General features: G+C 65.7%; 56 protein-coding genes (2 of these 56 only partly in view). 35 read left to right on the forward strand and 21 right to left on the reverse strand.

The window, feature by feature from the left end:
* Positions 1 to 64 carry the end of an aldo/keto reductase gene (locus tag ACQR1Y_RS10965; protein ID WP_434877206.1) on the forward strand. 959 nt of this gene lie to the left of the window's left edge, so the window shows 64 of its 1,023 coding nt (coding positions 960-1,023); the start codon falls outside the window, past its left edge; it ends in the stop codon at positions 62 to 64.
* A gap of 464 nt (positions 65 to 528) precedes the next feature.
* On the opposite strand, the gene ACQR1Y_RS10970 is transcribed toward ACQR1Y_RS10965, so the two are convergent.
* Both ACQR1Y_RS10970 and styA read right to left on the reverse strand, forming a co-directional pair.
* A complete protein-coding gene (locus ACQR1Y_RS10970) occupies positions 529 to 1,056 on the reverse strand; it encodes a flavin reductase family protein (protein ID WP_434877207.1) in 528 nt (175 codons plus the stop codon).
* A gap of 22 nt (positions 1,057 to 1,078) precedes the next feature.
* A complete protein-coding gene (gene styA, locus ACQR1Y_RS10975) occupies positions 1,079 to 2,326 on the reverse strand; it encodes a styrene monooxygenase subunit StyA (protein WP_434877208.1) in 1,248 nt (415 codons plus the stop codon).
* Between the two features lie 98 nt (positions 2,327 to 2,424).
* Between styA and ACQR1Y_RS10980 the strand changes: the two genes are divergently transcribed.
* The 3 genes from ACQR1Y_RS10980 (at position 2,425) to ACQR1Y_RS10990 (ending at position 7,554) form a co-directional block, all read left to right on the forward strand.
* Positions 2,425 to 3,330, forward strand: a complete 906-nt coding sequence (locus ACQR1Y_RS10980; protein ID WP_434859054.1) for a LysR substrate-binding domain-containing protein — start codon at positions 2,425 to 2,427, stop codon at positions 3,328 to 3,330.
* A gap of 356 nt (positions 3,331 to 3,686) precedes the next feature.
* A complete protein-coding gene (locus ACQR1Y_RS10985) occupies positions 3,687 to 4,427 on the forward strand; it encodes a metallophosphoesterase family protein (RefSeq protein ID WP_434877209.1) in 741 nt (246 codons plus the stop codon).
* 811 nt (positions 4,428 to 5,238) lie between these two features.
* Positions 5,239 to 7,554: an ATP-binding protein gene (locus ACQR1Y_RS10990; protein ID WP_434877210.1), complete on the forward strand. Its 2,316-nt coding sequence runs from the start codon at positions 5,239 to 5,241 to the stop codon at positions 7,552 to 7,554.
* 18 nt (positions 7,555 to 7,572) lie between these two features.
* On the opposite strand, the gene erpA is transcribed toward ACQR1Y_RS10990, so the two are convergent.
* Complete coding sequence (erpA, locus tag ACQR1Y_RS10995; RefSeq protein WP_434859051.1) at positions 7,573 to 7,920, reverse strand: iron-sulfur cluster insertion protein ErpA; 348 nt, start codon at positions 7,918 to 7,920, stop codon at positions 7,573 to 7,575.
* A 110-nt stretch (positions 7,921 to 8,030) separates the two neighbouring features.
* Here erpA and ACQR1Y_RS11000 point away from each other — a divergent pair, with 110 nt between their 5' ends.
* The 12 genes from ACQR1Y_RS11000 (at position 8,031) to surE (ending at position 20,486) form a co-directional block, all read left to right on the forward strand.
* Positions 8,031 to 9,197 carry a deoxyguanosinetriphosphate triphosphohydrolase gene (locus tag ACQR1Y_RS11000; RefSeq protein WP_434877211.1) on the forward strand — a complete coding sequence of 389 codons (1,167 nt, stop codon included), beginning with the start codon at positions 8,031 to 8,033 and terminating at the stop codon, positions 9,195 to 9,197.
* An 8-nt stretch (positions 9,198 to 9,205) separates the two neighbouring features.
* The gene (gene argS / locus ACQR1Y_RS11005; RefSeq protein ID WP_434877212.1) at positions 9,206 to 11,002 is read left to right on the forward strand and encodes an arginine--tRNA ligase; all 1,797 of its coding nucleotides are present in this window, start codon (positions 9,206 to 9,208) and stop codon (positions 11,000 to 11,002) included.
* A gap of 95 nt (positions 11,003 to 11,097) precedes the next feature.
* A complete protein-coding gene (locus tag ACQR1Y_RS11010; protein ID WP_434877213.1) occupies positions 11,098 to 12,648 on the forward strand; it encodes an SPOR domain-containing protein in 1,551 nt (516 codons plus the stop codon).
* A 42-nt stretch (positions 12,649 to 12,690) separates the two neighbouring features.
* A complete protein-coding gene (gene nagZ, locus ACQR1Y_RS11015; RefSeq protein WP_434877214.1) occupies positions 12,691 to 13,719 on the forward strand; it encodes a beta-N-acetylhexosaminidase in 1,029 nt (342 codons plus the stop codon).
* On the forward strand, positions 13,716 to 14,555 hold the full coding sequence (locus ACQR1Y_RS11020) for a segregation and condensation protein A (RefSeq protein WP_434859046.1): 840 nt from the start codon (positions 13,716 to 13,718) through the stop codon (positions 14,553 to 14,555). Before nagZ ends, ACQR1Y_RS11020 begins: the two co-directional genes overlap by 4 nt.
* A 19-nt stretch (positions 14,556 to 14,574) precedes the next feature.
* A complete protein-coding gene (scpB, locus tag ACQR1Y_RS11025) occupies positions 14,575 to 15,729 on the forward strand; it encodes an SMC-Scp complex subunit ScpB (protein WP_434877215.1) in 1,155 nt (384 codons plus the stop codon).
* A 281-nt stretch (positions 15,730 to 16,010) separates the two neighbouring features.
* On the forward strand, positions 16,011 to 16,244 hold the full coding sequence (locus ACQR1Y_RS11030; RefSeq protein ID WP_006614346.1) for a twin-arginine translocase TatA/TatE family subunit: 234 nt from the start codon (positions 16,011 to 16,013) through the stop codon (positions 16,242 to 16,244).
* Between the two features lie 109 nt (positions 16,245 to 16,353).
* Positions 16,354 to 16,872, forward strand: a complete 519-nt coding sequence (tatB, locus tag ACQR1Y_RS11035) for a Sec-independent protein translocase protein TatB (protein WP_434877216.1) — start codon at positions 16,354 to 16,356, stop codon at positions 16,870 to 16,872.
* On the forward strand, positions 16,869 to 17,702 hold the full coding sequence (gene tatC, locus ACQR1Y_RS11040; RefSeq protein ID WP_434859043.1) for a twin-arginine translocase subunit TatC: 834 nt from the start codon (positions 16,869 to 16,871) through the stop codon (positions 17,700 to 17,702). The genes tatB and tatC overlap by 4 nt, the downstream gene beginning before the upstream one ends.
* Before the next feature lie 128 nt (positions 17,703 to 17,830).
* Entirely contained in the window at positions 17,831 to 19,162 is a 1,332-nt protein-coding gene (gene serS, locus ACQR1Y_RS11045) for a serine--tRNA ligase (RefSeq protein WP_434877217.1), read from the forward strand.
* Positions 19,163 to 19,266: 104 nt separating this feature from the next.
* Positions 19,267 to 19,623, forward strand: coding sequence for a hypothetical protein (locus ACQR1Y_RS11050; protein ID WP_434877218.1), 357 nt, complete (start codon positions 19,267 to 19,269; stop codon positions 19,621 to 19,623).
* 95 nt (positions 19,624 to 19,718) lie between these two features.
* Positions 19,719 to 20,486 (forward strand): 5'/3'-nucleotidase SurE, encoded by a 768-nt coding sequence (gene surE, locus ACQR1Y_RS11055; protein WP_434859250.1) that lies wholly within the window; start codon positions 19,719 to 19,721, stop codon positions 20,484 to 20,486.
* A gap of 9 nt (positions 20,487 to 20,495) precedes the next feature.
* Here surE and ACQR1Y_RS11060 read toward each other — a convergent pair whose 3' ends face one another.
* Entirely contained in the window at positions 20,496 to 20,879 is a 384-nt protein-coding gene (locus ACQR1Y_RS11060; RefSeq protein WP_434859249.1) for a response regulator, read from the reverse strand.
* A 274-nt stretch (positions 20,880 to 21,153) separates the two neighbouring features.
* On the opposite strand from ACQR1Y_RS11060, the gene ACQR1Y_RS11065 reads away from it, so the two are divergent.
* A complete protein-coding gene (locus ACQR1Y_RS11065; RefSeq protein WP_434877219.1) occupies positions 21,154 to 21,801 on the forward strand; it encodes a protein-L-isoaspartate(D-aspartate) O-methyltransferase in 648 nt (215 codons plus the stop codon).
* A gap of 107 nt (positions 21,802 to 21,908) precedes the next feature.
* The gene (locus ACQR1Y_RS11070) at positions 21,909 to 23,363 is read left to right on the forward strand and encodes a peptidoglycan DD-metalloendopeptidase family protein (protein WP_434877220.1); all 1,455 of its coding nucleotides are present in this window, start codon (positions 21,909 to 21,911) and stop codon (positions 23,361 to 23,363) included.
* 113 nt (positions 23,364 to 23,476) lie between these two features.
* On the opposite strand, the gene ACQR1Y_RS11075 is transcribed toward ACQR1Y_RS11070, so the two are convergent.
* Positions 23,477 to 24,496 (reverse strand): ATP-binding protein, encoded by a 1,020-nt coding sequence (locus tag ACQR1Y_RS11075; protein ID WP_434877221.1) that lies wholly within the window; start codon positions 24,494 to 24,496, stop codon positions 23,477 to 23,479.
* A 203-nt stretch (positions 24,497 to 24,699) separates the two neighbouring features.
* On the opposite strand from ACQR1Y_RS11075, the gene yajC reads away from it, so the two are divergent.
* From yajC to ACQR1Y_RS11100, 5 genes are all read left to right on the forward strand, one after another.
* Positions 24,700 to 25,056: a preprotein translocase subunit YajC gene (gene yajC / locus ACQR1Y_RS11080; RefSeq protein WP_434859038.1), complete on the forward strand. Its 357-nt coding sequence runs from the start codon at positions 24,700 to 24,702 to the stop codon at positions 25,054 to 25,056.
* 88 nt (positions 25,057 to 25,144) lie between these two features.
* Positions 25,145 to 26,746 (forward strand): protein translocase subunit SecD, encoded by a 1,602-nt coding sequence (gene secD, locus ACQR1Y_RS11085; protein ID WP_434859037.1) that lies wholly within the window; start codon positions 25,145 to 25,147, stop codon positions 26,744 to 26,746.
* Between the two features lie 8 nt (positions 26,747 to 26,754).
* Positions 26,755 to 27,762 (forward strand): protein translocase subunit SecF, encoded by a 1,008-nt coding sequence (secF, locus tag ACQR1Y_RS11090; RefSeq protein WP_434877222.1) that lies wholly within the window; start codon positions 26,755 to 26,757, stop codon positions 27,760 to 27,762.
* A gap of 48 nt (positions 27,763 to 27,810) precedes the next feature.
* Complete coding sequence (locus ACQR1Y_RS11095) at positions 27,811 to 28,188, forward strand: Mth938-like domain-containing protein (protein WP_434859035.1); 378 nt, start codon at positions 27,811 to 27,813, stop codon at positions 28,186 to 28,188.
* Positions 28,185 to 29,048: a phytoene/squalene synthase family protein gene (locus ACQR1Y_RS11100; RefSeq protein WP_434877223.1), complete on the forward strand. Its 864-nt coding sequence runs from the start codon at positions 28,185 to 28,187 to the stop codon at positions 29,046 to 29,048. The genes ACQR1Y_RS11095 and ACQR1Y_RS11100 overlap by 4 nt, the downstream gene beginning before the upstream one ends.
* Positions 29,049 to 29,060: 12 nt before the next feature.
* Here ACQR1Y_RS11100 and ACQR1Y_RS11105 read toward each other — a convergent pair whose 3' ends face one another.
* Together ACQR1Y_RS11105 and ACQR1Y_RS11110 are read right to left on the reverse strand one after the other, a co-directional pair.
* A complete protein-coding gene (locus tag ACQR1Y_RS11105; protein ID WP_434877224.1) occupies positions 29,061 to 29,753 on the reverse strand; it encodes a TauD/TfdA dioxygenase family protein in 693 nt (230 codons plus the stop codon).
* 242 nt (positions 29,754 to 29,995) lie between these two features.
* The gene (locus ACQR1Y_RS11110) at positions 29,996 to 30,883 is read right to left on the reverse strand and encodes a TauD/TfdA dioxygenase family protein (RefSeq protein WP_434877225.1); all 888 of its coding nucleotides are present in this window, start codon (positions 30,881 to 30,883) and stop codon (positions 29,996 to 29,998) included.
* A gap of 95 nt (positions 30,884 to 30,978) precedes the next feature.
* Here ACQR1Y_RS11110 and ACQR1Y_RS11115 point away from each other — a divergent pair, with 95 nt between their 5' ends.
* Positions 30,979 to 31,182 carry a hypothetical protein gene (locus ACQR1Y_RS11115; protein WP_434894301.1) on the forward strand — a complete coding sequence of 68 codons (204 nt, stop codon included), beginning with the start codon at positions 30,979 to 30,981 and terminating at the stop codon, positions 31,180 to 31,182.
* Positions 31,183 to 31,188: 6 nt separating this feature from the next.
* Here the strand turns inward: ACQR1Y_RS11115 and ACQR1Y_RS11120 are convergent, their stop codons facing one another.
* The 3 genes from ACQR1Y_RS11120 to ACQR1Y_RS11130 all read right to left on the reverse strand — a co-directional run bounded on the left by ACQR1Y_RS11120 (position 31,189) and on the right by ACQR1Y_RS11130 (position 34,040).
* Complete coding sequence (locus ACQR1Y_RS11120; RefSeq protein WP_434877226.1) at positions 31,189 to 32,289, reverse strand: serine/threonine protein kinase; 1,101 nt, start codon at positions 32,287 to 32,289, stop codon at positions 31,189 to 31,191.
* 7 nt (positions 32,290 to 32,296) lie between these two features.
* Positions 32,297 to 33,730 (reverse strand): methylenetetrahydrofolate--tRNA-(uracil(54)-C(5))-methyltransferase (FADH(2)-oxidizing) TrmFO, encoded by a 1,434-nt coding sequence (trmFO, locus tag ACQR1Y_RS11125; protein WP_434859029.1) that lies wholly within the window; start codon positions 33,728 to 33,730, stop codon positions 32,297 to 32,299.
* Positions 33,731 to 33,887: 157 nt separating this feature from the next.
* On the reverse strand, positions 33,888 to 34,040 hold the full coding sequence (locus tag ACQR1Y_RS11130; RefSeq protein ID WP_006614327.1) for a DUF1127 domain-containing protein: 153 nt from the start codon (positions 34,038 to 34,040) through the stop codon (positions 33,888 to 33,890).
* 464 nt (positions 34,041 to 34,504) lie between these two features.
* Here ACQR1Y_RS11130 and ACQR1Y_RS11135 point away from each other — a divergent pair, with 464 nt between their 5' ends.
* A complete protein-coding gene (locus tag ACQR1Y_RS11135) occupies positions 34,505 to 34,771 on the forward strand; it encodes a hypothetical protein (RefSeq protein WP_434859248.1) in 267 nt (88 codons plus the stop codon).
* 69 nt (positions 34,772 to 34,840) lie between these two features.
* On the opposite strand, the gene ACQR1Y_RS11140 is transcribed toward ACQR1Y_RS11135, so the two are convergent.
* Complete coding sequence (locus ACQR1Y_RS11140; RefSeq protein WP_434859028.1) at positions 34,841 to 35,662, reverse strand: lytic murein transglycosylase; 822 nt, start codon at positions 35,660 to 35,662, stop codon at positions 34,841 to 34,843.
* Between the two features lie 228 nt (positions 35,663 to 35,890).
* The gene (locus ACQR1Y_RS11145) at positions 35,891 to 36,802 is read right to left on the reverse strand and encodes a DUF2189 domain-containing protein (protein WP_434877227.1); all 912 of its coding nucleotides are present in this window, start codon (positions 36,800 to 36,802) and stop codon (positions 35,891 to 35,893) included.
* 401 nt (positions 36,803 to 37,203) lie between these two features.
* On the opposite strand from ACQR1Y_RS11145, the gene ACQR1Y_RS11150 reads away from it, so the two are divergent.
* Positions 37,204 to 37,614, forward strand: coding sequence for a DUF3597 domain-containing protein (locus ACQR1Y_RS11150; RefSeq protein WP_434877228.1), 411 nt, complete (start codon positions 37,204 to 37,206; stop codon positions 37,612 to 37,614).
* Between the two features lie 94 nt (positions 37,615 to 37,708).
* Here ACQR1Y_RS11150 and ACQR1Y_RS11155 read toward each other — a convergent pair whose 3' ends face one another.
* From ACQR1Y_RS11155 to ACQR1Y_RS11165, 3 genes are all read right to left on the reverse strand, one after another.
* Complete coding sequence (locus tag ACQR1Y_RS11155; RefSeq protein WP_434859025.1) at positions 37,709 to 37,873, reverse strand: DUF1127 domain-containing protein; 165 nt, start codon at positions 37,871 to 37,873, stop codon at positions 37,709 to 37,711.
* Positions 37,874 to 37,988: 115 nt separating this feature from the next.
* Complete coding sequence (locus ACQR1Y_RS11160) at positions 37,989 to 38,261, reverse strand: GNAT family N-acetyltransferase (protein WP_434877229.1); 273 nt, start codon at positions 38,259 to 38,261, stop codon at positions 37,989 to 37,991.
* Positions 38,262 to 38,270: 9 nt separating this feature from the next.
* Entirely contained in the window at positions 38,271 to 38,813 is a 543-nt protein-coding gene (locus ACQR1Y_RS11165; RefSeq protein WP_434877230.1) for a DUF3828 domain-containing protein, read from the reverse strand.
* 268 nt (positions 38,814 to 39,081) lie between these two features.
* On the opposite strand from ACQR1Y_RS11165, the gene ACQR1Y_RS11170 reads away from it, so the two are divergent.
* From ACQR1Y_RS11170 to ACQR1Y_RS11180, 3 genes are all read left to right on the forward strand, one after another.
* A complete protein-coding gene (locus ACQR1Y_RS11170; RefSeq protein ID WP_434877231.1) occupies positions 39,082 to 40,677 on the forward strand; it encodes an acyl-CoA synthetase in 1,596 nt (531 codons plus the stop codon).
* A gap of 6 nt (positions 40,678 to 40,683) precedes the next feature.
* Positions 40,684 to 41,541 carry a PCC domain-containing protein gene (locus ACQR1Y_RS11175; RefSeq protein WP_434877232.1) on the forward strand — a complete coding sequence of 286 codons (858 nt, stop codon included), beginning with the start codon at positions 40,684 to 40,686 and terminating at the stop codon, positions 41,539 to 41,541.
* A gap of 75 nt (positions 41,542 to 41,616) precedes the next feature.
* Entirely contained in the window at positions 41,617 to 42,387 is a 771-nt protein-coding gene (locus ACQR1Y_RS11180; RefSeq protein WP_434877233.1) for an AAA family ATPase, read from the forward strand.
* A 258-nt stretch (positions 42,388 to 42,645) separates the two neighbouring features.
* Here ACQR1Y_RS11180 and ACQR1Y_RS11185 read toward each other — a convergent pair whose 3' ends face one another.
* A complete protein-coding gene (locus ACQR1Y_RS11185; protein WP_434877234.1) occupies positions 42,646 to 43,170 on the reverse strand; it encodes a hypothetical protein in 525 nt (174 codons plus the stop codon).
* A gap of 36 nt (positions 43,171 to 43,206) precedes the next feature.
* Here ACQR1Y_RS11185 and ACQR1Y_RS11190 point away from each other — a divergent pair, with 36 nt between their 5' ends.
* The 3 genes from ACQR1Y_RS11190 to ACQR1Y_RS11200 all read left to right on the forward strand — a co-directional run bounded on the left by ACQR1Y_RS11190 (position 43,207) and on the right by ACQR1Y_RS11200 (position 45,798).
* Entirely contained in the window at positions 43,207 to 43,893 is a 687-nt protein-coding gene (locus ACQR1Y_RS11190) for a UPF0149 family protein (RefSeq protein WP_434859018.1), read from the forward strand.
* Between the two features lie 114 nt (positions 43,894 to 44,007).
* Positions 44,008 to 44,577: an SRPBCC family protein gene (locus ACQR1Y_RS11195; protein WP_434877235.1), complete on the forward strand. Its 570-nt coding sequence runs from the start codon at positions 44,008 to 44,010 to the stop codon at positions 44,575 to 44,577.
* A 279-nt stretch (positions 44,578 to 44,856) separates the two neighbouring features.
* Complete coding sequence (locus ACQR1Y_RS11200; RefSeq protein ID WP_434877236.1) at positions 44,857 to 45,798, forward strand: cytochrome D1 domain-containing protein; 942 nt, start codon at positions 44,857 to 44,859, stop codon at positions 45,796 to 45,798.
* Between the two features lie 56 nt (positions 45,799 to 45,854).
* Here ACQR1Y_RS11200 and ACQR1Y_RS11205 read toward each other — a convergent pair whose 3' ends face one another.
* Positions 45,855 to 46,502, reverse strand: a complete 648-nt coding sequence (locus ACQR1Y_RS11205) for an HAD hydrolase-like protein (RefSeq protein WP_434877237.1) — start codon at positions 46,500 to 46,502, stop codon at positions 45,855 to 45,857.
* A 265-nt stretch (positions 46,503 to 46,767) separates the two neighbouring features.
* On the opposite strand from ACQR1Y_RS11205, the gene ACQR1Y_RS11210 reads away from it, so the two are divergent.
* From ACQR1Y_RS11210 to ACQR1Y_RS11220, 3 genes are all read left to right on the forward strand, one after another.
* A complete protein-coding gene (locus ACQR1Y_RS11210; RefSeq protein ID WP_434877238.1) occupies positions 46,768 to 47,766 on the forward strand; it encodes a lipase family protein in 999 nt (332 codons plus the stop codon).
* Between the two features lie 186 nt (positions 47,767 to 47,952).
* Positions 47,953 to 48,255, forward strand: a complete 303-nt coding sequence (locus tag ACQR1Y_RS11215; RefSeq protein WP_434859013.1) for a hypothetical protein — start codon at positions 47,953 to 47,955, stop codon at positions 48,253 to 48,255.
* Positions 48,256 to 48,499: 244 nt separating this feature from the next.
* The gene (locus tag ACQR1Y_RS11220) at positions 48,500 to 48,826 is read left to right on the forward strand and encodes a hypothetical protein (protein ID WP_434877239.1); all 327 of its coding nucleotides are present in this window, start codon (positions 48,500 to 48,502) and stop codon (positions 48,824 to 48,826) included.
* Positions 48,827 to 49,012: 186 nt separating this feature from the next.
* Here ACQR1Y_RS11220 and uvrA read toward each other — a convergent pair whose 3' ends face one another.
* The 4 genes from uvrA to ACQR1Y_RS11240 form a co-directional block, all read right to left on the reverse strand.
* Positions 49,013 to 52,006 (reverse strand): excinuclease ABC subunit UvrA, encoded by a 2,994-nt coding sequence (uvrA, locus tag ACQR1Y_RS11225; RefSeq protein WP_434877240.1) that lies wholly within the window; start codon positions 52,004 to 52,006, stop codon positions 49,013 to 49,015.
* A 269-nt stretch (positions 52,007 to 52,275) separates the two neighbouring features.
* On the reverse strand, positions 52,276 to 52,926 hold the full coding sequence (locus ACQR1Y_RS11230; RefSeq protein WP_434877241.1) for an outer membrane protein: 651 nt from the start codon (positions 52,924 to 52,926) through the stop codon (positions 52,276 to 52,278).
* Between the two features lie 292 nt (positions 52,927 to 53,218).
* On the reverse strand, positions 53,219 to 53,947 hold the full coding sequence (locus ACQR1Y_RS11235) for an outer membrane protein (RefSeq protein WP_434859009.1): 729 nt from the start codon (positions 53,945 to 53,947) through the stop codon (positions 53,219 to 53,221).
* A gap of 214 nt (positions 53,948 to 54,161) precedes the next feature.
* Positions 54,162 to 54,700: the 3' portion of an outer membrane protein gene (locus ACQR1Y_RS11240; RefSeq protein ID WP_434877242.1), read on the reverse strand. The gene runs 247 nt beyond the window's last position; 539 of the gene's 786 nt are visible here — the last part of the coding sequence; its start codon lies beyond the right edge, outside the window; the stop codon is at positions 54,162 to 54,164.

Genomic DNA, 54,700 nt, shown 5'->3' on the forward strand with positions numbered 1-54,700 from the left:
CATTCCGGCGGCCTATCCGGTCTGGCACCAGCGCGGCTTCCCGATGCTGAACGAGCGGCGCTGATCTCGCTCCGGCGGAACGGCTGTGGATCTTCAGCCGCGGGCCGCGCGCCTGCGGCGCCGATGCATTTGACGGCGGAGGCGGCTGGGCAGTAACATCCGGCTTCGATCGTCACGTGGCCGCGCTCCGGTCATTCTGGAGCCGCCACAACGGGGGGCGTCGACCCCGGACCGATCGGCGGTTGAGCCTCACGACTGTGCCGGACCCGCAGTCTTCAATGTGACGATGTTTGGCTCACTAAGTCGTCCCGGCGAACCGCATCGGGTTTTTGTTCCGGCTAACCGCATCGGGTTTTTGTTCAAGAGAGAACTCTCGCCCCTCACCCTAAGGAGCCCGCCGGAGGCGGGCGTCTCGAAGGGCGAGGCCCGCGACTCGGGCCTCATGGTTCGAGACGGCGCTACGCGCCTCCTCACCATGAGGGTGAGCAGCCGCAGCAGCGACTGGCGAATTGGCGCCGCGCCGCGCGATCAAATACTCCACCCCTCCGCCGGATAAGCCAGCGCATCGCCCGGCAGGATCTCCGCGCCCACGCCATTGCGAAACCGGCTCGCATAGAACGCCAGCGGCAGGCCGTCGCGGTGGCGGCACCAGCGGACCTCGCCGATGAACAGCGTGTGGTCGGCAAGCTCGACCGAACTCACCACATCGCAGCCGAATTGCGCGATCGCCTGCGGCAGCATGAAGAAGCCGTCACGCGCATCCAGCATCGGCGCGCCTTGCGCCAGCGGCGTCCCCGCAAAGTGCCGGCCGATCGCGACGTCATCGGCCGCGAGCACGTTCACGGCGTAGCGCCGCGTCTCGCTCACCGCCTGCCACGTGCGGCCGCGCTTCAGCGAGACCAGCACCGTCGGCGGCTGCATCGACACCGTGGTGAAGCTGTTGGCGGTCATGCCGACGGCCGCGCCGTCGGCATCGCTGCTGGTGACGACCGTCACGCCGGTTGAGAACCGCGAGGCGGCTGCGCGAAAACTCGCGGGATCGGCATGATGGCTCATGAGCTGCTCCGCTTCCTCCGTCTCAGGCCGCCAGCGGCGTGCGCTCGTCGATCCAGGCATGGATGCGCCGGTCGCTGGCGAGCCGGTCCCACTGCCGTTCCGGATAGTTGAAATTGTCGGTGAACTCGTCGCATAGCGCGCGGTTCTGCGCCATCGTGAAGATCAGCCGGCCCATCGCCTCCGACGGCGGCTGCAGCATCAGGTTGGTCCAGCGCGCCGCCGCGATCACGCGGTTCTCTCGCGCGCGATCCACCGTCTCGACAAAGCGGTCGTCGAACGCCACGGCCTCGACGATCGCCTTGCCGAGCTCGAACGCGGCGTAGGAGGCCATGTTGGCGCCCTGGCCCATCATCGGATCGACCACCGAATGCACGTCGCCGAGTGCGATGGCGATCTTGCCGTCGTCGAAGCTGACCGAGGAGCGCCGCACCGTCGGCACCACCGCGCCCTGCAGCAGGTCCAGCGGCTGCAGGTCGAAGCGGTGCGTATCGATCTTGTTGTAGGTGTGCGGATGATGTTTCTCGAGCTTGTCGAGCATGGTCTGGCGGAAGCCGGCCGGGTCCGCGTCGTAGTTGAGCGAGACGAGCTCGGCCATGTCGCCGCCCGGGATGTTCTCCATCAGCAGCGCCGTCTTCATGCCGCCGAAGGTGAGCGTCGGGATCACGATCATCTCGCCATGTCCCGGCGACACCGACAGCGTCACGCCGCGCGGATCGTCGCCGTCAGGGCTGCCGTGATCGACGCCGTCATACAGCCCGACACAGAGCAGGCGCTGCGGCTGGTTGTAGGGCGACAGCTCCGGCCGGTGGCTGAACATCCGCCCCAGCGCGCCCTTGCCGGTCGACACCACCAGCAGATCGAAACGGGACACCAGCGCCGGGATGTCGTCGTCCTGGATGCTGGCGTATTCGATGGTCCCGCCGCGATCCTCGAAGTCCTTCATCAGCGCCGGCAGATAGATCCGGTAGTCGACCGCGCGGCTCGGCTGCTTGAACGCGCCGCGGAAGAGCAGGGGGCTGCCCGGGAAATTGAAGAAGTGATCATGGTGGTGATAGACGAATTCGGGATCGTCCCAATGGTTGACGCCGAGTTCGTTCTCGCGCGCCACCGTGATGCCGTGGTGCGCCACGGTATTCATCAGTCGCGTTGCAGCATATTGCTCGGGCTCGCGGTCGGTCAGGACAGTGGCCTGCATGCCGTGCTTCTGCAGATACAGCGCCAGATGCAGCCCGCCGATGCCGGCGCCGACGATGCCAATCGACTTCTCCATGGGTCTCCCTCCCTCGTGATTTTTTTGAGAGGCTAGACCAGTCCTCCCGATCACGTATACGGAATGGCAAGAATAAAACTCATTCCGGGGAGGAATGGATGGACCGGATCGACGCGCTGCAGACCTTCATCCGGGTCATGGAGGCCGGCAGCTTCACCCAGGCGGCGGCCGATCTTGGCCTGGGCCAGCCGGCGATCACGAAGCGGATCGCGCTCCTGGAGGAGCAGTTCGGCTGCCGGCTGTTCGTCCGCACCACGCGCAAGCTGCGTCCCACGCCCGATGCCGACCGGGTGCTCAAGCTCGCCAAGGACATCGTGACCTTGTTCGAGAGCGCCGGCGTGCCGTCGCCGCGCCGCGTCGGCGCGCCCTCGGGCACCCTGCGGATGACGGTGCCGACCTCGTTCGGCCGCTTCTTCTTCGCCGACATTTTTGCCGAGTACGGGCGCCGCTATCCCGAGGTGCGGCTCGACATCCGCTTCACCGAGCAGTTCGTCGACCTCGTCGAGACCGGCACCGAGCTCGCCATCCGCATCGGCGTGCTCTCATCGAGCTCGCTGGTCGCGCGCCGCGTCGGTACCGTGAAGCGGCTGCTGGTCGCATCGCCGGCGCTGCTGACCAGGCACCGTGCGCCGCGCCTGCCCAACGATCTGCGCCAGCTGCCCTGCGTGACCTATTCGCGGCTGTCGCCGAAGAACGAATGGAGCTTCGAATCCGAGACCGGCCGCCACGTCGTCGGCATCACGCCGTCGCTGACCTGTGACGACGCCGACATCATGACGCTGGCCGCGCTGGAGGGGCTGGGCGCCGCCGTGCTGCCGGACTGGTGCGCGGTGGCTCATATCGCATCCCGCAAGCTCGTCCACCTGCTGCCCGACTACGACGTCCCCTCGCTGCCGCTCCACGTCGTCTATCCCGACCCGCAATGGATGTCCCACCGCGCCCGCCTGTTCCGCGACCTCATCATCGAGCGCGCTGATGTGTTTGCGATCGGTGCGCCGCAGTGATGATCCGTAGCAACAAGGAGAAGACGCGCAGCACTATCGGTGTGCATGACTGCGCCCTCGCCCCTTGTGGGAGAGGGCATGTACGGCCTATCGGCGCACTCGGTTGGGTGAGGGGGACCTTTCGACAGACGTTGCTCGAGGAGAGAACCCCTCACCCAACCGAGTTCGAGGCGCTGTCCTACATGCCCTCTCCCACAAGGGGCGAGGGCGCTGTATTGGGCAGCGCGCGACCCTGGATTGCTTCCGCCGTCGCTCTGCGGGCTAAGGCGGACACGTCGCTTCGCTCGCAATGACGAGGATGGTACAGTCTGCCACAAGTGAATGTTCGCTGAGACAGGACTGCGAGGGAACGACCGATGCGGCTGGCTGTGATTTCCGATGTGCATGGCAATCTGCCGGCACTGGAGGCGGTGCTCGACGACATCAAGGCGCGCGGCGTCGATACGACTGTGAATCTCGGCGACTGCGTGACCAGCCCGTTGTGGCCGTTGGAAACCCTCGAGCTGCTGCAATCCCTGGCGCTGCCCACGGTGCGCGGCAATCATGACCGGTGGATCGAGGAGTTTCCGGAGGAGAAGCTTTCGCCGGCCGGCCGGTTTGCGCGCGCTGCGCTGAGCGCCGAGCAGCGCCGCGCGTTGCATGCGCTGCCGCCGCGGATTGCGCTGGAGCAGGGCATCCTCGCCGTTCACGGCACGCCGACCGACGACTGCGCGATGTTGCTGGAAGAGATGACGGACGACGGCCGCTATGTCCCGGCGCGCCGCGACGTGCTGGCTTCGCGTCTCGTCGATCTCGGCGGCGCGACGCTCGTGCTGTGCGGTCACAGCCATCGGCAGGCGGTGGTGCAGGTGCCGCGCGGTCCCATGGTGGTCAATCCCGGCAGCGTCGGCTGCCCGGTGTTCGCCGACATTCCGATCGCGGCTCAGCTCGAACATCGTTCGCCGCACGCCCGTTACGCTGTGCTGACCGAGCGGCGTGGACACTGGCAGGCCGAGCTGCTGGCGCTGACCTATGACTGGGACCACGCCGCCGCGCGCGCCGTCGAGACCGGCTTTCCGCACTGGGCGGGCGCCTACGCCTCCGGCGCCGTGATCTGACACGCGCACGCGAGCCAAGGAGAGCCAAGGAGATCGAAGGCGCTCGACCGCATGTCCCGATGGCCGTCGGGCAAATCGGTCTGCACCATCGCGCTTGTTTGTTCGCGCGGGGGCGCGCCGGCGGCATCGCAACCGCCTGCGCGCAAAAACGGATTTCGCGAGCCGCATCAAGCTGATTTGGCCTGTCCAGTCCTGAAACGAAAAATTTCGTTGTTTCGAAATTTCGGAAATCATGTTTCTATGAGCCGTCCCGTCCCGGCACGAGGGGCGTATCGCGATCGTCACGACACGCGGGGTGGGATGCGATGGGCGTCGTGAGCCGCAGCATGGCCTCGTGCCGTGCGGACGAACGGCTCCGGCGCACGCCGAAATCGTAAGGTCCTGACCTCCCGATGCTGAGGTCAAGCCGGTGGTGACGATGATCCGCTGGTGACGGGGGCAAGACAGCCGGTCCCCGGGGAGAGGACGTATAAGGCGTAACGCCATCGCGCAGGGAATGCCGGTTGACCGGCTGGACCTGTGGTGACTGCCGCCTGCTACTTTTTCTGCAGGCGGGCCATGGGTTGCGGCCAGCACCCGGCATTCCCTGCGCCCTCGACCTCAACGAGGGTGAAACTGATCATCATGACTCGGGCTGAGGATGCCGCGAGAACGCCTGATCGTACCCATCCGACCCTGCCGGCCAACGGCCCGACGCGCGATGTGTGCGGCCTGGGAAGAGCGATCCGTAATTCTACGGGCGGGGCAATTAACGCGGCTGAAGCAGCCGATCAGGCATGGCTGGGGATCATCAGGAAGGTTCGACGCCCACATGATCTGGTCTGGGGATCCCTCGCGCGCGAAGCAAGCGGACGGCCATAGCCCGCTCAGTGCCTTCTTCCTTTGGATCAGCGGTTTCGGGGCGATCGAGACGCTCGACGACGAAGCGCTGATGGAGCGTGATCGCCGGCGCATTCGGGCCCGGCAGGTCGATGCCGTGGCGCGCCTTGTGCCTGTGACGATCGGCATCAATTTCGCGAACGCGGCGATCGTCCTCGGCGTCTTCTGGAACATCGTCTCGAATGCTTTCCTCGTCGCCTGGGGCGCGGCCATCGCCCTCGCCGGCGGCCTGGCGCTGCGGGGCTGGTGGCGCGCGCGCAAGGCGCGGCCGCAGGAGGCTTCGGAGCGCGCCATCAACCGCATGACGCTGCAGGCGTTCTTCCTCTCGGTCGTGTGGGGTTCGTTGCCGCTCATCGTGATGCCGCAGGTCGAGCCGCATCTGCAGATCATCGTCGGCTCGCTGATGACGGGCATGATCTCCGGCGGCGCGTTTGCGATGTCGAGCGTGCCGCGGGCGGGTCTGGCCTACACCTGGAGCCTGATGCTGTGCTCGGTCGCGTCGCTGTTCCTGTGCGGCGGGGCGACCTATCTCGTGCTCGTCGTCTTCCTGCTGCTCTACACGTCGTTCATGGTGCGGCACCTGGTGTCGCACGGCAACGTGTTCCTGGAGAACCTGAAGGCGCAGATCCGGCATGAGCGGCAGAACGAGACGATCTCGCTGCTCCTGAAGGAATTCCAGGAGAACGCCTCGAGCTGGCTGTGGCAGACCGATGCCGAGGGCCGGCTGATCGACGCGCCGCAGCGCTTTGCCGACGTCGCGCAATTGCCGCTCGATCAGCTCAAGGGTGAACGGCTGATCGACACGCTGAAATATCTTTGTCCGACCGACACGGCGACCCTGAAGACGCTCGCCGACCGGATGGCACAGCGGCTGTCGATCCCGGAGAGCCTGATCCATGTCGTGGTCGCGGGCGGCGAGCGCCGCCGCTGGGCGATCACCGCCCGGCCGGCGCGCGACTATGACGGCAAGTTCGCCGGCTATCGCGGCTTCGGCCGCGACGTCACCGAGCGCTGGCGTGCCGAGCAGGCGGAGGCCGAGAGCCGCGCCAAGTCCGACTTCCTGGCGATGATGAGCCACGAGATCCGCACGCCGATGAACGGCGTGCTCGGCCTCGCCTCGACCTTGCTGGAGACCAAGCTCGACGAGGATCAGCGTCACGCCGTGATGACGATCCGCGAATCCGGCGACAATCTGCAACGCATCCTCAACGACATTCTCGATCTGTCGAAGCTCAACGCCGGCAAGCTCGAATTCGAGACGGTCGACTTCTCGCCGGCGGCGCTGGTCGAGGCGGTCACCTCGATCATCGGCGTCAACGCCAAATCGAAGAGCCTGCTGGTCAATGCCGACATCGATCCGCAATTGCCGCCGTCACTCAAGGGCGATGTCGCGCGCATCCGCCAGGTGCTGATCAACCTCGCGTCCAACGCGGTGAAGTTCACCGAGCAGGGCGGCGTCACCATCGCGGTGGCCTGCCGCACGCGCGACGATCACAAGGCCACGATCGAGTGGCGCGTCTCCGACACCGGCATCGGCATTCCCGCCGATCGCGTCGGCAGGCTGTTCAGCGAATTCGCGCAGGCCGACGCCTCGATCAACCGCCGGTTCGGCGGCACCGGGCTCGGGCTTGCGATCTCCCGGCGCATCATCGAGCAGATGGGCGGATCGATCGCGGTGTCCTCGGTGCAGGGCGAGGGCTCGACCTTCCGCTTCAGCCTGACCTTGCCGTGGAGCGACAAGCAGATCTCCGATCAGCGCGGCGACCGCGTCGGTGCCGGCGATCTGAAGACGCGCATCGAGGCGCTCGGCCGTCCGCTGCGCGTGCTGATCGCGGAGGACGATGCCACCAACCGCATGGTCGTGTCGAAGATGCTGCAGGAGTTCGCGGTCGACAAATGCATCGTGCCGGATGGCCTGCAGGCGGTGAACGCCGCCTCCGAGCAGGCGTTCGACCTGGTGCTGATGGACGTGCGCATGCCCGAGATGGACGGCATCACGGCGACGCGCACCATTCGCGCCAAGGGCGGCCGGCTGGCCGAGCTGCCGATCATCGCGCTGACGGCCAATGCCTTCCCGGATGACATCAAGCAATGCCGCGAGGCGGGCATGAGTGACTTCCTGGCGAAGCCGCTGCGAAAGCCCGCGATGGTGGCGGCCATGCTGAAGGCGTTGGGAACGGCTACCCCAAACGTGGACGCGCCCGCGCTCGCGCCGTCGGAAGATCCGGCCGTGACCGCGGAGGCCTAGAGGCGGGCCGGGGAGGGATCAGACCGAGAAGCTGGTGCCGCAGCCGCAGGAGGCGGTGGCGTTGGGATTGTTGATCCGGAACGAGGCGCCCATCAGGTCGTCGACGAAGTCGACCTCCGAGCCGGCCAGGAACGGCACCGACGCCGGATCGACCAGCACCACGGCGCGGTCGCGTTCGATGACGAGGTCGTCATCGGCCTTGGCGCGGTCGATGTCGAACTTGTACTGGAAGCCCGAGCAGCCGCCGCCCTCGACCGAGATGCGCAGCATCGCGCCAGCCGTCTCCTTGCCGAGAATCTCGCCGATGCGGCGGGCGGCACGTTCGCTGATGGTGACGGGGGTGGCATCAGTCATGGCATCAGTCATGGCGAAGGGTCTCCGGAAGGCGCGTCATGCCCACTTCATTTGGCATCGGGCACTCCCCATAGTTAAGTGGGCTCCGGCCTGGAATCAAACCTCAAAAGGAACAATCGCCCGTGTCGGTCGGAATGGCTGCTTCCCGCGCTCCCTATTCCTGCGACCCCGATTGCAGCCGGGGCCGGTTGTTCGCCGAGCCGCCCTCGCGCACCCGGAGCGCCTTTCGCAGGGATTGCGACCGGGTGATCCATTCCACCGCCTTTCGCAGGCTGAAGCACAAGACCCAGGTGTTCGTCTTCCACGAAGGCGACCATTACCGCACCCGGTTGACCCATTCCCTCGAGGTTGCCCAGATCGCCCGCGCGCTGGCGCGCCAGCTCGGCCTCGACGAGGACCTGACGGAGACGCTGGCCCTGGCGCATGATCTCGGCCATCCGCCGTTCGGCCATGCCGGCGAACGGGCGCTGAACCGCTGCATGGCCGACCATGGTGGCTTCGACCACAATGCCCAGACCTTGCGCATCGTGACGTCGTTCGAGCAGCGCTACCCGGATTTCGACGGCCTCAATCTGACCTGGGAGTCGCTTGAAGGCATCGTCAAGCACAACGGGCCGTTGCAGGGGCAGATCCCGGCGGGAATCGTCGAGTTCAATGCCCGGTTCGACCTGGAGCTGTGGAGCTACGCCTCGCTCGAGGCCCAGGTCGCGGCGCTGTCCGACGACATCGCCTATGACGCGCATGACATCGACGATGGTTTGCGCGCGGGCCTGTTCACGCTCGACGACCTCGATGAGGTCCCGCTGCTCGCGGCGATGATCGCCGAGATCGACCGGCACTATCCCGGTCTGGACGATATCCGGCGGGGGGCCGAGCTGGTCCGCGAGCTGATCTCCTATCTGATCGGCGCCGTGGCCGCCGAGGCGCAGCGGCGAATCGAGCGGGCGCAGCCGGTCTCGCCCCATGACGTCCGCCGCCATGCCGGCGCGCTGGTGGCCTTTCCGCCCGACGTGGCCGAGCACGAGGCGACGGTCAAGGCGTTCCTCTGGAAGCGGATGTATCGGCATGAGCGGGTGATGCGCGTGATGCGCGATGCCGAGCGTATCGTGGCCGACCTGTTCGGCCGCTACCAGGACGATGCCGGATCGCTGCCAGCCGGCTGGCTGGATGGCTGCGAGGGCGACGGCGATCGCGCGCGCCGGATCGGCCACTTTATCGCCGGAATGACGGACCGTTTTGCCTTAACCGAACACCACCGGCTTTTTGACTCGACTCCGGATTTGCGTTAGGCGGCGGCATGGTCGAACAAGCGTCTACACCCTATCTTTTTGCCGACATGCTGGCCCGCGTGCACGCCATCTGCGCCGCGCTCGCCACGGATGGCGGCTGGCCGGAAGGCATCGATTTTTCGCGCGTGGTCGTCGAGCCGCCGCGCGACCCGAGCCATGGCGACATGGCCACCAACGCCGCGATGGTGCTCGCCAAGGAGGCAAAGGCCAAGCCGCGTGATCTCGCTGAAAAGATCGCCGAACGGCTACGCGCCGATGAGTTCGTCGCCAAGGTCGACGTCGCCGGTCCGGGCTTCATCAACCTCACTTTGCAGCCGGGGGTGTGGGCGAGGGCGCTCGCGACCATCCTGCGCGAAGGCGCCACCTACGGCCGTGTCGCGCCGGTGCCAGGTGCGCCGAAGGTGAACGTCGAATATGTCTCCGCCAATCCAACTGGCCCGATGCATGTCGGCCACTGCCGCGGCGCCGTGTTCGGCGATGCGCTGTGCAGCCTGCTGCAGTTCGCCGGCCGTGACGTCACCCGCGAGTACTACATCAACGATGCCGGCGCGCAGGTCGACGTGCTCGCGCGCTCCGCGTTCCTCCGTTATCGCGAGGCGCTCGGCGAGGACATTGGCGCGATTCCGGACGGGCTCTATCCTGGCGACTACCTGAAGCCCGTCGGGCAGGCGCTCGTCGCGGAGCATGGCGACAAGCTGAAGGCAATGTCGGAAGCCGAATGGCTGCCGGTCGTGCGCGACAAGGCGATCGCGATGATGATGGACGAGATCAAGGATGATCTCGCCGCGCTCAACATCCGTCACGACGTGTTCTTCTCGGAGCGCTCGCTAATCACCCGCGGCAACAACAAGGTTGCCGAGACCATCGATTTTCTGCGCGAGCGCGGCGATGTCTATGAAGGCCGTCTGCCGCCGCCGAAGGGCGCTCCGGTCGAGGATTGGGAGGATCGCGAGCAGCTCCTGTTCCGCGCCACCGCGTTCGGTGATGACGTGGACCGGCCGCTGATCAAGTCGGACGGCAGCTACACCTATTTCGCCTCCGACATCGCCAATCATCGTCACAAGTTCGAGCGCGGCTTCGCCGATCTCATCGACGTGTTCGGCGCCGATCATGGCGGCTACATCAAGCGCATGCAGGCCGCGGTGAAGGCGGTGACCGCGGCGCAGGCCACGCTCGACGTCAAGGTCGTGCAGCTGGTCAAGCTGTTGCGCAATGGCGAGCCGGTGAAGATGTCGAAGCGCTCCGGCGACTTCGTCACCTTGCGGGAAGTTGTTGATGAAGTGGGGCGCGATGCGGTCCGTTTCATGATGCTTTATCGCAAGAACGACGCCGTGCTCGACTTCGACCTTGCCAAGGTGATCGAGCAGTCGCGCGACAACCCGGTGTTCTACGTCCAGTACGGCCACGCTCGGGGCTACTCGGTGTTCCGCAATGCCCGGGAGATGTTCCCGGACCTGCCGGAAGAGGAGGGAGCTCGAATCGGGTTCCTGAGCAGCGCGAACCTCGAAAAACTGTCGGATCCGACCGAACACGGCCTCTTGAAACAGCTCGCGCTGTACCCACGTACGGTCGAGAGCGCGGCGCTGGCGCATGAGCCGCACCGGGTCGCCTTCTACCTCTATGAACTTGCAAGCGAATTTCACGCCCACTGGACGCGGGGGCGGGATTTGCCCTATTTACGCTTCATTATCGATGATGATGCAGAATTGACCAAGGCACGTTTGGCCATGGTTCAGGGCGTCGTCTCGGTTCTGGCGTCGGGACTTGCGATCTTGGGCGTTAATGCTCCTGATGCAATGCGCTGATTGGGGGAAACACACGACTTCAGTTGGGGGCCTCAATCTGGCAGGGTCCGCCTTAGGACGCATGTGCGGCTCACCCGCAGGGACGCTTCAAAACGATGGCTGATCGTTACCAGGACAGACCCTTTCCCGCCGATGGTTTCGGTCGCGGTGGAAACCAGCAGGCCGATGCCGATCCGCTCGCCGAACTCGCGCGCCTGATCGGGCAGAACGATCCTTTCGCGGCCCCGGGCCGTGCGACCCCGCAAGCTCAACAGCGTCCGATGGCGCGCCCCGCCGCACCGGCTCCGGAGCAGCCCGCCGCCGGCATGCCACCGGCCGGCGCCCCTGCCTGGATGCAGCGTGCCCAGCCGCAGGCCGCGGCCAATCCGTTTGCCGACATGGGACGTGAGCCGCAGCAGCCTGCGCCGTCCTTCCCGGCCGGCTATCAGGATCCGCGCGCTCAGCCGAGTTTCCCGGAGCAGGACTTTGCTCCGGCGCAGCCCCGTCCTCAGCCGGGTTTCCCGAACGCCGAATTTGCCGATCAGCTCTCCAAGCTCGACTACAGCGTCGGCGAGTCGCGCCATGGCTTTGCCGAGAACGACCGCGACTTCGATCGCGGCAATGGTTTCGACGACAACGAGCCCGACTCGTCGCGCTACGACGATGCGCTGTTCGGCCAGATGGGCGGTCAGCAGGGATTCCAGGGCGACAACGACTTCCAGGACAGCCAGTACGGCTATCAGGACGGCTACGACGAGGGCGAGGAAGAGGAGCGGCCGCGGCGACGTGGCGGCATGAGCACGGTGCTTGCCGTGCTGGCGCTCGCCGTTGTCGGGACCGGCGGCGCCTACGGCTACAAGACCTACATTTCGTCCGGGCGGACCGGCGAACCGCCGATCATTCGCGCCGACAACAGCCCGACCAAGATCATGGCGCAGCAGGATACGACACCGAAGGTGCCGGACCGCCTGCTCGGCAATGATGGTGGCGAGAAGCTGGTGTCCCGCGAGGAGGCGCCGATGGATCTGAACACCCGTGGCGGCGGCAATCCGCGCGTGGTGTTTCCGCAGATGAGCCAGAACGGGGCTCCGCCGCCGGTGAGCGCCGGCGCCGCGCCGCTGTCGCAGATGGCCAATGCCAACGGCACCTTGCCGAACAGCGATCCGCGTCCGATCAAGACGCTGTCGGTGACTGGCGGCAATCAGCCTCCGGCCGATGCGGGCGGTGCGCCAATGCCTGCCGCGCCGGCGGCCAAGCAGGCGGCCAAGGCGAAGAAGTCTCCGGCCAACGCCAATGCGTCCGCGACGGAGAGCCCGATGCCGCTGACGCCGCAGCCGGCGGCGCCAGCTACGGCGCCCGCCCGGATCGCGGCGGCCGTGCCGGTGACCGAGCAGACCCAGACCGAGCGCACCGGCGGCTACCTGGTGTCGATCTCGTCGCAGGCCAGCGAGGCCGAGGCGACCACGTCGTACAAGGCCGTGCAGGACAAGTACCCGGCGGTGCTCGGCAAGTACGAGCCGATCATCAAGCGGATGGATCTGGGTGACAAGGGTGGTGTCAAGTACCGCGCGGCTGTCGGCCCCTTCGCAACGAAGGAAGAGGCCAACAAAATGTGCGGATCGTTGAAAACTGCCGGTGGACAGTGTTTCCCGTTTAGCAACAATTAAGGCTTGCTTGACCGCCCCCGAAGCGGGGTCTATGCGGCCCGCATGACCATGCGGGCTTTCATTACCGGCGTCGCCGGGCTGGACCTCACCGACGCCGAGCGCGCGTTCATCCGCGATGCGAAGCCCTGGGGCTTCATCCTGTTCAAACGCAATGTCCAGTCACCATCCCAAGTGACTGCGCTGGTTCAGGAATTACGGAATTGCGCCGACCGCGCCGACGCTCCCGTCCTGATCGACCAGGAGGGCGGGCGGGTGCAGCGGCTCGGTCCGCCGCACTGGCCGGCCTATCCCGCCGGCATCGTGTTCGACCGCCTCTACGACCTTGATTCGGCCCTCGGCCTCCGCGCCGCCTGGCTCAGCGCCCGCCTGATCGCCGACGATCTGCACAGCCTGGGGATCACTGTGGACTGCCTGCCGCTCGCCGACGTGCCCATCGCCGGCGCCGACGCCGTGATCGGGGATCGGGCCTACGGCACCTCGCCGGCCAAGGTGGCGGCAATTGCCCGGGCCGTGACGGAGGGGCTGGAGCAGGGCGGGGTGCTGCCCGTGCTCAAGCACATCCCAGGGCACGGCCGCGCCACCGCCGACAGCCACCACCTGCTGCCGACGGTCGACACGCCGGAGGCGGAGCTCGACGCGACCGATTTCGCCGCCTTCCGGCCGCTTGCCGACCTGCCGATGGCGATGACTGCACATGTTGTGTTTAGCGCGATCGACGCCGCCCATCCGGCCACGACTTCTGCGACAATGATCCAGCGGGTGATTCGCGAACGGATCGGGTTCCAGGGTTTGTTGATGAGTGATGACGTTTCCATGAACGCCTTGGCCGGATCGATCGCCGAGCGCACTCGCGCGATCGTCGCCGCCGGCTGCGACATGGTTCTGCATTGCAACGGCAAGCTCGACGAGATGCAGGCCGTCGCGGCCGAGACGCCGGAGCTTGCAGGCGAGGCTCTGACCCGTGCCGATCGCGCGCTGGCGGCGCGCAAAGCACCCACGGGCTTCGATCGGATCGCCGCGCGCGCCGAGCTCGATGCCCTGATCAACCGGCTGGGACCCGCGAGCGCATGACCGCTGAAATTCTGTCGTTTGAAACCGGCCGTCCCACGACGGAGCTGGCCGAGGCCGAACCGGCGTTGGTCGTCGACGTCGAGGGCTACGAGGGCCCGCTCGACCTGCTGCTGGCGCTGGCGCGGCAGCAGAAGGTCGACCTCGCCAAGATCTCGATCCTGGCGCTCGCCGACCAGTATCTCCAGTTCATCGAGGCCGCCCGAAAGATCCGGCTGGAGCTCGCTGCGGACTATCTCGTGATGGCAGCGTGGCTCGCGTTCCTGAAGTCGCGCCTGCTGCTGCCGGAGCCGCCTGCGCAGGAAGGTCCGAGCGCCGAGGAGATGGCGACCGCGCTGGCCAACCGGTTGCGCCGGCTGGAGGCGATCCGCGAGGCCGCCAACCGCCTGATGAACCGGCCGCAGTTCCAGCGCGACGTGTTCCCACGCGGCAATCCGGAGGCGATCGCCGAGGTGCGCAAGCCGAAGTTCACGGCGACGCTGTTCGACCTGCTGTCGGCCTACGCCATCCAGCGCCAGGCGCGGGTGGTGACATCGGTGCACATGGCCAAGCGCAATGTCTGGTCGCTCGCCGAGGCGCGCGCCACGCTGGAGCGGCTGGTCGGCATGACCGAGGTCTCGGACGATTGGGGATGTCTCGACGACTACCTGCTGACCTACGTCCCCGAGCCGACGCAAAAGGCCACCGTCTTCGCCTCGAGTTTTGCCGCCGTGCTGGAACTGGTCCGCGAAGGCAAGCTCGAACTGAACCAGAAGCAGGCGTTCGCGCCGCTGTATTTTCGTAAGCGTCCACCGAACCAGCCTGGCGCCATGGCTGCGCCGGACTTGACGGTTGAGTAACGAAGAAGGAGACCCTGCCATGGCTAGCTTGGCGGAACTGCGCATGGAAGAGCCCGACGAGATCGCGACGAGCGAACCCGAGGTGCGCCCCGAAGCGTTGCGCATCCTCGAGGCGCTGCTGTTTGCCTCGGCCGAGCCGTTGGAGCAGGCCACGCTTGCCAAGCGTATGCCTGAAGGTGTCGACATCAAGGCCGCGCTGGCGCAACTGCAGGCGGATTACGCCAATCGCGGCGTGAATCTCGTTCGCGTCGCCAGCAAATGGACCTTCCGCACCGCCGGCGACCTCGCCTGGCTGATGACGCGCGAGAGCACCGAGACGCGCAAGCTGTCGCGCGCCGCCATCGAGGTGCTCGCGATCGTGGCCTATCATCAGCCGGTGACGCGCGCCGAGATCGAAGAGATTCGCGGCGTGGTGACGTCCAAGGGCACGCTCGACGTTCTCCTCGAGACCGGCTGGATCAAGCCGCGCGGACGTCGCAAGACGCCGGGCCGGCCCCTGACCTTCGGCACCACCGACGCATTTCTCGCCCAGTTCACCCTCGAGACGTTGGGCGATCTGCCTGGCCTCGAAGAGCTGAAGGGCACCGGCCTTTTGGATTCGCGGCTGCCCACCGGCTTTACCGTGCCGACTCCGTCGGACGATCCGACGCTGCGCGAGGATGAGGAGCCGTTGGATCCGGGCGATCTCGATCTGGCGCTGGCGCCGGCAGTCGAGGCCGAGCCTGGCGAAGCGGAAGCCTCCGAGGCGGAGGCATCCGAGGCCGAGACGGCCACGGCCGAAACCGGCCTTGTCAAAACCGGTGCGGTCGAAACGCTCGTCGAGACCGCAGAGCTGGGAGCCGCGGAAGCTGAGGCTGACGTTGTCGATGACGAGACGTCGTCGCAGCTCGCCGTCGGCGATCTGACGATCTCGACGACCGAGGCGGACGCCGCAACCGACGAAGCGGCCCTCGAGGTCGAGGAGCTCGAGGAAGAGGAACTCGACGTCGAGGAGATCGAGGAGCAGGAGCTCGCGGCCGAGTCGGAAGAGGAGACCGTCGCGGAGCTGGCCGATGTTGCGGCTGAGGATGAGGCGGTGGCTGACGCCGATGATGCTGCCGAATCCGACGCGGCCGAGTCTGACGAGTCCGACCGCGATACCGACGAGGACGGCTCCGAGCACCGGGAAGGGTGACGGCCTGCGCGGCTGTTAACACTCGCGTTATTACGTAGCTCCGCCCGCGATTTGGCGGAGCCGAAGTGCTTGTTTTTGCGAGCGCCGACGCCTACCTTCCGCCCAGATCGGGCGGCCCGCGCCCCGTTTTTGGCTCCGCCGAGATGTGTTCGTATTGCCGTTTCGCAATCGAATGCTAGAAGCGAAGTGTCGCGGGCAAGTCCATGGATTTGGCGCGGTTTCGGCGGTAGCGTCGACGGGCAGTCGGGTGAAGGCTGCGCCGGTTTTTGGAGGGTTGCAGGATGGGTTCGCTTAGCATTTGGCACTGGATCGTGGTGATCGCGGTCGTCCTGCTCCTGTTCGGGCGCGGCAAGATCTCCGATCTCATGGGCGACGTCGCGCAGGGCATCAAGGCCTTCAAGAAGGGCATGCAGGACGACGACAAGGCGCCGGAGAAGACCGAGCCGGTCAAGTCGATCGACCATGGCGCGACGCCTTCGGCCACCCGCACGGATGTCGGCAGCAAGGCCGTTTGATCTGCTGTTGATGAGGCGCGGGCGGCGCGCGCTCCGCACGAACGGGGCCTGCTCCGGCAGGACCGGGCAGGGCGGGATCAGGGGCGTCGTCGCGTAGGCGGATTGTTTCATGTTCGATATCGGCTGGAGTGAATTGCTCGTCATTGGGGTCGTCGCGCTGATTGCGATCGGTCCCAAGGAGCTTCCCGGCGTTTTGCGCATGGTCGGGCAGTGGATGGGCAAGGCCCGCCGGATGGCGTCGGAGTTCCAGGGCCAGTTCCAGGAAGCCATGCGCGAGGCCGAGATGGCCGACCTCAAGAAGAGCTTCGACGAGGTCAAGGAAGCAGCGAGCGGGTTTTCCCCCAGCGGCATGATGTCGTCACTGCAGCGCGACGTCGACAAGGCGTTGGACATCGAGGGCGTGGACAAGCCCGCGGAGCCGGCTGCAACCCCGTCAGATCCGGTTGCCGCGGCCGAGACGCCGGTCACCCCGACCACACCCGAGCCTCCGCGCCCCGAGACCTTCGTCGAGGCCGAAGCGCATCAGGCGGCGAATGAGCCGCTGGCGATCGTGCGCGAGATCAAGGCCGAGCCGCTGCCCGAATTGTCGGCCGAGGCCGAACGTCTGAAGGACGCCAAAGCGTCATGACCGTCGAAGACATCGAGGCCAGCAAGGCCCCCTTGATGGACCACCTGATCGAGCTGCGCTCGCGGCTGATCAAGGCGCTGCTCGGCTTCGGCGTCGCCTTCATCTTCTGCTTCTTCTTCGCCAAGCAGATCTACAACATCCTGGTGCTGCCGTTCGTGTGGGTCGCGGGCGCGGAGAACAGCAAGTTCATCTACACGCAGCTGCTCGAATACTTCATCACGCAGCTCAAGCTCGCGATGTTCGGCGCCGGCTTCATCTCGTTTCCGATCGTGGCGACCCAGATCTACAAGTTCGTCGCGCCGGGCCTGTATAGGCACGAGCGCAATGCATTCCTGCCCTATCTGATCGCGACCCCCGTCTTCTTCGTCCTCGGCGCCATGCTGGTCTATTTTGCGGTGTGGCCGATGATCGTGCGCTTCTCGCTCGGGATGCAGCAGCTCGGCGGCCCCGAGACGGCGCAGATCGCGCTGATGCCCAAGGTCGGCGAGTATCTGTCCCTGATGATGTCGCTGATCTTCGCCTTCGGCATCGCGTTCCAGCTGCCGGTCATCCTGACCCTGCTCGGGCGTATCGGCATCGTGACGTCGAAGATGCTGAAGGAAAAGCGGCGCTACTTCATCGTCATCGCCTTCATCATCGCTGCGGTGCTGACGCCGCCGGACGTGCTGAGCCAGGCCTCGCTGGCGCTGCCGCTGATGGCGCTCTACGAGGGCGCGATCATCGCAGTCGGCATCGTCGAGAAGCAGGCGGCTGCGGCCAAGACTGGTTCCTCGTCCGGTTCGGGCTCGTCGTCGGACTCGGGCAATCTGCCGGCCAATCCGTCCGAATAGGCCCATGAGGCTGCCCGGGTTCGTCCGGGCGCCTGTTCCCATTGGCAGCCATTCGGGGTAGTGCAAGCGCGCCCGCGACAGCCGCGGCGACTCGCCCCCTGTCTCTTCGTTCCCAGGACCGAACGACCATGCACGACATCAAATCGATCCGCGACAATCCGCAAGGTTTCGATGCAGCGCTGACGCGCCGGGGACTGTCGCCGCTGTCGTCGCATCTGCTCGCCATCGACGAGCGGCGGCGCGCGGCGATCCTGGCGTCCGAGCAGGCGCAGGCGCGGCGCAACGCGGCGTCCAAGGAGATCGGCGAAGCCAAGAAGGCCAAGGACGATGCCCGCGCATCGGCGCTGATGGAGGAAGTCGCCAAGCTCAAGACCACGATGCCGGAGCTCGAGTCCGCCGCGAAGCAGGCCGACGAGGAGCTGGCGCGCGAGCTCGCCGCCATCCCCAATCTGCCGCTCGACGAGGTCCCGGACGGCAAGGACGAGCACGACAATGTCGAGCGTCATGTGTTCGGGGCCAAGCGCAACTACCCCTTCGCGCCGAAGCCGCATGACGAGATCGGCGCCGGCCTCGGCACCATGGATTTCGAATCGGCGGCCAAGCTGTCGGGGGCGCGGTTCGTGGTGCTGAAGAAGGGTCTGGCGCGGCTCGAGCGCGCGCTCGGGCAGTTCATGCTCGACCTGCACACGACCGAGCACGGCTATACCGAAGTCAATCCGCCGCTCCTGGTGCGCAACGACGTCATGTTCGGTACCGGGCAACTGCCGAAATTCGAAGACGATCAGTTTTGGGCGGTGAGGGGCGAGCTGCTGATCGCGCCCGATGAGCGTCTCAAGACCGATCGTCTCGGTCTCATTCCCACCGCCGAGGTCGCACTGACCAATCTGGTTCGCGAATCGATCGTCGACGAGAAGGAGCTGCCGATGCGGCTCACCGCGCTGACGCCGTGCTTCCGCGCTGAGGCCGGCGCTGCGGGGCGCGACACCCGCGGCATGATCCGCCAGCACCAGTTCACCAAGGTCGAGCTGGTGTCGATCACGACACCCGAAACCAGCAAGGACGAGCATGAGCGCATGCTGGCCTGCGCCGAGGAGGTGCTGCGCCGGCTCGATCTGCATTATCGCGTCATCACGCTGTGCACCGGCGACATGGGATTCTCGTCGCAGAAGACCTACGACATCGAGGTCTGGATGCCCGGGCAGGGCGACGGCGGCGCCTTCCGCGAGATCTCGAGCTGTTCGGTCTGCGGCGACTTCCAGGCGCGGCGCATGGATGCGCGCTCCCGAGGCAGCGATGGCAAGCCGCGCTTCGTGCACACACTGAACGGCTCCGGCACCGCCGTCGGCCGTGCGCTGATCGCGGTCATGGAGACCTATCAGCAGGCGGACGGCTCGATCGCCGTGCCCGACGTGCTGCAGCCCTATATGGGCGGCCTCAAGGTCGTGGCCGCCGAGCCATAAGGCCGCGGCAAATTGCATCCGGGGCGGTCGCCACCTTGCGTGGCGGCTGTCGGGTCGTATCCTCGGGGTCCGTTCAGCAATCGCTCGTCGGACACCGGCACCATATGGCCCTGCATCGGGACATCTTCTGGATTGGACGGCAATGGGCGGTCACCGCCGCCGGCATTCAGGCGATCGATCAGCGCCTGAAGGGCGCATTCGACATCGATCGAGGCACGGTCTGGAACGAGGGGCTGCCCGATGCGCTCCGCGCGCAATCCTGGTTCAACCCGGCCGACTTCGAGAAGGCGCTGAGCATCGCGCGGACCCGCTTCGCGCGACCGCCGCGGGGGGAGCCCGCATCGTCCGCGCCGGCCTGTCCGCCACCGCCTGCCGCATCCGGCGCGCCGAGCGAGCCGCTTCAGGTCAGCTCAAACGGACGCTTGGCCCGCTTCGTGCCGCAGTGGCGGATCCGGTCCTGACACCGGCCGGGACCGGATCTCCCGAGGTTTGCCTCGATGGGGCGTAGCGGATAAGACACCCCCGGCAATGGCTCGAACGGGATGGATAAGTGACGATGCGGATTCTCTGCACCAATGACGACGGAATCCACGCACCGGGTCTGAAGGTGATCGAGGAAATCGCGCGCGCGTTGTCCGACGACGTCTGGATCGTGGCGCCCGAACTGGACCAGAGCGGCGTCTCACATTCGCTCTCGCTCAACGACCCGCTGCGGCTGCGCGAGGTTGGCCCGCGCCACTTCGCCGTGCGCGGCACGCCGACCGACTGCGTCATCATGGGCGCCCGCCACATTCTCGGGAGCAAGCTGCCGGACGTCGTGCTGTCCGGCGTGAACAAGGGCCGCAACGTTGCCGAGGACGTGGTCTATTCCGGCACGATCGCGGGCGCGCTCGAAGGCACGATTCTCGGCATTCCTTCGTTTGCGCTGTCTCAGGAGTTCAGTATCGCCACCCGCGACAAGCCGTCATGGGACACCGCGCTGAAATTCGGACCGCAGATCGTGCGCAAGGTGCTCGATGCCGGCGTGCCGAAGAACACCGTCATCAACGTCAACTTCCCGTCTTGCGCGCCCGACGCGGTCAGGGGCATCGTGGTGACCCGACAAGGCAAGCGCAACCTCGGCTTCCTCAAGGTCGACGAGCGTCGCGACGGACGCGGCAATCCCTACTTCTGGATCGGATTCGACCGCGCGGCGTCGCTCGACGTGCCCGATGAGGGCACGGACCTCGCCGCACTGGCTGCGCATTACGTCTCGGTCACGCCGCTGCGCCTCGATCGCACCGACGAGGCGTTTTCGGGCAAGCTTGGCGAGATTCTCGGCTGAAGCCGGGCGCTAGCTCTGAGGCTCCGCGCTGCGCAACGCGTGCTCGATCGCCTTGCTGAGCGTTTCGAGCTGAAAGGGCTTCTGCAGCGCCGGGCGGTCGCGATACTCCTCGGGCAAGCCCGACGACCCATAGCCGGTTGCAAAGATGAAGGGGCGGTTGCGCGCCTTGATGAGATCGGCCACCGGCGAGATGACCTTGCCGTTGACGTTGACGTCGAGGATCGCGACATCGAAATAGGTGCTGTCCGCGAGCCGCATCGCCTCGCTGATTTCGCCGGCTTCGGCGGCGACGGTGTAGCCGAGCTCTTCGAGCATGTCGGCGACCATCATCCTGATCATGACTTCGTCTTCAACGAGAAACACAGATCCGCGCGGCGGCCGCGGTGCAGTCATGTTGTCGGTCCTTGCCCATACTCTGATATGACGCTCGCAAATAACGGCGCGCGGCGCAACGTCAACGTCGTCCGGCTGCGGTGCCGCCGCGGCGCGGGCAGAACTGCCCCGAAGCTGAACGAACCTGACGCCGGTTGGTTCCGCACGTGGAACGAAGTTGAGCCCTTCTGGCGGCGCGACCACCCCGTATCCCTCCGAGCCCTTCCGAAATCCGCTGCGCAAGCTGCGGATGATGCTCTAGATTGATCGCAGCCGAACAAACCCGAATGGCGTGATGCCCCCGATCCCTCCGCCCGAGAAGATGATGTTTCAGCTGACCCTGCGTCGCCGCGGGATCAGCGACCAGGCGGTGCTGCGCGCGATGGAGGAGGTGCCGCGCGAGGAGTTCGTGTTGCCGGCCGATCGGCCCGATGCCTACCGCGACAGCGCCATGGCCATTGCCTGCGGGCAGACCATCAGCCAGCCTTTCGTGGTGGCCTATATGACGGAGCAGCTGAAGCTGCAGAAGACCCACCGCGTGCTCGAAATCGGGACCGGATCGGGGTACCAGGCCGCTGTCCTCTCCAAGCTGTGCGCCAGCGTCCTGACGGTGGAGCGATTCCGGACCCTCGCCGACAAGGCGCGCGACCGCCTCGAGAAGCTCAATTGCTTTAATGTCGAGGTGATGCTGGGGGATGGCTACGCCTTGCCCGCGGGCGGCGGCCAGTTCGACCGCATCATCGTGACGGCGGCGATGGACGAAATTCCCCAGAGCCTGCTCGGTCGCCTGGAGGACGACGGTATCCTGATCGCGCCGGTCGGGCCGCCGCATGGCGTGCAGACACTGGTCAAGGTCGTCAGGGCGGGCGATCATTTCGAGCGAAAAGAGCTCGTCGACGTCCGATTTGTGCCTGCAATTCCGGGCATTGCGCGCGAACTCTAAAGCAGCGGATCAGCAAGTCCGACAACGCTTTATTCGCGGCTTAAGCGCTTATTTACCGCGGCTGTGTTTACTCGAATTCGTTGTTTGTTGCGTACGAGTGAGTAACCATGCCCGCCACCGTCGAGTTGCTTCGCTCGCGCCGCCTGCCGCAGGTTGCGGCGCTGGCGCTGATGTCATTCGGCGTCGCCGGCTGCAGCGCCGACATGTCGACGCGGCTGTCCCAGACGCAAAGTCCTTTCTCGAACCCCTTTGCTTCCGATTCCACCGGTTCGGTGCAGGCGCCTCCGGCGCGGCAGCATCAGCAGTACAGCCAGTCTTATACGCCGCCGGCCGCGCCGGCTCCGGCCTATTCGTCGTCGGCGCTGCCTCCGCCCTCGGTCGGCGCTCCGCAAACCTACCCGTCGGGTGGCGGCGCTGGAGGCATCTCAGGGGGCGGACGCGGCGTTGCGTCCTACGCTCCGCCGGCCGCCGTGCCGGCGCCGCAGGCCCAGACCTACACGCCAGCGCCTCACGCCTATGCGCCTCCGGCGCAGCCGCAGCTCGAGACCACCGGCGCCGTGCCGCCGCGCTCGGTCGCTGCCGCGCGTCCTGCCGGAGGCACCAAGATCATCGTCGGCACCAGCGACACGCTGGAAATTCTCGCCAAGCGCTATCGGGTGACGCCCGCCGAGATCCTCGCCGCCAACGGCTACAAGGGACCGCGCGCGCTGTCTCCCGGCCAGCAACTGATCATCCCGCATCCGGGAGCCGTCGCTGCCGCGCCTGCGGTGCAGCCGGCGGCGGCTCCGGTCGCCGCGGCCCCGATGGTCGCGCCGAAGCCGGTGGCCGTTGCGGCGGCGCCGTCCACGGTGCATTTCGTCAACCGCGGCGACACGCTCGCCAGCATCGCGCGGCAGAACCACGTCTCGCCGGCCGAGCTCGCCCGCGCCAACAATCTCGACCAGGCTTCGCCGTTGAAGCTCGGTGCCAGGCTGACCGTCCCTGGCAAAGCCGTGGCGGCCGCTGCGCCGGTGGCTCCGGTTGCAACCGTTCCCCAGGCGGTTGCGACCGTGCCGGCGCCAGCGCCGACCACGCGCGTGGCCACGGCCGCAGGGCCCGTGCAGACCGCGCGTCTCGCGCAGGCCAATCCCGCGCCCGAGAAGGAAGAGGAGCCGGCGCGTCCGGCCGAGACCACCAGCTCGCTGCCGACCTTCCGCTGGCCGGCGCGCGGCAAGGTGATCACGAGCTACGGCGCCAAGACCAACGGCAAGTCCAACGACGGCATCAACATCGCGGTGCCCGAGGGCACGCCGGTGAAGGCCGCCGAGGATGGCGTCGTCGCCTATGCGGGCAACGAATTGAAGGGTTATGGCAATCTGGTTCTGGTGCGGCATTCCAACGGCTACGTCACCGCATATGCCCATGCGAGTGAGCTGATGGTGAAGCGCGGAGATCCGATCAAGCGCGGCCAGGTCATTGCCAAGTCGGGTCAATCGGGAGAAGTCGGATCGCCGCAGCTCCACTTCGAGATCCGCAAGGGATCATCGCCGGTTGACCCGCTGCAATTCCTCAACGGGGCGTGAGCCGCCGACACTTTTGACCTTACAAGCAAGGGCCCGCCTTTCGGTGGGCCCTTTTTCGTTTTGGGCAGCGATGTTTGCCGCAATGACGGAAACTGGGGCTGGCGAAGCGCGCCTTACTTCGCGCTGAGCCGCACGCCGAGGCGGCCGGCGAGATCCTGCGTGAACTGCCAGGCGACACGGCCCGAGCGCGAGCCGCGCGTGGTGGACCATTCGAGCGCCTCGCGCTCCAGTTCGTCATCTGCCACCGCGATGTCGAAATGGCTGCAATAGCCCCGGACCATCGCGAGGTACTCGTCCTGGCTGCAGCGATGGAAGCCGAGCCACAGGCCGAAACGGTCGGACAGCGAGACCTTCTCCTCGACCGCCTCGCCAGGATTGATCGCAGTCGATCGTTCGTTCTCGATCATGTCGCGGGCGAGCAGGTGTCGACGATTCGAGGTGGCGTAGAGGATGACGTTCTCGGGGCGGCCCTCGATGCCGCCTTCGAGCACGGCCTTGAGCGACTTATAGGACGCGTCATTGCCGTCGAAGGAGAGGTCGTCGCAGAACACGATGAAGTGGAAGGGCGCCGCGCGCAGGATGTCCATCAGCGCCGGCAGGCTCTCGATGTCCTCGCGGTGAATCTCGATCAGCTTCAGCCGGTCGGCCGGCTTGCGCGCGACGTTGATGCTGGCGTGGGCGGCCTTCACCAGCGACGACTTGCCCATGCCGCGCGCGCCCCACAGCAGCGCGTTGTTGGCCGGCAGCCCGTTGGCGAAGCGCTCGGTATTCTCGATCAGGATGTCGCGCATCCGATCGATGCCCTTGAGCAGGTCGATCTCGACGCGGCTGACGCGCGGCACCGTCGCGAGCCGCCCGTTCGGATGCCACACGAACGCATCTGCCGCGTCGAAGTCCGGCGCGGGGACGGCACCCGCACCGGTTGCTGCCAGATGCGCCGCAATGGCTTCGAGCGCGCGGGCGATCCGGCCCGCCGTGTCATCGTCCCCAGACGGGCCAGCGGGACGTTTTGCCGCGACCTTGGACGGCTCTCGCGCTGCGGGCTTTACCGTAGTCTTGGAGCTTTTGGCGACGGGTCTGAACACGCTCTTGGCGGCGGCGCGGGCCGGGGCTTTGGCTGGCTTTTTCGACATGCTGCAAGTTCCTGATGGGGCAGCCATATCGGGGCTTGCCGGCGGCCGCAAGCGGGCGAAATGAGGGGGCGGTGCGCCTTGCTATTGGGACCGCGGCCGCTATATTCCGCGCCAAATTCGCAAGAGGCCGGCCCGCGCCGAGAGCAGCGTGGATCGCCGGCTATTCCCGTCTCACCGGGCATTGGCCCACGAGGATCGACCGCATGCTGATTACCCCTGCCTATGCCCAGGCCGCCGGCGCTGGCGATACCAACAGCATGCTGATGTCGCTGCTGCCGTTCGCGCTGATCTTCGTGATCATGTACTTCCTGATCCTCCGGCCGCAGCAGAAGAAGGTCAAGGAGCACGCCGACCTGGTCAAGAATGTCCGTCGCGGCGACACGATCGTGACCCAGGGCGGTCTGGTCGGCAAGGTTACCAAGGTCGTCGACGACGACCAAGTCGAGTTCGAAATCTCCGATGGCGTGCGCGTGCGCCAGATGCGCCAGATGATCGCGGGCGTCCGCGCCAAGGGCGAGCCGGCGAAGGCGGACGCCAAGGACGAGAAGGCGGCCAGCTGATCGCTGTCCGGCCGGGACCAATCCCGGCTTTCGTCTGATCTGATGTTGTGATTTTCCGGGCTGCGCGCGGCCCCTACGGACAACCTCCATGTTGTATTTCACGCGGTGGAAGGCGCTGGGCATCATTCTCACGGCGCTCGTGGTGTGCCTGTGCGCGGTGCCCAACTTCTTCTCCGAAGCGACGGTCAAGACCTGGCCCGCCTGGGCGCAGCGCCATATCGTTCTCGGCCTCGACCTGCAGGGCGGATCCTATCTGCTGCTCGAAGTCGACTCCAATTACGTCAAGAAGGAGCGGCTCGATTCGGTTCGCGATGACGTCCGCCGGACGCTGCGCGACGCCAAGATCGGCTATACCGGGCTGAGCAGCCGTGGCGACAGCGTCGAGGTTCGCATCACCAAGGACACCGATGCCGGGACCGCGCTGTCCAAGCTGCGCGATCTGTCCCAGCCGCTCGGCGGCCTGCTCGGCTCCAGTGGACAGCGCAGCCTCGAGGTCAGCGATGCCGGCGGCGGCCTGATCCGGCTGACGATTCCGCAGGCCGCGATCACCGAGCGTGTCCGCCAGACGATCGAGCAGTCGATCCAGATCGTCGAGCGCCGCGTCAACGAGCTCGGCACCGTCGAGCCGGTGATCCAGCGCCAGGGGACCGACCGCATTTTGGTGCAGGTCCCGGGTCTGCAGGATCCGACGCAGCTGAAGAACCTGCTCGGCCGGACGGCGAAGATGGAGTTCCGGATGGTCGACACCACGGTGTCGCCCGAGCAGGCGCTGCAGGGGCGGGTGCCGCCGGATTCTGAAGTGCTGCAAAGCGCCACGCCGCCCAATCAGCCTTATGTCGTGAAGAAGCAGGTGCTGGTCTCCGGCGGTGATCTCTCGGACGCGCAGACCGGCTTCGACCAGCGCACCAACGAGCCGATCGTCAGCTTCCGCTTCAACTCGTCCGGCTCGCGCAAATTCGCGCAGGCCACGACCGAGAATGTCGGCCAGCCGTTTGCGATCATCCTCGACAACAAGGTGATCTCGGCACCCGTCATCCGCGAGCCGATCACCGGCGGTTCGGGCCAGATTTCCGGCAATTTCACCGTGCAGTCCGCCAACGAGCTCGCGATCCTGCTTCGTGCCGGCGCGCTGCCGGCGCCTTTGACTGTCATCGAGGAGCGCACCGTCGGTCCCGGCCTCGGCGCCGACTCGATCGCCAAGGGCGAGCTCGCCTCCTATGTCGGCTCGATCCTGGTCATCGTGTTCATGCTGGTGACCTACCGCCTGTTCGGCGTGTTCGCCAACATCGCCGTGATCGTCAACGTCGCCATGATCTTCGGCGTGCTGTCGCTGCTGAATGCCACGCTCACGCTGCCGGGCATCGCCGGCATCGTGCTGACGGTCGGCATCGCCGTCGACTCCAACGTGCTGATCTATGAGCGCATCCGCGAGGAGCTGCGCGGCGGCCGCAACGCGATCTCGGCGATCGATGCCGGCTTCAAGCGCGCGCTCGCGACCATTCTCGACTCCAACATCACCACCTTCATCGCCGCCGCCGTGCTGTTCTACATCGGCACCGGCCCGGTCCGCGGCTTCGCCGTGACCCTGGGCGTCGGCATCCTCACCACGGTCTTCACCGCCTTCACGCTGACCCGCCTGATCGTCGCGGCGTGGGTGCGCTGGAAGCGGCCGCAAAGCGTGCCAATCTAGGAGCTACTGTGACACACTGGGTTCTCATCGGGCTTGGCATCCTGATCGCGGTGCTGACGGTGGTCAGCGCGCTCGGCCTGCTGCCGTCGCTGCGCATCGTCCCCGACGACACGCATTTCGACTTCACGCAGTTCCGCCGCATCAGCTTCCCGATCTCGGCGACGCTGTCGATCATCGCCATCGTGCTGTTCTTCACGCACGGCCTGAACTTCGGCATCGACTTCAAGGGCGGCACGCTGCTCGAAGTCCGCGCGAAATCCGGTACCGCCGACATCGCCAGCATGCGCAACGAGCTGTCGAAGCTCAATCTCGGCGAAGTCCAGCTGCAGCAGTTCGGCGGCCCTGCCGACGTCCTGATCCGCTTCGCCGCGCAGCCGGGCGGTGACAGCGCGCAGCAGGAGGCCGTCAACAAGGTGCGCGGCGCGCTGGGTGATACGGTGGACTATCGCCGCGTCGAGGTGCTCGGTGCGCGCGTGTCGGGCGAACTGCTGGCGATGGGCATGCTTGGCCTGATGCTCGCGATCGTCTCGATCCTGATCTATCTCTGGTTCCGCTTCGAGTGGCAGTTCGCGCTCGGCGCCATGATTGCCAACGTCCACGACATCGTGCTGACGATCGGCTTCATGTCGATCAGCCAGGTCGATTTCGACCTCACCAGCATCGCGGCGTTGCTCACCATTCTCGGCTATTCGCTGAACGACACCGTCGTCATCTACGACCGCATCCGCGAGATGCTGCGGCGCTACAAGAAGATGCCGATGCCGCAACTGCTGAACGAGTCGATCAACTCGACGCTGTCGCGCTCGATCATCACCCACGTCACGGTGACGCTGGCGCTGCTCGCGCTGTTGCTGTTCGGCGGCACGGCGATCCACAGCTTCACCGCGGTGATGATGTTCGGCGTCGTGCTGGTCGGCACCTATACCTCGATCTTCATCGCCGCGCCGATCCTGATCTATCTCGGCGTCGGAACCGTTCGGGGTGATCAGGTCGACGAGCCGAAGAAGAAGCCTTGATCGGGATCAGCCATTGGACCCGGATCGGGGCTGAGAGGTTGATTTCGCATGTCAGCTGATACCCCGCATTTCCCGCGGTCGGCACCGATCGACGGCTATGGCAAGGGCGGCTTTGCCTTCGCCGACATGTCGCATCGCGGCTCGCTGCTGTGCCTGCCGGATTCGATCTGGGCCTGGGATGTCACGCAGCCAGGGCAGATCGACCGCTATTCTCTGCAGCGCGTGTTCGATGCCGCGAACAGGATCGATACGCTGATCATCGGCACCGGCACAGAAGTCTGGATCGCGCCGGCGCCGCTGCGCGCGGCGCTCCGCAGTGTCAACGTCGTGCTCGACTCGATGCAGACGGGGCCCGCCATTCGCACCTACAACGTCATGATCGGCGAGCGGAGGCGCGTGGCGGCTGCGCTCATCGCGGTGCCATGAGCGAGCGGGACGAGGCCGGCGACGCCGCGTTCTGCGCGGGGCTCGTCCGCGAACATGATTTCGACCGCTACGCATCGACACTGTTCGTCGCGCCGGAGATCCGCCGCGCCTTGCTGTCGCTGTACGCCTTCTACGTCGAGGTCACGCGCATCCGTGATCTCGTCACCCAGCCCTTGCCGGGCGAGGTTCGCCTGCAATGGTGGCGCGATACGCTGACCGGGCACGAACATGGTGGCGTCGAAGGCAATCCCGTCGCCGCCGAACTGCTGTTGACCGTGCAGCGCTTCGGCCTGCCGGCCGAGCGGCTCACGCGCCTGATCGACGAGCATCAATTCGATCTCTACAACGATCCGATGCCGACCATGGCCGCGCTGGACGGGTATCTCAGCGACACAAATGGGGCGCTGTTTGCTCTGGCCGCGCGGCTCGTCGGCGGCGGCTTCGAGGGTATCGATCATCTGGCGCACCATGCCGGCGTCGCGCTCGGCCTGCTGCAGGTGATCTCGTCGCTGCCAAGGGATGCCGCGCACCGGCAGCTGTATATCCCGCTCGAGCTCCTCGAGCGCCACGGCGTGGGGCAGGAGGAGATGTTCGCCGCCAAACCGACGCCGGCGATCGACGCTGTTGTCGCCGAATTGCGCGAGCAGGCCGGCCAGCATCTCGATCATACGCTGCAGCTTGCGCGCGAGGCGCCGCCGGCCGTGCGGCCCGCGCTGCTGACACTTGCTTTGGTGCGCCGTGACCTCGCCGTGGCCAAGCGGCGCCCCGGCGATCCGTTCCAGCCGCAGCCCCGCTCACGCTTGGCCACGCTGTGGACGTTGTGGCGCGCGGCCAGGACTTCCAGCTTTCGCGGCCGCTGAGTCCACCCACCTCTACGCCGTCGGTATCGCATTCCAGAGCGGCGGGCTGTGCGCCAGCCTGGGAATGCCGAGCGCTTCCTGTCGGTGAATAGTGCAGCGAGTGTCCCAGACGACCAGATCACCGCCGCGGCAGGTGTGGGCCCAGGTGAATTCGGGCCGCTCGGCGAGCTGCCAGAGATCATCGAGCAGGGCATCGGATTCGTCATGCTCGAGCCCGACGACATAGGAATGACGGCGCTGCCCGAGCGCCAGCATCGGGCGGCCGGTATCGGCGTGGTTGCCGACCAGCGGATGAACCGGCCCCGCGATCGTGGTGCGGCGTCCGACATCCGATGTCTCGGTCGTCGTGTGCCGAACTTTCAAATGCGCAACGCGGCTGCGCAACGCCGGCGAGAGGGCGTCATACGCGGCATAGAGGCTGCAGAAGGCGAGCCTGTCGCCGAGCATGGGTCCGTGCGACGTGTACATCAGGTCGGCATGTCCGAAACGTCGGCTGAACGCGGCGATGTCGCGATCGCCGAGACGCTGGTTGCGCACGAGCAGAACCTGATGCTTGAGCAGGGCGCGCATGAAGGAGGCGAACGCCCAATCGTCGAAGGATCTGAGATCGACGTTGCACACTTCGGCGCCGAGCGCTTTTCCCGTCGGGATGACCTGGATGAGGCTGCTTTCGGCGTGTCGTGCCACGTTGCTTCTGAGACTCACGTGCGTCATCTCCCGCGTTTCACCAGTGCTTCAAATCAACCACGGCAATTTGTCGGGGGTGTTTCGGCTCGGAGGCAATTCGCAGGACGTTCGCGCCAACATCTGCTCATTGTCGGCACAGTCTGCCGCTCTGAGTCGGAAATTGGACGCTTCAAGGCGGCGTGCGCGGAAAATTGGAGCAAGCTGCAACTCATTCGCAGGCAATTTGCTGCGCGTTCAGGCGCAGCTTGCAGGTCAGCGAATCAGCGCGGGCGTTCAGTTCCCTTGATCTGGGTCCGATGCATGATTCGCCTGGCATGATCGTCGAACGGATCACGCCGATGCATCGTGCTGCGATTGTCCCAGATGACGAGATCGCCGACCTTCCAGACGTGTTCCCACGCGAACTCCGGGCGCGCGACATAGCTCCAGAGCTCATCGAGCAGCGCTTCAGAGTCCGCGAGCTCGAGTCCGACCAGATAGGCATTTCGCCGCCGGCCGAGATAGAGCATCTGCCGGCCGGACGCGGGATGCGTGCAGACCAGCGGATGGATCGCGCCGGGTGATGTCCGCGGATCATCGGTCGGCGTCACGCCTTGGCGCACGAAGCCACCGCTGTTGTAGGTGCCGTCGTGCTTGATCTTGAGATCGGCGATGCGCCGCTTCAGCTCCGATGGGAGCGCGTCGTAGACCGCATACATGCTGCAGAACGAGGTGTTGCCGCCCACGGGCGGAATCTCCAGCGCATAGAGCGCGCTCGCGATCGGCGGCGTGTCGAGATACGACATGTCCGTGTGCCAGACCGCTTCGCCCGCGCCGAGGCTGCCGATCGCCTCGCCATTCACCTTCACGTTCGAGACGATGTAGATCTCCGGCAGTCCCTCGACGAAGCGCCGGCCGTTCTCCTGGATCGGCGCGAAATCGAGATCGCCGAAGCGACGACTGAACGCGATCAGGTCCTGGTCGGTCAGGTGCTGTCCGCGGATGAGCAGTACCGAATGGCGGTGGAATGCCTCGAGGAGGGCGGCGAATGATGTGTCATCGAGGCTCTTCAGATCAATATTCCGGACTTCGGCGCCAAGGGCACCGCCGGTCGGGACGACGTCGGTCGCCGAGGTGATCTCGCGCACAGTACTCGTCCCGATATCCATGGTTCGATCCTCCCGTTGCGGGCGTCCGTCGGTGGGGTAGGACAGGGTACCAGATCCCCCGCAGGATTGCTCGTCGCCGATTGCGGGAGACGCGCATGTGGAGATGGTTCTGTTGGCACCTCGAGGGCAATGCACTTGCCGTCTTGTTGGCGATCCTGTTCGCGGCTGTGTTCGGCTGGCTCGCTGCCTTCGGCATTCCGGTCCGGACGAATGTTCCCAATGGCTTTGGGCCGGAGTGGGACTGCGTCTCTCATGGCAAGGGCGACCCGACCTGTATCAAGAACGTAGGGAAGCCATAGCCGTCGTCAATGCGACGGCAGTTTCAAATCCGCCTCGAAATTGAAACGGTCGCGCAGGTTCTTGCGTGAATCCAGGATGTCCTTAAGGAAGGCACGGTCGCTGTCACTCGTGATCATCGGCTCGATCAGGTCGATCTGGTTCATGGCGACGAGTTGCAGCAGCTCCGTGCGCGGCCGGCCGCCGGCGTCGCGCGGCAGGGCGTGAACCACCTGAATGTGCTCGGGCGGCTTGGGCCCCTTTGCCGAGGCCAGTTCGCTTTGCAACTGCGCTTCGAGCGCAGGCTGCTCCGCCTCGACGAAGGCATAGAGGCCCACGCCCGACCGGCGATCGGCGAAAGCGACGATCGCGGCATCGCGCACCGCCGGGTTCTTACGGATCATGTCCATCAGGACAGGCGCATCGTTGACGAGACGCCGGCCGCCGCCCTCGCGATCCGTGAAGTTGAAGATACCGCGGGTGATCGCGCGATAGACCTTCTTGCCGGTCATCAGCCAGACGCGCGCGAACAGCGATTTCCGCGCCAGGATCTTACGCTCCTTCGGAGTCAGCGCCTCCGGCGCATAGCTGCGTTTGTGCTTCAGGAGATGGCGCAGATCCTCATAGGCCGCGATCCGGAACAGCCGGCTGCGGCGTGAGAAGCACGCGGCGAGCTGGAAGTCGGTCACGTAGCAATGGCCGTCATGGCCGACCAGCCAGTTCTGCTCCTTGGCGAGATCGTTGTGCGTGATCCCGGCGCGATGCAGCCGGCGCATCATCTGCTTGGCGGAGCGGAAATAGGCGACGTTGCCGTGCGGCTTGGCGAGGTGCAGCGCGACGCCGTTGATGAAGCCGCGGACCAGGGCGCGATCTCCGGCCCACAACAGATCGGGACCGGCATTGAGCCCTTTCGCGCGTGTCAGGGCTTTGCGCTCCCGGGCGAACAGATGCCGCGCCAGCACGAACGACCACCACGGCACCTCGTCGAGCCGGCGCAGCACGGCATCGACTTCGCCCGTGTCGCTCTTGAAGCGGCCGCGCTCGACGGTCGAGAACACGTCGCGCTTGAGCAGCACGCCTTCGCTCCAGCGCGCCGCCAGCACAGCGGAGTCGGTCTTCGGCAGGCTCATCGGACTCTCACGCGGCGGCTGCGACGCGGAGATGCTCGGCGATCCAGCGGTCGAGATCCGCCAGCGCGCGTGCGCTCATCGCCTGCTTCTTGGCGACCGTCTTTTCATTGCCCTTCAACCGCGTGCCGTCGGGTTTCTTGGTCGGCGCCACGGCCAGCGGCGGGAACAGGCCGAAATTGATGTTCATCGGCTGGAACGAGCGCGTTGCGCCGTCGATGGTCTCGATATGGCCGCCGGTGATATGGCCGAGCAGCGCGCCGAGCGCAGTGGTCGGTGGTGGCGGCGACAGACTGGCGCCGCGTGTCTCGGCCGCGGCATAGAGGCCGGCGATCAATCCGATGCTCGCCGACTCCACATAGCCCTCGCAGCCCGTCATCTGGCCGGCAAAACGCAGTCGCGGCTGCGCGCGCAGGCGCAGCTGTTGGTCGAGCAGTTTCGGCGAATTCAGGAAGGTGTTGCGGTGCAGGCCGCCGAGCCGGGCAAACTCCGCATTCTCCAGACCTGGAATGGTGCGGAAGATCTGCTGCTGCGGGCCATATTTCAGCTTCGTCTGGAAGCCGACCATGTTGTAGAGCGTGCCGAGCTTGTTGTCCTGACGCAGCTGCACGATCGCGTAGGGCTTGACCGTCGGGTTGTGCGGATTGGTCAGGCCGACCGGCTTCATCGGACCGTGGCGCAAGGTCTCGTGGCCGCGTTCCGCCATCACCTCGATCGGCAGGCAGCCGTCGAAATAGGGCGTGTTGGTCTCCCACTCCTTGAAGTCGGTCTTCTCGCCGGCGAGCAGCGCGGCGACGAAGGCGTCATACTGCTCCCGGGTCATCGGGCAGTTGATGTAGTCGGCGCCGGTGCCGCCGGGACCGACCTTGTCGTAGCGCGACTGGAACCAGGCCTTCGACATGTCGATCGTGTCCTTGTGCACGATCGGCGCAATGGCGTCGAAAAAGGCAAGGGCGCTCTCGTCCGTCAGCCCGCGGATCGCCTCGGCCAGCGGCTGCGAGGTGAGCGGACCGGTGGCGACGATGACGTTCTCCCATTCCACCGGCGGCAGGCCGGTGACCTCGCCTCGGCGCAGCTCGATGCGGGGATGGGCTTCCAGCGCATGGGCGACGGCCGCGGCGAAGCCGTCGCGATCGACGGCCAGTGCACCACCGGCGGGGACCTGGTTGGCGTCAGCCGCGCGCATGATCAGCGAGCCGAGCCGGCGCATCTCGGCATGCAGCAGCCCCACGGCGTTGTTGGCGGCATCGTCGGAGCGGAAGGAGTTGGAGCAGACCAGTTCGGCCGGCGTGGACGTCCGGTGGGCTTCGGTCATGCGGTCCGGCCGCATTTCGTGCAGCACGACGTGCACGCCCGCTTCCGCGAGCTGCCAAGCGGCTTCGGATCCGGCGAGGCCCGCGCCGATCACGTGGACGGTCTGGTGAGGTGATTTGGTCCCTGTCATCGCGGGACAGGTAGCGCTTTTCCCGCGCGGTGCAAATGCGCGAGTGAGCCCCGGCGCGAGAAACCGGGCACGTGTGGCAGACGCCGCGGAGAGGCCCAAAAACGGCAACGCCCGCAGCGAGGCGGGCGATGTCCGGTCGATATCGGAAGAGGGCTGATCAGCCGTTGTAGTGACCAGCAGCAACGCGCGGAATGTCCGAACGGTCGAGGCCGATGTCGGCGAGTTCGCGATCGCTGAGCTGCGACAGCTCGGCAACGTTGCGCTGATACTCACGGAACGCCTGGACCATGCGGATGAGCGAGAGCAACATGGAAAATCTCCTTTAGTTCGCGATTCAGTTCTTCGGGTGAACCTCATCGTTGAAATGAACATAGAAGAGATTGTTGCGATGCGGAAGCGCTGATGTTGCGACGCAGCTAAAACGTCGGCGCATAGCTTGAGTAACTCTTGGGTAAGAATCGGGCAGGGATCGCCCAGCGCAGAGGCGGCCCGGAAATGCCCGGTATTCATACGGATTTTCAATCGGCCGTTCAAAGCGGGGCTATCGAATCTCGGCCCGTTCGATGAATTGTGCGATGCGATATGCTTCCACTTGGCGTCCCCTTGAAGTGGCAATGAATTATAATTCAATACTTCTACTGCTGCCCCTGGACGAGCATGTTCCTCACGCCGCGCTCGCAAGGATTTCATTTCGCGCGAACGGTCGCTGGGTGCGACAAACTGTCGCGGTATCGGGCAATGATGCTGATGCCGTCGCACCAGCGAGGAATAACAATGATCAGCAAACTGTTGGGGGCCGCGCTCATGACTGCGGCAGTTGTTGCGGTTGGACCGGTTCAGGCGGCGAGGCACCATGGTGCCGGCTGCAGCGGGGCCAATCTGGAAAAGACCGAGACGGCCATCGAGGCCATGGCCGATGGCGACGCCCGCTTCACGGCGCAGAAGGAGATCGCGGCGGCGCAGGATGCGTTGCTCAGCGGCAAGATGGGTGCCTGCAGCGTGCATCTGACAAAGGCGATGCAGGCGGGAATGATCAAGTAACGGCTGCATCCGCTTCATCGCCGTCAGGCCGGTCGCGTCCCCGCGCGATCGGCCGTTGCCGGTTTGGGGCTACGGGGCCCGCGCCAACTGGGTGGCGAAGGTCGCGATCGTCCGGGCATAGACCTCGCTCTTGTTCCACTGCTGGATGACGGCGAAGTTCGGGCTGCCCGGCTCCCAGTCCTTGCCCTTCTGCCAGCCATAGCCTTTCAGATAATTCGCGGTGGAGGCGAGTACGTCCGGCGCGCTGCGGATCAGGTCGCGCTTGCCGTTGCCGTCGAAATCGACCGCGTATTTGATCCAGGACGAGGGCATGAACTGCGTCTGCCCGATCTCGCCGGCCCAGGCGCCGCGCATCTCGGCCGGCTGCAGGTCGCCGCGATCGACGATGCGCAACGCATCCAGCAACTCGCCGCGGAACTGCTCGGCGCGGCGGCAATCATAGGCCAATGTCGCCAGCGCCCGGATCGTCTGGAACTTGCCGCTGTTGACGCCGAAGTCGGTCTCCAATCCCCAGATCGCCACCAGCACCTCGCCGGGAACGCCGTAGCTCTGCTCGATGCGCGACAGCACCGAGCCGTATTGCTTGAGCATGTTGGAGCCGCGGGTGATCCGCGGCGGTACCATGCGGCCGGAGAACTCTTCAAAGGTCTGGGTGAAAACCTTCTGGCCCTTGTCGCGGTTGAGCACGCTCTGGTCAGGCGTGACGCCGGTCAAAGCGGCGTTGATCGTGTTCTGCGAGATCCCCTTGCCCGCGGCCTCGGTCTTGAACTCGGCGAGCCAGGCATCGAAATTACCGCTGCCACAGGGAACCGCCGCCAGCGCGGGTGCGGAGGACGTGATCAGGACGGCGAGGCAGGCGGAGGCGGCTGCGGAGAGGACGCGGACAATCATCGAAACACCTGGACGGTAATGGCTGGGCGGCAATCGCTCGAATGAATTTGGGCGCGCTCCGTGTCAGGCGCAACCGCGGCAGCAACAAGGCCTCTCGATCACGTTGGCGTCTGCTTTTCGTGAGATTCGCCCCGCCGCGAACCACCATTCCACATCGCCGCTCCCGTCCGTCCTAAGCACGACCGCCGGCCCGCAAGGCCGGCGGCAGGCATCGTTGCATCGGCCAGTTCACATCCCGTCACGCGACCGCCACGGGAAGAGGTTGGCCGGAAAATCCGCCGCCGGCTTCGACGGACGCGCGGGCGGCGGCACGATCGTGACCGCGTCCGGGTGGACGGCAATGGCCTCGCGATAGAGATGCCAAGTGGCGTGACCGAGCACCGGGATCACCACGGTGAGCCCCAGGAAGAACGGGATCGTGCCGACGACCAGCAGCACTGCGACGATCAGACCCCAGATGGCGACGGGAACCGGGTTCTGCGCCACGACGCGCAGCGAGGTCGTCATGGCGTCCAGTGCGCCGGCGTGACGGTCGAGCATCAACGGGAAGGAGACGATGCTGAGGCACAGCGCGAGCAGCGCGAACGCGAAGCCCGCGCCACAGCCGACCGCGATCAGCCACCATCCCTGCGGTGTCGTGAGCACGCGGTGCAGGAAATCGCCGACACCCGCCGCGCCGCCATAGCCGAACACCGAGACGTAGATCGCCTGCGCTGTCGCGACCCAGGTCACGAACAAGGCCAGGAGCAGAGTGCCCAATCCGAGCATCGATCCGAACGACGGCGAGCGCAGCACGTCCAGCGCATCCCAGGCGCTCGGTTCTTCACCGCGATCGCGACGGCTCGAGAGTTCGTAGAGGCCGAGCGCGGCAAACGGGCCGAGCAGGGCGAAGCCGGCGGCTAGCGGAAACAGCAGCGGCAACACCGCATAGCCGAAGACCGCACGCGCCAGCACAAGGCCGAGCACGGGATAGATCGCGCACAGCATCACGGCGTGACTCGGGACGGCCTTGAAGTCGTCCCAGCCGAGCCGCAGCGCGCGCATCAAGCTCGACACATCGATCGTGCGAATCGTGATCTCGGCGGCGACATCGCCGGCCGGCCGAACGTGAGAGTCGACATTGCTGTGGGTGGTGGCCATCGTCGTTTGCTCCCTCATTTGCACAGGGCGCTTCCCAACCACGCAGGCGGGCTGCGCTTCTCGTTGGAGGATTCGCGGATGGCCAGACGCGACGAACCCAGGGTGACGGCCATTCGCGAACGGAAGCGAAGAGCATAATGGCGATTGTGGCCGCGCATACTCACGGCTCGGTGACAGCTGTGTCTGTCTCAGTGCATTGATGCGATGCGGGAAGGCCACGAAGCTGCGCATTCCCCGGACAAAGTCATTCCGCCGTCATTCCGCCTTCGGTAAGCTTCACAATCGTCGCCTTGTCCGGGTTGGGAGGCGATCGGGGCACGAAGAGGCTTCGTCGGACCGCTCCGCAACGGAACACCGCCGGCCGAGTTCTTCATTCGATCACTATCTTTTGGGAGCCATTGATGAGCGTTTTCGGAAAAATCATGAGCGCGATTTTCGGCCATCATGCCGAGGCTGCTCCGGCCGGCGGCAGTGCGCCGGCCGCAGGCGGCAGCGCGCCGGCGGCCGGTGGCGCGGCTGCAGCCCCGGCAGCGGCACCCGCCGCTGCGCCGCAAAACATCGACGTGGCTTCGATCGTCGACAAGGCCGCGGCCGCCAAGCATGAGAAACTGGAGTGGCGGACCTCGATCGTCGACCTGATGAAGGCGCTGGACATCGATTCGAGCCTTGCCGCGCGCAAGGAACTCGCCAAGGAACTCGGCTACAGCGGCGACACCAACGACTCCGCCAGCATGAATGTCTGGCTGCACAAGCAGGTGATGAGCAAGCTCGCGGCCAATGGCGGCAAGCTGCCGCCGGAGATCAAGCACTGAGCAGCTCGGCTCAGCTGCAAAAAAGCGAAAGGCCCGCCATCGTGCGGGCCTTTGTCGTCTTTGATCGAATGATGCGGGATTGCGTGCGAACGCCTCAGGCGTGCACGACGGCCGCGCGTGCCCAGGCCTGGGCATACATCTGGTCGCGGTTGACGCCGATGTCGCGCAGCGTGCGGTCGTCGAGCCGCTCGAGGCAGGCGAGCTGGGCGCGATAGTGCATGTAGCGCTTAACAACGTCGAAAATGGCAGTGATGAACATGAGCCTCTCCCCATTGGTCTGGTTGTCTGTTCGGCGGGGGATTGCTCATCCATCCGGGTAGCCATGAAGTTAAAGGCGCGGTGCAAACGCCACGTCCGGTAGTTCTACGGGGCTCTCAGGCCATGATGTCCTGGTTCTCCGGGTGGTCGCGGAGGTAATCGGCGACGAAACTGCAGCCGGCGGCGACCTTGTGGCCGTCGGCGCGGATCAGCTCCAGGGCGCCCTTGACCAACTCGGAGGCGATGCCCCGGCCGCGCAAGGCCACCGGGGTCTCCGTGTGGGTGATGACGACCGCCTGCGGCGTGGCCCTGTAATTGGCAAAGGCCATGCTGCCCTCAACGTCGAGCTCGAAGCGGCTGCGGGCCTTGTTGTCGCGGACGGCGGTCATGGGGGCATTCTACTTTCGTTTCGGTTTATCGGTCAGCTTGATGAAATCGGCCAGCATCGCGCGGATCGACCATGGCTTGCCGTCGATGGCGCCGCGGATGTCGTCGATCTTCCACTGCCCGGCGTCGCGCACGAAGTCGTAACGGATGACGTTGTCGGCCTGTTCCTTGCGGTCGTCGCGATGACCGGCGATCGTCACCGCGATCGTCGCCTTGTCCGCCTCCTTTTTCTCGGGCGTCACCTTGAACGAGGCGACGTCCGGATCCTGCGAATTGGTGATCGGATCGAAATCGACCGCGCCGACCTCGCCCTTCGGCGTGCGGGCATCCATCTTGGCCCATTCGGCGGCCAGCGCCTTCGACAGATATTTCGTCCGCGCCTTCCTGTCCTCAATGACGAAGTTGCCGCCGTCCTCGCCCTTGCCCTTGGCGACGCGGGTGTAGATCGCGGTCATGATTGCAGCGGGATCATTGGCCGCTTGCGTCTGCGCGGAGAGCGGGGACGCGGCGAGCATGCTGGCGAAGCCGAGAAGCAGGAAACGACGATCGATCATGGATGTCCTCAAATCAGATTCGGCGCGCGGTGAAATCGGAAATGCGCGGCCGGCACGGATTTGTCGCACGGCATCCGCATTCGTTCGAATGGCGCGGCCGCATGGGTGCGATGGGGCGCGCGGCCTTGCGAGGGCGCGCGGGACCGGGATAAACAAGCTTCAAGGGACCGGGCGGCTGGGATCGCTCGACAAATCGACCGAGGGGACGCGTCCATATGAGCCTGTTCACGGGTCTTTTCATCCGGGCCGTCAGCACGAGGGTTCGTCGATGACGCATCTGCGGATGTCCCGCCGGGTCATGAACCTCGCGCATATCGTCACCCAGAACGGCCGCCGGCTCGGCGACCGCGCCGGCTTCGTCTGGGGCGAGCGGTCCTGGGCCTGGCGCGAGATCGACGCGATGGTCTCGGCGCTGGCGTCGGCGCTGGCGGAGCAGGGGATCGCCAAGGGCGATCGTATCCTCGTGCACTCGAAAAACTGCGAGGAGATGTTCGTCTCGATGTTCGCCGCGTTCCGGCTCGGCGCGGTCTGGGTGCCCACCAATTTCCGTCTGATGCCGGACGAAGTCGCGTATCTCGCCACGGCGTCGGGTGCAAAGGCGTTCCTCTGCCACGGCGATTTTCCGGAGCACGCCGCGGCGGTGACGACTACGTCGTTCACCTGGTGCATCGGCCAGAGCGGCCATTTCGGCACGCGCGCCGTCGCCGAGGCCATGGCCGCGCATGCGGGTGCCGAGATGGCCAACGCCGCGGTCGAGCACGACGATCCCTGCTGGTTCTTCTTCACCTCCGGCACCACCGGCCGCTCCAAGGCGGCCGTGCTGACCCACGGCCAGATGGCGTTCGTCATCACCAATCATCTCGCCGATCTGACGCCCGGCACCACCGAGCACGACGCTTCGCTGGTCGTTGCGCCGTTGTCGCATGGCGCCGGCGTGCATCAGCTGATGCAGAGCGCGCGCGGCGCCAAGACGGTGCTGCTGCCGAGCGAGAAGTTCGACATCACGGAGGCCTTCCGCCTGATCGAGACGCATCGCGTCAGCAATTTGTTCACCGTGCCGACCATCCTGAAGATGATGGTCGAGCATCCCGCCGTCGATCAGTTCGACCATTCCTCGCTGCGCCACGTGATCTATGCCGGCGCGCCGATGTATCGGGAGGACCAGAAGCGCGCGCTGGCGCGGCTCGGCAAGGTCATCGTGCAATATTTCGGCCTCGGCGAGGTCACCGGCAACATCACCGTGCTGCCGGCCACGGCGCATGAGGAAGAGGATGGACCGGACGCGCGGATCGGCACCTGTGGCTATGAGCGTACGGGCATGCAGGTCTCGATCCAGGACGATCAGGGCCGCGAGCGGAAGCCGGGCGAGACCGGCGAGATCTGCGTTATCGGCCCGGCGGTGTTCGCGGGCTATTACGACAATCCTGAAGCGAACGCGAAGGCGTTTCGCGACGGCTGGTTCCGCACCGGCGATCTCGGCCACATGGACGCGAATGGCTTCGTCTACATCACCGGCCGCGCGTCCGACATGTACATCTCCGGCGGCTCCAACATCTATCCGCGAGAGGTCGAGGAAAAGATCCTGACGCATCCGGATATCGGCGAGGTCGCGGTGCTCGGCGTGCCCGATCCTGTATGGGGCGAGGTCGGTGTCGCCGTCTGCGTCGCGCGCGAGGGCGCGACAGCGCCGAGCGAGAGCGATATCGCCGGCTATCTCGCGACCAAGCTGCCGCGGTACAAGATGCCGAAGCGGTTCTTCTTCTGGGATGCGCTGCCGAAGTCCGGCTACGGCAAGATCCCCAAGCGCCTGGTGCGCGACGAGCTCGAGGCGCGCGGGCTGCTCGATCTCACCAAGCAAGGCTGAGCAGCGATGCGATCGATCACCCAGCCGGGCGCGCCGGTCGCCGAGCGAATTCAGTTCGTCGAGGCGCGCGGCCGCGCCTTCACCTTCACCATGGAGCCGGGACGGCCCCTGCTGGAAGCGGCGCATCGCGGCTTCGCGGCCCATGGCTTTGCCGGCGGCGTGCTCGAGTTCAAGCGCGGCGCGCTCGGGCCGTTCGCCTATGTGATGCCGGCCTTGTCGAAGACGCCGGACTACGCCGCGTTCTATAGCGAGACCTATCGCCCGGCCGGTGTCACGCATCTGACGACCGGGACGATGACGCTCGGCATCCGCGACGGCGCGCCGTTCTTCCACTGCCACGCGCTGTGGACGGAAGAGGGCGGGCGCCATGGGGGCGGGCACATTCTGCCGGAGGAGACGATCGTCGCCGAGCCGTTCGAGGTCGAGGCGTTCGGGCTCGATGGCGCGATCTTCGCGGCCGAGCCTGATCCCGAGACGGGCTTCAAGCTGTTCGGACCGGTGGCGGCTGCGCCGCGCGAGACGAAAGCAGAGCGACGCGCCTTCGCGCTGCGGCTGCGGCCCAACCAGGATTTTGCGGGCTGTCTGGAACAGTTCTGTCGCTCGCAGGAGATCCGTGAAGCAAGGATACGGGGCGGCGTCGGTTCGACCATCGGCGCACGCTTCGCAGATGGGCCTATCGTCGAGCCGTTCGCCACCGAGCTGACCGTTAAGTCCGGCGCCATCGCGCCTGGCGCTGACGGTCTCGAAGCCACGCTCGACATCGCTTTGGTCGACTACACCGGCGCGCTGGCGCAAGGCCGTTTGATCCGCGGCGACAATCCGGTGCTGATGACCATGGAGCTGGTGCTGGAGGTCGTGGCTTAGCTCGATGGCCGTGCTAGCGGACCGCGCCTCGATGTGCGAAATTGCCGATGGTGTCACTGAGGTTGCGAAGACGGCATGGCGAGAAAGCAGCGTGAGATCCGGCTGCGCGCACCCTATCTGAAGCGGCTGTGGCTCGATCCGGCGAAGATTGGCGATCGGGTCGCTTATCCGTTTTGCCTGCCGTTCCTGCAGGACGATTTCGAGCTGAGCTTCACCAGCGCCATCACCATCATCGTCGGTGAGAACGGCACCGGCAAGTCGACCTTGCTGGAGGGCATCGCCGCGCTCGCCGGCTACGACGAGGCCGGCGGGGGCAAGGGCTACAGGCCGGTCGATCACGCCCGCGCGGTCGAGCGCATGGGTGGCGCGCTGGGCAAGGCCTTTCGCGCGGCCTGGCTGCCCAAGATCACGCAGGGCTGGTTCTTTCGCGCCGAGAGCTTCTTCTCGGTCGCCCGTTATCTTGACGAGGCCGCGCTGGACGATCCGCTGGGTGGGCCGCCGCCCGATTTCCTGTCTCACTCGCATGGCGAAGGCTTCCTCCGCTTCTTCGAGGAGCGCTGCCAGCGCCAGGGCCTCTACATCTTCGACGAGCCGGAATCGGCGCTGTCGCCGGCGCGGCAGATCGAGTTCCTGAAGCTGATGCGGCGGATGGACGAGGCCGGCCATTGCCAGGTGCTGATGGCGACGCATTCGCCGGTGTTGATGGCCTATCCGGGCGCCACGCTGCTGCGTTTGAGCAAATATGGCCTGGAGGCCGTGAGGGTGCAGGACACCGATCATTTCAAGGCGATGCGCGAGTTCTGCAATGACCCGGACGGGTTCGTGCAGGGGGTGCTCGCGGAGTGAAGGGCACTGCTCGTCCTTGAGAGCTTCGCTTCGGATTGCTTTGCGCCGCCGGCATCGACAACCAAAGCTGTCATCGCCCGGCTTGACCGGGCGATCCAGTACGCCGCGGCCCATCGATCAACAATAGACGTCTCTGGAATACTGGATCGCCCGGTCAAGCCGGGCGATGACAGCTGAGTGCGGGGTGTCTGTGTCGCGCAACAGCAACTTGCCATGTATCACCGTTCTCGCGATGCATCCGCATCCGAGCTTTGCTGTTCATTCCGCCCTCCTCAAGTGAGAGGGCGCAGGGAAGGCCGGGTGCAGGCCGCACCCATGGCCCGCCTGCAGAAAACAAAGCAGGCGGCAGTCACCACAGGATTGGCCGAGACACACCGGCCTTCCCTGCGCGACGGTTTTGACCGGCTTATACGTGCTCTCCTCGGTGCGCCGGGCTTTCTGGCCACCGTCACCGGCGCGATGCGTGAGCATCAGCGCCAGCTTTACCTCAGCGTCGGGAGGCCAGGACCACACGATTTCGCCGTCCGCCCCGTAGCCCGTCGTCTTGCGCAAAAGCACCGGGCCCGTGACGTCCATCGCATCCCGCCCTCCACGCCCGTGACGACCGCGAAGCGCCCCTCTCGTGAGAGCAGGACGGCGACATGAAAACCGAAATTCTGCAAAGGCGAAAGCGGAATATTTTTCACCAGGCGACTGGACAGGGGTGATGCGGTTGATCGCGCGTTGAAATTTAAATTTTGCGCGCAGCGCTGTTTTGGTGTCAAACCCACCGTTGAACGGCATCGCGGTTGGCCGTCGGGCAAATCAGGTCGGGTGCAGATGACGGAGCAGACCAACTCTCATCACGCGCTGGAGCAGGCGCTCCTCGCGCTCGATGATCGCGCCATGGTGCTGGAGGAACTCGACGGTTTCATCGCCGGCCTTCTGATCCTGCCCGAACACGTGCCGCCCGGTGAATGGTTCGCAGCCGCGTTCGGGTTCGGCAAGGGACAGCGCACGGTGTTCGCGAGCATCGATCATGCCAATGCGGTGCTGGACCTCGTGAGAGCCTATCACGGCGATATCGCGCAAACGCTGGCGCGCACGCCGGAGCTGTACCAGCCGCGTTTGCCGGTCGATCCCGAGACTGGCGACATCGTCTGGGAGTTGTGGATCGACGGCTTTGCCGCGGCCACGGACCTGCGTCGCGAAAGGTTCGATGCCTATGAGCGGGTGGGCGGCGAAGTCGCCATCGCCGCGATGGGCCTGATGATGATGATCGGTGCAACCCTGGACGAGAACCCCGACCCCGCTGAATATCGCAATCTCAGCCGCAACGCGCCGAGAAACATCCGCGACGCGGTGATCACGCTTTATCAATACCGGCATAGCGGAGCGGCATTGCCAGGTACGCCTGCCTTTGTCGATATCCCCAATCCGTTTGCTTCACGCGGCAAGCCTGGCCGCAACGATCCCTGTCCGTGCGGTTCCGGCCGGAAATACAAGCGCTGCTGCGGCGCGAATTGATCGGGCGCCGGCCGCCACGACACGGTCTTTTTTGTTGCAACAATCCGGAGCGGTGCAAAGATGAGGCTGCCGCGCGCCGATGACGTGGCCAATGAGAACGACCGAGGAAATGCAATGAGGATGGTGTTCGGCAAGCCGCTGGCCGCAATGGCGGCGCTCGCGATCGCAACGACGGCCCTGACGATGTCGGCCCTGACCAGTGCGGACGCGCATGGGCCCACCCGGCGCAAGGTGCAGGAGCATGTCGAGATCAACGCCGCGCCGGCCAAGGTGTGGGCCGTCATCGGCAACTTCCAGGACATGAGCTGGCTCGGCCCGGTCGACAAGACCGAGGGCGACAAGGGCAATGAGATCGGCGCGACGCGCAAGCTGACCCTGAAGGGCGGCGCGACCGTCGACGAGGAGCTCTATAAATACGACGCCGAGAAGATGAGCTATTCGTACCGCATCACATCGGTCGATGTGAAGGTCCTGCCGGTGACGAACTACTCGTCGACCATCGCGGTGACCCCGAGCGCCGACGGCAAGGGCAGCGTCGTCGAATGGACCGGCGCGTTCTATCGCGGCTTCCCCAACAACGACCCGCCGCCGGAGCTGAACGACGAAGCCGCCGTGAATGCGGTGAGCGGGCTGTACAAGGGCGGTCTGGAAGGGCTGAAGAAAAAGGTGGAGAGCGGGAGCTGACAGCTTGCCAGCTAGAGAGCAGATATGTCGCTCAGGAAGCGCTGCGCTCCCTCTCCCCGTCCTTACGGGGAGAGGGCTGGGGTGAGGGGCAGCTGCACGGGAAGTATTCGCGATCGGCCTCGTAGTCCCTCGTTCAGATCGCGTCGAAGATGCGAGGCTGGTGAAGAGGACTCTTCAAACACCAGACTTGCGGAGAGTCCCCCTCACCCCGACCCTCTCCCCGCAAGCGGGGCGAGGGGGCTCACCGTCCGAGACGCGATATCTCGTGTCTGTCGGGGAGTGCGCAGTCTCGCGTTAGCTGCCATCGGAGCTTTTCTATCCAGCGCCCTGCCGCTCCACTCCGAGGAGGCCTTCGTCACCAACCAGCTCAGCGACGATCTCACGATCGTCGACCTTGCGACCTCGACGCCGGTCGCGACGATTCCGATCGGCGGCAAGCCGGCCGGTGTCGCGGTCGCGGCCGACGGCCGCTTTGCCTATGTGGCGAGCCCGGATGACAAGACGGTCAGCGTCATCGATGCGACGGCACGAAAAGTCGTCGGCCGCGTCGAGGTCGGCGGCGGCCCGCTCGGGATCGCGGTGGCGCCCGACGGAGCGACGGTCTATGTCGCCGACTGGTACAATGCGGCGATCCGGGTGATCGATACCGGAACGCGTACGATGACGAACAGCATCGCCGTGGGCGCCTCGCCATCGGGGCTCGCGGTGACGCCCGACGGCAAGCTACTGCTGTCGGCCGACCGCGACGACGATCAGCTCTCGGTGATCGACACCGCCACGCGCCAGCGGCTCAAGACCATCAAGGTCGGCACGCGGCCGTTCGGCGTCACCATCGATGCCGATGGCCGCCGCGCCTACACCGCCAATGTCGGCTCCAACGACGTCTCCGTGATCGATCTCGCCGCGGGGCGCGAGGTCGCCCGCGTCAAGACCGGCCTGCGGCCTTATGCGGTGGCGCTGGCGCAGGGCAGGGGCTTCGTCACCGACCAGTATGACGGCACGGTGAGCGTGTTCGACGTCGCCAGCCTGCAGCCGCTCAAGCGGATCACTGTCGGCGACTATCCCGAAGGCATCGAAGCCACCGCCGACGGCCGCCGCATCATCGTCGCCAATTGGGAAAGCAACATCCTCAGCGTCATCGATGTCGCAACGCTGAAGGTGACCGGCGAGATCAAGGTCGGCAACGGCCCGCGCGCCTTCGGCGCATTCCTGCGGCGGTAGGCTTGTGGTCTTCCAACCGATGTCCGTCATTGCGAGCCAAGCCGATAGTCTGGCGCTCAGCCGTTCGGCGTCGCAGGCGACACCACCAGCCGCTCCGCGATCTCCTCCATCCGCGTGAACACGTAGTCCGGGCTGCGATCGCGCAGCGCCTTCTCCGCGGCATAGCCCCAGGTCACCGCGCCACAGGCGATGCCGGCGGCGTGGGCGGCCTCGATGTCGCGCGTCTCGTCGCCGATCGCGATCGCCGCCTGCGGTGCGACGCGCGCGCGCTTCAGGACGCGGCGGAATTTGCGCGCCTTGCCGAACACCGAGGCCGAGCAGTCGAAATCGGCGAACAGCCGCGCACGTGCGCCGAGCTTCTGGCGTGCATTGGCCTCGCTATCGGAGGAGACCAGCGCGAGGCGCGTGCCGTTGGCGGCCAGCCGGTCGAGCATGATGTCCACGCCCGCAAACAGCGGGATGCTGGCAGCGTGCTCGGTCTTCAACTGGCGCACGTGCCGCGCGATGAACGGCAGCTTCCAGCCGGGCACTTCGAGGAAGTCGAGGATCTCGCGGGTCGAGGCGTGGCGGAGGCCGTCGATGTCCTCGTCCCTGACCTCGCGAAAGCCGTAGCGCCTCGCGACGGTGTTCACGTGCAGCCGAAACCACGGAAAGCTGTCGGCAAGCGTGCCGTCGAGATCGAAGATGACGAGAGCGTAGGGCATCGCGGGTGAGACACTGCCGTGCTGAGGACGATCGCGGTCGAAGGTACCCGATGAGGGCCGTTGCGCGCCAGCATGCGCGTCTACGCCGCAGGTGCCTGTGGCATGAGCTGCCGGGAGCATCGTCGATAACCTGGAGTTGAACGTGTTGTGATGAGTCTGCGCTGGTTGTTGGCGTATGATGAGCGTGCGCCGACGGGCTCACGCCCCTTGTCGCAAACTGTTTTCAGTCTCGTCGCTCCCTTATTTCAAATCAGAGAGATTTCAGATGCCCTTCAACAAGAACGCAGCCGCTTACCTGTCCTACTACGCCTATATCGACGACGCGCTGGCGACGGTGCAGGCCAACGATTTCGCGCAATATCTGCAGGCCATTCCGTCCGGACCGGCCAATGGCCCGTGGTCGCTGTGCTGGGGCCCGGCGGTGAATGACGGCGTGCTCGCCTATGTCGCGAAGGGGAATGACGGCAGCTATGGGCTCGCCTTCCGCGGCACCGATGTCGATGGCTCCGTCTCCGGCACCTTCGAGAACATCGGCGCCGATCTCGAGGCGTTCTTCACGGTGCCGTTCCTGTATCCGCAACAGCCGCTCGCGGCCGGTGCCGCGCAGGCGCAGATCTCGTCGGGGCTGAACGGCGCGCTGGCTCTGGCGATCGGCTTGACCGATCCGGTCACCGACATCTCGCTGCTGGACTATCTGCGCGGCCTTGCGAAGTCCGGCCCGCTCGACCTGACGGTGACGGGCCACAGTCTCGGCGGCGCGCTCGCCGTCGCGGCCACCGCGTGGCTGCAGGATCAACTGCCCAAGGCCGGGCCGGTCTCGTTCAAGCTGTGGCCGCACACATTCGCTGCGCCGACGATGTGGAACGCGGCGTTCGCCACGCGCTTCGCCCAGCAATTCACCTATTATGCGGCGGTCAACAGCAACGACGCCGTGCCGATGGGCTGGGCCAATCTTCAGACGCTGCAGAACACCTATCCGGCGCCGTACCCAAGCCTGGAGCACACCGATTTCAGCATCTATCTCGCCGTCCTGGCGGTGGAGGCCGTCGTGGCCAAGCTCGGCTACACCCAGATCGCGCCGAGCAATCCGGACGTCTGGGCCGAGCCGCTGCAGTCCGCGGCAGCGTGGACCGATGAAGCAGGGCTGATGCACTCGATGCAGAACGTCTACTTCAAGCACGTTGTCGGCAAGGCCGGGCCGAATCTCCCCGGTACGACCACGACGGGCATCGCGCGTCCGCGCGCGGTCGCCGTGGCGGCGTGATCGCACCGGCGCGACGCTGCATTCTCCGGCATGCGACGTGACTCTTGCAGACCCGAATCTTCGGATCTGCAAGAGGCGATCGTCGCGTGTCCGATCACGATTGCCTCACGGCTTTTGTGAGCGTGCGCTGCGGGAACGTCTGCCGCACCGCGGCCGTTTACCTCGCACGCAAGCAAGGAGATTCACATGCAACGCACGATCAAGATGGCCGCGCTGGCCGCTGCCACCCTCGTTATCGGCACCGCCGCCGCATCGGCACAGGGCTATGCCCGATACAATGATTCTATGGCCTTCGTGCCACCGGCGCAGAGCTACGATTCCGAGCCGGTCTATGGCGCCGCGGCTGCGCCGGTCTACGCGCCGGGTCCGGCGGCCTGGGGCCGCGGCTACAACGGCACCAACCATCCGACCCCCGGCTCGACCCAGGGCGACGTCGGTCCGTCCGGCAACAACAACGGCACGCTGACCGGCGTCTATCGCCAGTGGTAATCGCCATCGCGTGAGTTAGTGCGCGTGAGTGAGTACGCGTGAGGTGAAAGCCCGTCGCTCGGACACGAGCGGCGGGCTTGTCGCGTCCGCCTCTGTGCAGGCAGAGCTTGTCTCAGCCCGGATCACCCGATCGCGTCAACGTGAACGATGCGCTGTGTCGCAGCAATTGTCGCGGCCTCGCGCGGAACCCACGAGGTACTTACGTTGTTTGCTCCGCGATAATTAGGAACGAAGGAGCAAGTTCATGACGCGCATGTTTGGTTTGGCGGCGTTGACCGCTGTCACGGTCATTGCCGGCACCGCGGCGGCCTCGGCCGGCGAGTACGGCCCCGGCGGCTATGGCTATGGCGGCCAGGTCACCAGCAACTACGCCTATCGCGACTCCTACGCCTGGGCACCGGCCCCGGTCTACGAAGAAGGCTACGTCGCCGTCGCGCCCGGCCCGTATTACGGCCCGGGCTGGGGCGCCGGCTACAACGGCACCAACCACCCGACCCCGAGCTCGACCCAGGGCGACGTCGGCCCGGGCGGCAACAACAACGGCACGCGGAGCGGGTATTACCGCTGGTGAGTTGAGTTCTGAGTGAGATATAGGACGACCAAGCCCGCTGCTCTTAATTGAGCGGCGGGCTTCTTCTTGGTGGACGGCACCGCCGACTCAGCCGTCATCGCGAGGAGCGCAGCGACGAAGCGATCCAGAGTCCCGCCTTCGGCTCTGGATCGCGTCGCTTCGCTCGCGAGGACGATCAAACAATAACTACTCCGCCGCCTCGCTCGCCGCGCCGCGGCTGCGCTTCTTCGGCTTGGCTGACTTCTCCAGCACCGGTTTCAGGAATTGTCCCGTGTAGCTGCGCGGCGCTTTCACGATGTCTTCCGGCGGGCCCCAGGCGACGATCTCGCCGCCGCCGTCACCGCCTTCGGGGCCGAGGTCGATTACCCAGTCGGCGGTCTTGATGACCTCGAGATTGTGCTCGATGACGACCACCGTGTTGCCCTGCGCGACCAGCTCGTGCAGCACCTCCAGCAGCTTCTTGACGTCGTGGAAATGCAGGCCGGTCGTCGGCTCGTCGAGGATATAGAGCGTGCGGCCGGTGGCGCGCTTCGACAGCTCCTTGGCGAGCTTGACGCGCTGGGCCTCGCCGCCGGAGAGGGTGGTCGCCTGCTGTCCGACATGGATGTAGTCGAGGCCGACGCGGCGCAGGGTCTCGAAGGTGTCGCGCACGCGCGGCACCGCCTTGAAGAACTCGGCGGCTTCTTCCACGGTCATGTCGAGCACATCGGCGATCGACTTGCCCTTGAAGAGAACGTCGAGCGTCTCGCGGTTGTAGCGCTTGCCCTTGCAGACGTCGCAGGTGACGTAGACGTCGGGCAGGAAGTGCATCTCGATCTTGATGACGCCGTCGCCCTGACAGGCCTCGCAACGGCCGCCCTTGACGTTGAAGGAGAACCGGCCCGGCTCGTAGCCGCGCGCCTTCGCCTCGGGCAGGCCGGCGAACCATTCGCGGATCGGCGTGAACGCGCCGGTATAGGTCGCGGGGTTGGAGCGCGGGGTGCGGCCGATCGGCGACTGGTCGATGTCGATGATCTTGTCGATGTGCTCGAGTCCCTCGATGCGGTCGTGCGGCGCGGCTGCCTCGTTGGCGCCGTTGAGCTTGCGGGCGATCGCCTTGTAGAGCGTGTCGATGAGAAGCGTCGACTTGCCGCCGCCGGAGACGCCGGTGATGGCGGTGAACAGGCCGAGCGGAATTTCGGCCGAGACGTTCTTGAGATTGTTGCCGCGGGCGTTGACGACCTTGATCGTGCGGCGATGGTTCGGCGGCCGCCGCTCGGGCACCTCGACCTCGAGCTCGCCGGTGAGATATTTGCCGGTCAGCGACTTCGGATTGCGCATGATCTCGGCGGGCGTGCCCTCGGCGACGATGTGGCCGCCATGGGTGCCGGCGCCCGGGCCGATGTCGAGCACGTAGTCGGCCAGGCGAATGGCGTCCTCGTCATGCTCGACGACGATCACGGTGTTGCCGAGGTCGCGCAGCCGCTTGAGCGTGTCGAGCAGGCGGGAATTGTCGCGCTGGTGCAGGCCGATCGACGGCTCGTCGAGCACGTAGAGCACGCCGGTCAGGCCCGAGCCGATCTGCGAGGCCAGCCGGATGCGCTGGCTCTCGCCGCCGGAGAGGGTGCCGGAGGAGCGCGCCAGGGTCAGATAGTTCAGGCCGACGTCGAGCAGGAAGGTCAGGCGGTCGCGGATCTCCTTGAGGATGCGCGTGGCGATCTCGGTCTGCTGCGCGTTGAGCTGGGCCGGCACTTCGGCAAACCACTCGCCGGCGGCTTTCACAGAGAGATCAGAGATCTCGCCAATATGCTTGCCGCCGACCTTGACGCACAGCGCCTCGGGCTTGAGCCGAAAGCCCTTGCAGCCGGCGCAGGGCACGTCGTTGAAATATTTTCCGAGCTCCTCGCGCGCCCATTCGCTCTCGGTCTCGCGGAAGCGGCGCTCGATATTGGTGATGACGCCCTCGAACGGCTTCTTGGTGTCGTAGGAGCGGACGCCGTCCTCATAGGTGAACTTGATCTCGTCGTCGCCGGAGCCGTGCAGCAGCGCGTTCTGCGTCTTCTTCGGCAGGTCCTTCCACTTGGTGTCGAGCGTGAACTTGTAGAACTTGCCGAGCGCGGTCAGCGTCTGCAGGTAGTAGGGCGACGACGACTTGGCCCAGGGCGCGATCGCGCCCTTGCGCAGGGTGACGTCCTTGTCGGGAATCACCAGATCGGCATCGACGTGCTGCTCGACGCCAAGGCCGCCGCATTCCGGGCAGGCGCCATAGGGATTGTTGAACGAGAACAGCCGCGGCTCGATCTCGGGGATGGTGAAGCCGGACACGGGGCAGGCGAACTTCTCCGAGAACAGGATGCGCTCGGGCCCGCTCTTGTCGTGGATTTTTGCGGTCTTCTTCTTTTCCTTCTCCTCGGCCGGCGCGGCGGAGGCGGGCGCATCGGCGAACTCGATGACGGCTAGGCCCTCGGCGAGCTTCAGCGCGGTCTCGAAACTCTCCGCGAGGCGCTGGCCGATGTCCGGGCGCACTACGATGCGGTCGACGACGACGTCAATGTCGTGCGGGAACTTCTTGTCGAGCGTGGGCGCCTCGGCGAGCTCGTGGAAGGTGCCGTCGATCTTGACGCGCTGAAAGCCCTTCTTGAGGTATTCGGCGAGCTCCTTCTTGTACTCGCCCTTGCGTCCCCGCACGACCGGCGCCAGCAGATAGAGGCGGGTGCCCTCGGGCAGCGCCAGCACGCGGTCGACCATCTGCGACACGGTCTGGCTCTCGATCGGCAGGCCGGTGGCCGGGGAGTAGGGCACGCCGACGCGCGCCCACAGCAGGCGCATGTAGTCGTAGATCTCGGTGACGGTGCCCACCGTCGAGCGCGGGTTCTTCGAGGTCGTCTTCTGCTCGATCGAGATCGCCGGCGACAGGCCGTCGATCTGGTCGACATCCGGCTTCTGCATCATCTCCAGGAACTGGCGCGCATAGGCCGACAGCGATTCGACGTAGCGGCGCTGGCCCTCGGCATAGATGGTGTCGAAGGCGAGCGAGGATTTGCCGGAGCCGGACAGCCCGGTGAACACCACCAGCCTGTCGCGCGGGATCTCGACGTCGATGTTTTTCAGATTGTGCTCGCGGGCGCCGCGGATGGTGATCGCCCGCAGGCTCGACGAGTTGGCTTGCGCGCGCTGCTTGGCCTTGAGCACTTCATCCATGACGATCGTCCCACGGCGCAGGGCTGCGCCATCGTTGCAGGCGCGTTACGCCGGAAGCCGGCCATCGGACGCCAGAGGGGAAAAGGTATCGTCGGAACGTAGGAAGAACGAGGGCGGATTTCCAGTGCCGCAGGCGAATCATCAACAATGCGCTTGGCGAATGGCAGCGACTGGCAGGAGCAGACGGTTCCGCTGGGACTTCCAGGCCAAAGAAAAAGCCTCCGCCCTTGCGAGCGGAGGCTGTGTGCGTTGGCCCGAAGGCGTCGTTCTTAGAAGTGGTAGTTCACACCGACCTGCACGGTGTGCAGGTTGATGGAGCCCGACGGGATCGTGCCGCCGACGCCATAGTTCTCGCTGCCGAAGCTCTTGTAGAGGTATTCGGCCTTGACCGACCAGTTCGGAGCGAACATGTACTCGCCGCCGGCGCCGACGGTCCAGCCGCTGTGGAACTGACGGCCGAAGTCGGTGATGCCGACGATGTTGATGGTGGCCTTGTTTTCCATCCAAGCGTAACCGCCGGTCGCGTACAGCATGGCCGGACCCCAGGCATAGCCGATGCGGCCGCGCACGGTGCCCATGTCTTCGATTTTGCTGGTGAACGTCGCGCCCGGGACGCCGAACGAGCCGTTGATGTCGGCCCAGGCTGCATCAGCCTCGACGCCGAACACCACCGGGCCCTGCTGCCAGTTATAGCCGAGAGTGCCGCCGGCGAAGCCGCCCTTCTGGGACACCAGGCCGCCGAAGCTGCTGTTGTCCTGGCTGGCATAGCCGCCCATCGCACCGATGTAGAAACCGGTCCAGGTCTGCACCGGCGCGAGAACCGGGGCCTTGGTGTAGGTCGGGCGCGCAGCGAGATCAGCAGCGGCAGCGGGAGCGGCCAGGGCGGCCAGGGCCACGGTCGCGAGCAGGATCTTCTTCATTCTTGTCTCCAGTTTAGTCCTTGAAGTCCGCGTCGCACCGAAAACCTTACGCACGAAACAGACTCACCCGTTCAAGTTGACGAGGGTCCTATAGCCCGGTTCCGAGCGGATTGCCGTCACCCTGAAGCCACACTCGGGACGAAACCGCGTTTTTACGGGTGGGTTCCCGAAAGCCTTTGCCACACAATGGCTTGGTTCCCTGTGTGACCGGGCTGCAGAGGTGGCGTGCGGGCAACAAAAAAGGCCGGCTGAGCGCCGGCCTTTCCCAAAAACACAACTGAGTAACGGCCGATCAATACTTCGCGACGACTGGCCCGCCGAAGCGATAGTTCAAGCGCGCCGTGAACAGGTCGACGTCCTGCTTGATGTTGTCGTTCTGGGTGAAGACCGCGCCGCGGAACGGAACGTTCGTGGTGCCCATGAAGAGGTGGTCGTATTCGAAGCCGACCGACCAGTTCGGAGCGAAGGCGTATTCGACGCCGGCGCCGACGGAGGCGCCCCATTTGTGCACGGTCGTGGTGGCCAGCACCGTGTTGACCACGCCGGAAAAGATCTCGTACTTGGTGTCGGTCACGGCCGCGCCGCCCTTGGCGTAGAGCAGGGCGTCGCCGAAGGAGTAGCCGATCTGGCCGGTGAACAGGCCGAAGGCTGTGAGCTTGGTGCGGTTGCGGTCGGGAACGAACAGCGGCGTGGCATTGTTGCCGGTCAGATCGGCCCAATTGCCTTGCGCCTCCAGACCGAACACGACCTGGCCCATCTGCCAGCGATAGCCGAACTGACCGCCCACGGTGCCGCCGGTCGCGTTGTGGCAGCCCTCGGCACGGCCATCCGCCAGCGTCCAGCAATTGCGGCTCGTGCCATAGCCACCGTTGATGCCCAGGTAGAAACCGCTCCAATCGTTGATGGCGACGATCATCGGCGGCGCCTTGGTGTACGGACGGGCCGCCATGTCGGCCGCCGAAGCGGAGGTGGCGGTTGCGATGCCGACGAGGGCCGTCGTGATCACAAGCAACTTCTTCATCAAATTCTCCCCCAAGGAGTTGGATTGACTAGCGATGGGGAAGTCATACACGCGGGCCTTCGATGAGGCTGTAACGCTTCAGCCACAAGGCCAAAAAAGCGTTATAAATCATATATTTATCACGAAATGGCCGCTCCGACGCCGGGCTCCTGACACGAAAAAGGCCGGCGCTGGGGCCGGCCTTCTCGAAGCGGTATCGAGCGGCGAGTTTGCCTCAGTAGCGGGTGCTCGCCGGACCGCCGAATCGATAGTTCACACGCACCGTGGCCATGTCGATGTCCTGCTTGATCGTATCGGTCCGCGCCGCCACCGTCGCCGTGGCGGGGAAGTTGATGTCGCGCGACCCCATGAACAGATGATCGTACTCGACCGCGACCGACCAGTTCGGCGCGAAGCCGAACTCGACGCCGGTGCCGACGGTGCCGCCCCAGCGGGTCTCGCTGGCGGAGTCGAGCTGCGTGCCCACGGGGACGATCAGGGCCGTGTTCGCCGTGCCGGTGTATTTGTTATGGGCCACGGCGGCGCCGCCCTTCACGTACCAGAGCACGTTGCCCCAGGCGTAGCCGACCTGGCCGGTGAACAGGCCGATGGCGTCGGTCTTGGTGGTGTTGGTCACGCCGGCGGCGAGTGCAGCGGTGCTGGCGTTGGATTTCTTGAGGTCGGTCCAGTCGCCCTGAGCTTCCACGCCGAACACCCAGTTCGCCGCCTGCCAGCGGTAGCCGACCTGGCCGCCGATCAGGCCGCTGGTCGCGC

It is taken from the genome of Bradyrhizobium sp. HKCCYLRH3099 (genome assembly GCF_051167855.1).
GTDB lineage: Bacteria > Pseudomonadota > Alphaproteobacteria > Rhizobiales > Xanthobacteraceae > Bradyrhizobium.

Excerpts from the sequence above, each read along its gene's own strand:
- uvrA (WP_434877240.1), bottom strand. The coding sequence starts at position 52,006 with ATGGATGAAGTGCTCAAGGCCAAGCAGCGCGCGCAAGCCAACTCGTCG.
- scpB (WP_434877215.1), top strand. The coding sequence starts at position 14,575 with ATGGCTAGCTTGGCGGAACTGCGCATGGAAGAGCCCGACGAGATCGCG.
- erpA (WP_434859051.1), bottom strand. The coding sequence starts at position 7,920 with ATGACTGATGCCATGACTGATGCCACCCCCGTCACCATCAGCGAACGT.
- ACQR1Y_RS11230 (WP_434877241.1), bottom strand. The coding sequence starts at position 52,926 with ATGAAGAAGATCCTGCTCGCGACCGTGGCCCTGGCCGCCCTGGCCGCT.
- tatB (WP_434877216.1), top strand. The coding sequence starts at position 16,354 with ATGTTCGATATCGGCTGGAGTGAATTGCTCGTCATTGGGGTCGTCGCG.
- yajC (WP_434859038.1), top strand. The coding sequence starts at position 24,700 with ATGCTGATTACCCCTGCCTATGCCCAGGCCGCCGGCGCTGGCGATACC.
- ACQR1Y_RS11190 (WP_434859018.1), top strand. The coding sequence starts at position 43,207 with ATGACGGAGCAGACCAACTCTCATCACGCGCTGGAGCAGGCGCTCCTC.
- ACQR1Y_RS10985 (WP_434877209.1), top strand. The coding sequence starts at position 3,687 with ATGCGGCTGGCTGTGATTTCCGATGTGCATGGCAATCTGCCGGCACTG.
- surE (WP_434859250.1), top strand. The coding sequence starts at position 19,719 with ATGCGGATTCTCTGCACCAATGACGACGGAATCCACGCACCGGGTCTG.
- ACQR1Y_RS11150 (WP_434877228.1), top strand. The coding sequence starts at position 37,204 with ATGAGCGTTTTCGGAAAAATCATGAGCGCGATTTTCGGCCATCATGCC.
- ACQR1Y_RS11030 (WP_006614346.1), top strand. The coding sequence starts at position 16,011 with ATGGGTTCGCTTAGCATTTGGCACTGGATCGTGGTGATCGCGGTCGTC.
- ACQR1Y_RS11135 (WP_434859248.1), top strand. The coding sequence starts at position 34,505 with ATGATCAGCAAACTGTTGGGGGCCGCGCTCATGACTGCGGCAGTTGTT.
- ACQR1Y_RS11170 (WP_434877231.1), top strand. The coding sequence starts at position 39,082 with ATGACGCATCTGCGGATGTCCCGCCGGGTCATGAACCTCGCGCATATC.
- ACQR1Y_RS11175 (WP_434877232.1), top strand. The coding sequence starts at position 40,684 with ATGCGATCGATCACCCAGCCGGGCGCGCCGGTCGCCGAGCGAATTCAG.
- ACQR1Y_RS11050 (WP_434877218.1), top strand. The coding sequence starts at position 19,267 with ATGGCCCTGCATCGGGACATCTTCTGGATTGGACGGCAATGGGCGGTC.
- ACQR1Y_RS11070 (WP_434877220.1), top strand. The coding sequence starts at position 21,909 with ATGCCCGCCACCGTCGAGTTGCTTCGCTCGCGCCGCCTGCCGCAGGTT.
- ACQR1Y_RS10980 (WP_434859054.1), top strand. The coding sequence starts at position 2,425 with ATGGACCGGATCGACGCGCTGCAGACCTTCATCCGGGTCATGGAGGCC.
- argS (WP_434877212.1), top strand. The coding sequence starts at position 9,206 with ATGGTCGAACAAGCGTCTACACCCTATCTTTTTGCCGACATGCTGGCC.
- ACQR1Y_RS11140 (WP_434859028.1), bottom strand. The coding sequence starts at position 35,662 with ATGATTGTCCGCGTCCTCTCCGCAGCCGCCTCCGCCTGCCTCGCCGTC.
- ACQR1Y_RS11120 (WP_434877226.1), bottom strand. The coding sequence starts at position 32,289 with ATGAGCCTGCCGAAGACCGACTCCGCTGTGCTGGCGGCGCGCTGGAGC.
- ACQR1Y_RS11235 (WP_434859009.1), bottom strand. The coding sequence starts at position 53,947 with ATGAAGAAGTTGCTTGTGATCACGACGGCCCTCGTCGGCATCGCAACC.
- ACQR1Y_RS11065 (WP_434877219.1), top strand. The coding sequence starts at position 21,154 with ATGCCCCCGATCCCTCCGCCCGAGAAGATGATGTTTCAGCTGACCCTG.
- tatC (WP_434859043.1), top strand. The coding sequence starts at position 16,869 with ATGACCGTCGAAGACATCGAGGCCAGCAAGGCCCCCTTGATGGACCAC.
- styA (WP_434877208.1), bottom strand. The coding sequence starts at position 2,326 with ATGGAGAAGTCGATTGGCATCGTCGGCGCCGGCATCGGCGGGCTGCAT.
- ACQR1Y_RS11160 (WP_434877229.1), bottom strand. The coding sequence starts at position 38,261 with ATGACCGCCGTCCGCGACAACAAGGCCCGCAGCCGCTTCGAGCTCGAC.
- nagZ (WP_434877214.1), top strand. The coding sequence starts at position 12,691 with ATGACCATGCGGGCTTTCATTACCGGCGTCGCCGGGCTGGACCTCACC.
- ACQR1Y_RS11145 (WP_434877227.1), bottom strand. The coding sequence starts at position 36,802 with ATGGCCACCACCCACAGCAATGTCGACTCTCACGTTCGGCCGGCCGGC.
- secD (WP_434859037.1), top strand. The coding sequence starts at position 25,145 with ATGTTGTATTTCACGCGGTGGAAGGCGCTGGGCATCATTCTCACGGCG.
- ACQR1Y_RS11205 (WP_434877237.1), bottom strand. The coding sequence starts at position 46,502 with ATGCCCTACGCTCTCGTCATCTTCGATCTCGACGGCACGCTTGCCGAC.
- ACQR1Y_RS11060 (WP_434859249.1), bottom strand. The coding sequence starts at position 20,879 with ATGACTGCACCGCGGCCGCCGCGCGGATCTGTGTTTCTCGTTGAAGAC.
- ACQR1Y_RS11020 (WP_434859046.1), top strand. The coding sequence starts at position 13,716 with ATGACCGCTGAAATTCTGTCGTTTGAAACCGGCCGTCCCACGACGGAG.
- ACQR1Y_RS11095 (WP_434859035.1), top strand. The coding sequence starts at position 27,811 with ATGTCAGCTGATACCCCGCATTTCCCGCGGTCGGCACCGATCGACGGC.
- ACQR1Y_RS11130 (WP_006614327.1), bottom strand. The coding sequence starts at position 34,040 with ATGTTGCTCTCGCTCATCCGCATGGTCCAGGCGTTCCGTGAGTATCAG.
- ACQR1Y_RS11185 (WP_434877234.1), bottom strand. The coding sequence starts at position 43,170 with ATGCCGTTCAACGGTGGGTTTGACACCAAAACAGCGCTGCGCGCAAAA.
- ACQR1Y_RS11215 (WP_434859013.1), top strand. The coding sequence starts at position 47,953 with ATGCAACGCACGATCAAGATGGCCGCGCTGGCCGCTGCCACCCTCGTT.
- ACQR1Y_RS11110 (WP_434877225.1), bottom strand. The coding sequence starts at position 30,883 with ATGGATATCGGGACGAGTACTGTGCGCGAGATCACCTCGGCGACCGAC.
- ACQR1Y_RS11100 (WP_434877223.1), top strand. The coding sequence starts at position 28,185 with ATGAGCGAGCGGGACGAGGCCGGCGACGCCGCGTTCTGCGCGGGGCTC.
- ACQR1Y_RS11115 (WP_434894301.1), top strand. The coding sequence starts at position 30,979 with ATGTGGAGATGGTTCTGTTGGCACCTCGAGGGCAATGCACTTGCCGTC.
- ACQR1Y_RS11220 (WP_434877239.1), top strand. The coding sequence starts at position 48,500 with ATGACGCGCATGTTTGGTTTGGCGGCGTTGACCGCTGTCACGGTCATT.
- ACQR1Y_RS11010 (WP_434877213.1), top strand. The coding sequence starts at position 11,098 with ATGGCTGATCGTTACCAGGACAGACCCTTTCCCGCCGATGGTTTCGGT.
- ACQR1Y_RS11165 (WP_434877230.1), bottom strand. The coding sequence starts at position 38,813 with ATGATCGATCGTCGTTTCCTGCTTCTCGGCTTCGCCAGCATGCTCGCC.
- serS (WP_434877217.1), top strand. The coding sequence starts at position 17,831 with ATGCACGACATCAAATCGATCCGCGACAATCCGCAAGGTTTCGATGCA.
- ACQR1Y_RS10990 (WP_434877210.1), top strand. The coding sequence starts at position 5,239 with ATGATCTGGTCTGGGGATCCCTCGCGCGCGAAGCAAGCGGACGGCCAT.
- ACQR1Y_RS11155 (WP_434859025.1), bottom strand. The coding sequence starts at position 37,873 with ATGTTCATCACTGCCATTTTCGACGTTGTTAAGCGCTACATGCACTAT.
- ACQR1Y_RS11210 (WP_434877238.1), top strand. The coding sequence starts at position 46,768 with ATGCCCTTCAACAAGAACGCAGCCGCTTACCTGTCCTACTACGCCTAT.
- ACQR1Y_RS11180 (WP_434877233.1), top strand. The coding sequence starts at position 41,617 with ATGGCGAGAAAGCAGCGTGAGATCCGGCTGCGCGCACCCTATCTGAAG.
- ACQR1Y_RS11195 (WP_434877235.1), top strand. The coding sequence starts at position 44,008 with ATGAGGATGGTGTTCGGCAAGCCGCTGGCCGCAATGGCGGCGCTCGCG.
- trmFO (WP_434859029.1), bottom strand. The coding sequence starts at position 33,730 with ATGACAGGGACCAAATCACCTCACCAGACCGTCCACGTGATCGGCGCG.
- ACQR1Y_RS10970 (WP_434877207.1), bottom strand. The coding sequence starts at position 1,056 with ATGAGCCATCATGCCGATCCCGCGAGTTTTCGCGCAGCCGCCTCGCGG.
- ACQR1Y_RS11075 (WP_434877221.1), bottom strand. The coding sequence starts at position 24,496 with ATGTCGAAAAAGCCAGCCAAAGCCCCGGCCCGCGCCGCCGCCAAGAGC.